Genomic DNA, 55,933 nt, shown 5'->3' with positions numbered 1-55,933 from the left:
GAACGGGTTAATTGGAAATCAGAGACAAGCTGCCTGAGTATAATTACTCACTACAAAAGTGACATACTCCCGATCGCTTTTGATTTCTTTTGAGGGATACGGAGGGCGATCGCATTCTCCCGAACCAACAGACTGCGGAGTGATGCCTAATAGCTGATTGCAGCCATTATTGAGACTTGTTGCAAGATGTCAATGTCGATCGGCAGTTCTTAACTTGTCGTTAGCTGATTACTCGTTCATATTCTTGTACGTAGCAACTGCCGAAGGCGAACTCCGGTTTAAATAGCGGAATATCCAATACTTAAATACCGTATCCAAGATAACTGGAAACGTCGCAATGAACAGAAATATAAACTGCCTATTTTCTGGCAGCCCCAAATGCCTCGATACACCTTCTAGAACTACTTCCCAGCCGTGAGGCGAGTGGAATCCGACAAACACATCCGTAAACAAAATAATTACGAAAGCTTTAGCACTGTCGCTGAGGCCGTAAATCACATCATCCATGAAAGACTTTAAAATCTCAATCTCTTTCTTGTTAGTGACGATAATCGCGGCAAAGGCTATGCAGGAAATCAAATCTGCAAAAATATTTTTAATAGCCCCACCACTTTCAGAGCGGTATTCCTCCGCTAGCTCAACTGCTTTATCGGCAATCTTCTTTTCCGTTTCTTCTAAAGAAAGCGACGGAGCCGAGCCTATTAACCTTTGAAATTTGAGGTGCTGCTCAAATCTCTCTAGTTCTTCCAAGGCTTCTTCTTCCAGGTTAACATTTAGGAATACTGGAGCATTTTGCTTGGCTCTAAAATGGTCAACTACCGGCCCGACTATAAAGTTTTTGGAAATTTGATTTGTCAACAGCGGAACTAAAATCAAAAGCAAAATAAATCTCAGAGAAATGACTGTTTTTACTTTGGAATTGCGGAAATTTTTAACTACTTCTTTTTCAGATTCCGGGTCTAACTCTTTAGTAATTCGATTCAAAGTTCCCAAAAGCGAGCGAGGCAATAGATTGACCTCTTCAAAGTTAGTATCAACCTCGCCCTCGTGAATTTGAACTGAATTAGCTGAACCTTTATTGTCGTCAGGTTGAGATCTGCTATTTGTAGATTTCACCTGCTGATTTACTGAAGTGGCAACCGGGACAATTGCAGTTGATTTACTATTATTAATATACTTGTCGATGACTCCATCAATAAACTCTAGCTTCTCAAACACAAGAGAGGCTCGATCTTTATTGTCGAGATGTAATCCGTGCTGATAATGATCCGCGCTTTGCCCCGCCTTCGGTTTTGCCCCAACTCGCTCCGGCAGTTCCAAAAAAGAACGGCTAGCATTAAACTCAACCATTCGGGTTTGGATGACCTTGAGGTATTTTTGCAGTTCGGATTTAAAGTAAGACAGGGTGCTGTGTCCGTAATCTCCCGATCGAGCGGAGATTTTTTGGCCGCCAAAATGCTCGTCTTCGATCGCCTTAATTGCTAACGCAGCATCATAAGCCTGTTCTAGGGCCCTGTCAGGCGTTTCTCGATACCATTGGTGAGCGCTGTAGAGATATTTTACAATCCTGTTCCAGGGAGAAGTATTCATAGCTAAAGCTGGTTAGTTGGCTGTAGACATTAGTGATTAAAGTATTCACGGTATGGTAACAAATTTACATAAACTCGGAACCGAAGCCTCGGATTCAATTTGGATTGTCGGAGCCGCCCGCAGTGGCAAAACCGCTCGTTTAGTCGAGCAGTTCTGCATTTGGAGCCAAACTGTCAAGCCTGTGCCACCAAAAGTTTCAGACCGGTGGCGTTCCGGGCGGCGGCGGGCCGGACAAACTGCCCCAGCAATTTTAGTCTTAGCAGCTAACGGAGACAACCGGCTAGAATTGGCCGATCGCATCGCCGTCGCTACCCAAGGAAAATATACCTTTCACTCGACAACACCCTTCGGTTTTTTTGAGCAGGAGGTATTGCTATTTTGGCCGCTGCTAGTTCAGTCGCTGGATTTGAGGGCTCAATTTCCCCTGCGGCTGCAACCTGAAACAGAACTGGAACTTGCCGCCAGAGTCTGGCGTCGCGAACTAGACGAAGGCATTTTGCAACAAACAGGGGTAAGCCCAAACCGAATGGTGCGTCGAACACTAGACTTATTACAACTTGCTGCTGTCAGCGGTACGCCGAGAGAAGAGATTCCCAGCATTCTGGAACAGGGATTTGCTGGTGACGGCGGCTCGAACAACCTGTGGACTAGCATGGGAGAGTTGCTGGAAAGGTGGCGGGAATGGTGCTTGACGCGGGGGCTCCTGACTTACGGGATTGTTTGCGAACTCTACTGGCGCTATTTGTTGCCGGATGCCACTTACCAGCAGCATTTGGCTTCTAGATACCAAGCTGCGATCGCAGACGATGTTGACGATTATCCGGCGATTAGCGGCCATTTGTTCGATCGAATGCTCGACCAAGGTGCGGCGGGGGCGTTCTCCTACAATCGGGATGGAGGAGTGCGTTTGGGCTTGGGGGCTGACACGGAATACCTAGCCCGACTCGAAAACCGCTGTCAAAGCGTGGAAAATTTGGACGCCAAAGCCGGTTTAGCCCCAGAAATTGGGGATTTAGCGGTAAGTTTAGCCGTTAATTCTGAGGGTTTTTATCCTTTAGGCTTGAGTTTGCCCGGATCGGTTCGATCGCTCCAAACCACTTCCCGGGCTCAATTGCTGCGAGAAACCGCCGAAATTATCGTGGATGCGGTGAAGTCAAAAGCCGTGGAACCGCAGGAAATCGCCGTAATTGCTCCCGGGATGGATGCGATCGCCCGTTATAGTTTAACGGAAATTCTCGCCCGAGATCGGATCGCGGCCACCTCCCTCAACGATCAGCGTCCCCTATCGAGTACGCCAGAGATTCGAGCTTTGCTCACTTTGTTAGCGTTAGTTTATCCGGGACTCGGCCGTTTAGTCGATCGAGACGGCGCAGCCGAAATGCTGGTAGTGTTGGGCAGCCAGAAACACCGTTCATTGGAAACAGAAGATTCCAACCCCACGTTCAATCTAAAATCTCAAATCCCAAATCAAAAATCGATCGACCAAGTGAGAGCAGGTTTAATCGCCGATCACTGTTTTTGCCCAGATATCGATCGACCTCAATTGCTGGCAATTACAGCCTTTCCCCGGTGGGACAGACTGGGACACCGAGCCGCTCTTGCATACGAGCAGATTGTGGAGTGGATCGAACAACAGCGGTCGCAACAGCAGGAGCGGCTGTTGCCGAGTCCAATTGCCCTGCTCGATCGAGCGATCCAGAAATTTCTCATGAACGATAGATACCTCCCTTACGATCGGCTAGCAGCCCTGCGCGAGTTAATGGAAACCGCCGGCCACTACTGGGAAATACAGGGGCGTTTGCAGCGCGTAGAACCAACAAACGCTGGCGACTCAGAAACGATCGCCCGCTTCATCCAGTTGTTGCGCCAAGGAACCGTCACCGCCAACCCATTTCCAGTCCGTTCAGAAGGCCCAGAAGCCCAAGCCGTCACCCTCGCCAACATCTTCCAGTACCGCAGCAGCCGCCGCGCCCACAAATGGCACTTTTGGCTGGATGCCGGCTCGCCCCTGTGGCTGAGCGGCGGTGCGGCGACATTGTTTGGTGCTCCCTTATTTTTGCGATCGCAACAGGGGCATACCTGGCAAACCGAAGAGGAAACGGCTGCCGACCAACAGCGGCTGCGGCGAATTCTGCTAGATTTGTTAAGTCGCTGTTCCCTGCTTTACCTTTGCCACAGCGAACTAGCCGTCAACGGACAAGAGCAAACCGGGCCGCTTCTGCCCCTCATTCACAGCTCTGTTTCTTGTCAGCAGTCAGCTTAACGCATTCGGCTCTTATGTATTTGGCATTCGGCTTCTGAAGGCAAGAGGCACATATGTATTCGGCATTTGGCAGGAGGAAAGAAAAAAATATCAATACGAAGATTTTTATTTTTTTCCTTCTGGATAAATACCCTGGGCTGAGTCGAAGCCAGACTTGTACCTTCGATCGAAATGGGGCGATATTAAAGTATACCCAAAATAGGCATCAAAACGTGCAATCATTAATATTTTGAGATCAAAAGATGCCCGGCTTAAAAAATATCTGTAGCCGTTGCAGTTTTGATTTAGTATGCTAGAAATGATCGGGATTATTAATCAATTTTAAGCCAGATTTGTGGCAACAAACTGATACTAATCAGTTCTTAAAGTTAATCGGGATCGTCGTTTAAAGGAGCCAAAATAATGCCCAGTGCAGTACCACAAGGATTTCTCGGAAGTGGGCCAATATTCAACCTCGGGGGTGACGAAACGATCGGACCAACTCCGGTGACAGAGCCAACTCCGGCGCCGGCGCCAACTCCGACGCCAGAGCCAACTCCAACACCAACTCCAACACCAACTCCGAGTCCAACACCAACTCCCTCCGGGGACGACACATTTGGCGGCATAGACGACACATTGGGCGGAGGCACAGGTACCCTACCCGCAACGATCGGCGGCGTGCTCCGCGGCACAGAAACCAACGACTCCTTAGTTGCCAGTCCCGGGCCCGACGTGGTTTCCGGGCTGCAAGGCAACGACAACCTTCAAGGAGCCGACGGCGACGATTTAGTATTTGGCAACGACGATGACGACGTGCTGTTCGGCGCGACTGGCAACGACGTTCTAGACGGCGGTTCAGGACTCGATACCCTGTACGGAGGCAAAGGCAACGACTCCCTCGACGGGGCAAATAACCCTGACTTGCTCTACGGCAATGACGGCAACGACACGGTAATCGGAGGCGAAGGCAGAGACACGGCTTACGGCGGCAAAGGCAGCGACAGCTTGCGCGGCGGTGCTGGCGACGATAGCTTTTTGGGCGATCGAGGCGACGACATCGTTTGGGGCGACCAAGGTAACGACTCGCTCTTCGGCGGCGACGGCGAAGACTTGCTATTTGGCAACGAAGGAGGCGACTGGCTATACGGAAACGCCGGCGGGGACACATTTTTTACCGGCGACGGCGACGACATCGTATTCGGCGGCGACGGCGACGATATTGTGGACGGCGGTGCTGGCAACGACGTTCTTTGGGGCGAAGCAGGCAAAGACATAATGGCAGGAGGCGAAGGCAGAGATGTCTTCGTCATCGGTGCATTCAGTGCCCCCAGCGGCAGCAGCAGCAACGGCACTAACCCGCCATTTCTCACCACAGGCGGCCCCGACCTCGCTGATGCCGACATTTTCACAGACTTTCGCCAAGGCGAAGATGCGATCGGGTTAAGTGGCGACCTCAAGTTTGAAGATTTGGTAATCTTCCAAAGCACCGAGACCAAAGCCGGCAGTACGATTATTCGCAACGGCGTCAGCGGCGACTTCTTAGCAGTATTGCCCGGAGTAGACAGCAGAACCCTAGGGCGAAGCTCATTTGTAATTGCCCCCACAGTTCCCGGCAGCGCAACTCCGCTTCCCCTGCCGACGCCAACAGACAGTCCGACGCCGACGCCGACAGCAAGTCCGACGCCGACGCCGACAGCAAGTCCGACGCCGACGCCGACAGCAAGTCCGACACCGACGCCGACAGCAAGTCCGACACCGACGCCGACAGACGGTCCGCCACCGACGTTCCCGACGCCGACAGCAAGTCCGACGCCGATTTTCCCGACGCCGACAGCAAGTCCGACGCCGACGCCAACGTTCCCGACGCCGACGCCGACGCCCATCCTTAACCAGCCTCCAAGAGCAGTTAACGACAACTTCACCACGGTTGCGGGTCAAGAACTCAGTCTCAACGTTCTGTTGAACGACACTGACGCGGACAAGAACATTCTTACTGTCACGACTTTTACTCCAGCAGGCAAGGGGAGCCTGGTTCCCCTGGGTGGCGGCGTATTCAAATACACGCCGAATCAGGGGTTCTCGGGTACTGACAGCTTCAGCTACTCGATCTCAGATGGCAACGGCGGCACAAGTCAAGCGGTAGCAACCATCCGCGTCAGCAGCCCGCCGCAGCTAGTAATTAACGATGGTGTGGTGGTTGCCAAAAGTTCTCCTACCCAGACAATCACCGCAGCGGATTTGTTAGTCACCGATCCCGACAACACGCCGTCGGAAATCTTTTACACGATTACCAAAGCCCCCGACGCTACCAGAGGTTTTGTCCAAAGGGGCACCACCTTTCTCAACGTCGGCGGCAAATTCACGCAAGACGATATCAACAACAACATTGTCAAATACAACCTGCTGGCGACAGGTGGCAGCGACAGTTTCACGTTTACAGCCTCCGACGGGTCTGCAACGATCGGGCCGGCATCCTTCAGCATCACGGTGGTAGATAATATTGTCGATCGCAGTGCACTGCCGGCTAGCACATTTACAGGCAGCAACCTCAGCGACTTCATCCTCGGCGGGACTGGCGACGATACCCTCTCTGGGGGCGACGGCAACGACATCATCGACGGCAGTGGCGGCAACGACCTCGAATTCGGTGAAGCAGGAAACGACTCGGTGGTGGGTGCGATCGGCAACGACTCCCTCGACGGCGGACTCGGCAACGACACCCTCGACGGCCAAGACGGCATAGACTCGCTGATCGGCGGACTGGGCAACGACCTGATGTTCGGCGGCAATGACAATGACAACCTCTTGGGCGGTGACAACAACGACACCATTGACGGCGGAACAGGCAATGACTCGATATTGGGAGAATCCGGTGACGACTCGATACTTGGAGGACTCGGCACCGACACCTTACTTGGTGGCATAGGCGACGACTCCCTCGACGGCGGTGCAGGCGACGACATCCTCGACGGCGGACTGGGCAGAAACTTGCTCGACGGCGGTATCAATAACGATTCCCTCTCCGGTGGCGACAGCGAAGACACGATTTTGGGTGGAGAAGGCAACGACACAGGACTAGGAGGTGCGGGCAACGACTACGTGTTGGGCGAGGCCGGCAGCGACTCCCTCGACGGCCAAGCGGGCGACGACACTCTCGACGGCGGTGCCGGCAGCGACTGTCTCAGCGGCGCCTTCGGCAATGACTTGGTGTTGGGCGGCGATGACAACGACTCGCTTTCCGGCGGTGCGGGCAATGACATTTTGGGTGGCGGTGCCGGTTCTGACTTGCTCACTGGCGATGCTGGCGATGATTTCTTCTACTACGAAACTCCCAGCGAAGGCGTGGACGTGATTGCGGACTTTAACGCCAGTGGCAGCGCCACCGACAGATTCTTGTTCAGGTCGTCAAATTTCGCCGGCTTAACCAACTCGGGAACTACTCTCGATTTCACCAGTTTTATCGTCAGGAATATCGGGTCTAGCGGCGACAACATCAGCAAGCAATCAGTCATTTTGTTTGAATCTAAATTTGATAACGCTCAAGCAGTAAATGCAGTGTTGAAGAATCAAAACGGTTCGAGCAAGACGGGAGCTTTCTTCGTGTACCTGAACAATACTTTTAACAAGTACGTTCTCGGCTTCGACCCGAATGTGGCAGATGACAGTCTCCCAGCTTTCGATTTGGGAGTTTTGAATTCTATTCCTACAGTGCCGGGAGCGCTCAGCACCGTCATTACTGCATCTGACTTTAAGTTTATTTAGTAGTTTTTGAGTAGCGTCGCAAGGAGTCGGAACAATGCCAAGTGCAGTACCAGCAGGTTTTCTCGAAGGGCAGCCACCGTTCGTGTTAGTGAATGAGAACGGGGATATTTTGGATATCATCGGCACGGTACCGGACCCGATGACGGGGACGGACCCGACGATGACCGGGACTTCGACAACGATGACCGGGACTTCGACGACGATGACCGGGACGGGGACTTCGACAACGATGACCGGGACTTCGACGACGATGACCGGGACGGGAACTTCGACAACGATGACCGGGACTTCGACGACGATGACCGGGACCGGGACTTCGACGACGATGACCGGGACTTCGACGACGATGACCGGGACGGGCCCGGACATTTCGATCACCCCGGTGCCCCGGCCAACTCCGACAGTTCCCACGCCTCCCCCAGAGCCAGTTTTTGTCGATGGCTTAGTTGTGGGAAATGATGGGAATAATTATTTAATCGGCAGCTTGTTCAATGACACGATTTCCGGGGGTGGCGGCGACGACACGCTTCTGAGTCGGGACGGAGACGATCTAGTTAGGGGCGAAGACGGTAACGATTCTCTCAACGGCGGCGCTGGTAAAGATATCGTTGAGGGCGGGCGCGGCAATGACACGGCGCGGGGCGGTAAAGGCGATGACTTGGTTTCTGGCGACCAGGGCGATGACGTAGGTTTTGGCGACCAGGGCAACGATATTGTCTTCGGTTCTGAAGGCAACGACTCGCTGTACGGCGGTAAAGGCAATGACTGTCTGCGCGGTGGTGGCGAGGACGACCTGATTTTTGGCGACAAGGGCAATGACACTGTTTTTGGCGACACGGGTAACGACTGCCTGATTGGCGCTGGGGGCAATGATATTTTGTTGGGCCAGGAGGGCGGGGATGTCATCACCGGCGGTGTTGGTAACGATACTGGTGACGGCGGCGAGGGTGATGACCTGATCTTCGGGGGCGACGGGAATGATTCTCTGTCTGGAGATGCTGGGGATGATATTCTTTCGGGCGATCGCGGATCGGATACTCTGACAGGAGGGGACGGATCGGATATCTTTGTTCTCGGTAGGGTGGGCACGTCGCCTGCTGGCAACGGGTTTCTCACTACTGGCGGCCGCGAAATCGGCGATGCTGATGTAATTAGAGATTTTAATGCGGGAGATTCGATCGGTCTGGCTGGAGGTCTGAACTTTACAGAGTTAGAAATTTTCCAGGGCCAAGGCTCGAATTCTAGCAACACGATTATTACGGACAGGCGAACTGGGGAATTTTTGGCGGTGTTGATTGATGTTCGATCGAACTCGCTAGATGAATCTAGGTTCACTACAGATCAAATACCGCGCGTAGACGACAATCCTTTCACCATTCAGGGGACAAGTGCTTCTCCGACACCGACGGGGACAAGTGCTTCTCCGACACCGACGGGGACAACTCCTTCTCCGACACCGACGGGGACAACTCCTTCTCCAACACCGACGGGGACAACTCCTTCTCCAACACCGACGGGGACAACTCCTTCTCCGACACCGACGGGGACAACTCCTTCTCCAACTCCGGCGACGACTCCGACACCGACGGGGACAACTCCTTCTCCAACTCCGGCGACGACTCCGACTCCGGCGACGACTCCAACTCCGGCGACGACTCCAACTCCGGCGACGACTCCAACTCCGGCGACGACTCCGACTCCGGCGACGACTCCAACTCCATCACCAACTCCGACTCCATCACCATCACCGGGGACAACTCCGAGTCCAACTGCGTCGCCGGGAACAACTCCGAGTCCGACTCCGGCACCGGGGACATTGCCGACACAGGTTCCGAGTCCGACTCCGACTCCGACTGCGGGCGGGACAACCCCGAGTCCGAGTCCTTCCATCGTCCCGACTCCAACTGCTACGACCCCAACTCCTCCGCCTTTCGGCGGGGGACCGACTCCGCCCAGTTTTACATCTCCGACTCCTAACCAGCCGCCGATCGTGGAAGCGGGCAAGACGTTGACTGGTTTGCAGAATTTGCCTCTGTCTCTGAGCATTTCGGCGCCCAGCGACCCGGAGGGCCAGCCGCTGTCGATCGCGGTAGTCGGACTTCCCAATCCTACTTTTGGTCAGGTAATTACAGGTACGAACCCCCTCACCGTGAACCAAAAGTTAACAGTTCAGGATTTACTCGGGCTGAAATTCCAACCTGGAACAAACGCGATCGGGCAAGCCGGTTCTTTCAGCTACAGCGTAGCTGACGACCAAGGCGGCACGGCAGCAGCGTCAGTGGCGATTAACATCAATTCTTTCGATACCTCCGTAACTGTTCCAACTACCCTGTCGCCCATTGCTGTCAATGACGGCATCGTATTTACGAGTACGAATAATTTGCTGCCCACTTTCATCGACGTGCTGGCGAACGATTCCAGCCCGCAAAAAGGGCCGCTCAGCATTATCAATGTCAGCACACCGCAACTGGGGATAGCTGTAAATCTTGTCTCTCAAGTGCAGTTCATCCCCGGCAACGTAGCGGGTACAACTGCTTTCACCTACAGCGTCAGCGACGGGTTCGGGACAATTCCGGGCGTAGGTACTGTCACCGTTCAAATATTGCCGGCTGATAGCGGGCCTAACAATTTGGTTGGGGGTTCTTTGCCGGACAATTTGAACGGTTTAGCGGGCAGCGATACTATTGACGGTCAAGGCGACAACGATAGCATGGACGGCGGTTTGGATAACGACGTGCTCGTAGGCGGCCTCGGCGCAGATACCATGACGGGGGGCGGCGGCAGCAATCAATTCCGCTATACCAGCCCTGCACAAGGTGGGCCGGCTTTTGATGCGGCTTCTTCGGCGGCGATCGATGCTGCGATCGCGGCGGGCGGATACGATGTGATTACTGATTTTAACGGTCTCGGTGTGCCGATCGCCGATCAGTTTAATTTTGCCCCCGGATTTGCCAATCTCAGCGGTAACACCCAAGTTCTGCTGGAAGTGCAGACAACTGTTTCTGCAAATATTCTGGGAGGAACTGCTTTCTTGTTTGCCTACGATTCCGGTGGCAATACTTACATCATTTATGACGGCAATGGCAATAACGCCACCGGCAGCGACTCTCGCATTTTGGCGAAGTTAAATGGTGTAACGGGGGTTTCTTCTCTTTCGGAATTTGACTTTACTTTTATCTAAAAAGATAAGAGGTTTTTAACCGCAAATTAACGCAGATAAACGCCGATATTCTTGGCAGTTTATCTGCGTTAATTTGCGTTAATCGGGGGTTAAAAATTAAATTTCATTATGTTCAGAAAACAATCCCAATAAAGGGCCGAGAATAGCGCCGAAAACAAAGCCGCCGGCGTGGGCCCAGTAAGCAACTCCGCCGGATTCCATGCCGACACTTGCCGGCGCATTCAACGAAGCCAACCCGCTCAATGCTTGCTGTGCAAACCAAAACCCTAGAAAGAAGAAAGCGGGGACTCTGACGGTGGTAATAAAAATTCCCAAGGGAAGCAGTGTCAGAACTTTTGCTTGGGGATATCTGAGAATGTAAGCTCCCATGACGCCTGCGATCGCGCCGCTAGCACCCAGGGACGGAATGGGCGATGCTGAGGAAAAAAACCACTGAGTTAGTGATGCTAAAACGCCACAAGTAAGGTAAAATATTAAAAATTTGACGTGTCCTAAACGATCTTCTACGTTGTTGCCAAAAATCCACAAAAATAACATATTTCCGGCAATATGGAGAAAACCTGCGTGCAGGAATTGGGAGCTAATTAGTGTCGTCCATTCGGGAAATGGCGAAAGTGGCAGAGCAACCCGACACATATTGCTTAACTGACAAGGAACTACGGCCCAAGAGTAGAAGAATTGGGTTAATTGTCGATCGCCTAAACTGAGTTCGTACAAAAATACTAATATGTTTGCGGCAATCAGCCCGTAGGTGACGTAGGGAGTGATACTAATGGGATTGTCATCGCGTAAGGGAACCACAGCCTTTTTTTCCTCATCAAAATATTGGCAACACAGTAGCGCATTTATAGCCCAGGTGTCTCCTGTCTAAAGGAAGAGGGAACAAGCCAATCGATTTTAGATTTTAGATTTTAGATTTTAGATTTTAGAATTGAAGAATTGAAGAAAGCGACTTGACGGATGTATCCGGGGGCTGGTTAATCGATTTTAGATTTTAGATTTTAGATTTTAGATTTTAGAATTGAAGAAAATGACTTGACGGATGTATCCGGGGGCTAGTTATCGGATACTATATTTTTTATTGGTGCACGCATGAATCCGGGGGCTTGTACCGCCCCCCGATGCCGCAAGCTTCCTTCAAACCCCCCGTGTCCCGCTGAAAAAAAAATAAAACCCATTTAATAAAACCCTCCACCTTGCAGTTAGTTGAATATCTGCTTTTTAGTGTTGGGTTTTATTTTACCGCAAAAGCGTAGATTGTAGGATTGCAGAGCAAGTTTGTAGTTGCGATATTGGTGCGGGTTTTCACCTCTCAAAAAAACTACAAACTTATTTATCTCCTTGCTGATTACATTTTTACAGCAGGGCTAGTCGAAGGTTTAGGCGACTTAATTTCCTGGGAAACTGCACGGGCGCGGTAGAGTTTAGCAACGGCTTGCTCGCACTTGGACAAATCAGATTCTATCTCTGTCAAAATGGCAGTTGATACGGGATCTGTGAACTTCACCCGCAGGTTGTTGATATCGACAACACCGGTTTGCAAATCACCCAGAGTGCTCCGCAACAAGAACGTTTCATCGGTTCCTTGCATCGAGGCTTTTAATTTAGCGTATTTGTCAGCAATTTGGGCGGGAATTGAGGGTTTTTCGCCGAAATCGTTGAGGCGTTTTTCGAGAGCGAGGATGTGGTGCTGTTTATTTTGAATGATTTCTCTCAAGAGCGATCGCAAATCGCTGTCTTGAGTTTTTTCCGCATAATTTTGAAAGGCTTCGCAAGCATAGCGTTCCCCTGCGAGGGCAGTATTCAAACCTTTAACAATGTCGCCTTGTGTTGAGCCACCCCAACCATTAGCTAATTTCCACCATTCTGCACTTGTGTCAGTTTCTTCTGGCAAACCGACTGCTTTTCCGCCGTAACCGAGGCGAGCCAGAATTGCGGTGGTAAATATTGCTAAATCTCCCGGTTGGCGGGAAGTGATCAAATTGCCGTCAACTACTAAAGCTTCGTTGATGTAGTTAGCTCCGGCATTGATCATGTCTGTTTTAATTGCCAAGAAACCCGTCGCGTTTTTGCCTTTCAGCAAGTCTGCTTCAATCAAAACTTGCGGGCCGTGGCAAACAGCAGCGACGATTTTTCCTTGCTCAAATGCTTCACGTACAAAATGTACTGTATTGGGATTAGTCCGCATTGTATCGGGAGCCATACCGCCGGGAATTATCACTGCATCGAATTCTGCGGGCACTGCTTCAGTGGTAGTTCCGTCAGCTTGCATGGCAAGTTTTCCTTGTTTCCCTGCATACTTTTCGTTTGTCCGCGAACCGAGGACAACTACTTCAAATCCTGCTTGTTTTAAGCCATTGTAAGGAACTAGAAATTCCGAATCTTCAACTCCATTTTCGATGAGTATGGCAACTCGTTTGGTTTGGCTATTGTTATCGGCTGTCATAATCAGTTTCCCTTAAGCTAGTCTTTTCTATAAACTTAATTCATTTGTTGCTGTTTTCGCGTCTGGCTAAAGTGATAAATTGGTTCTAGGAAAAATGTGCCTTCGTGAGTCTTTGGAGGTAGTCGTAAAGTGCCCGATGCGCACCCTACAATTAGATGTTTTGTGCAAGTTGTGCGATCGCATCAATGCACGTAAGAGGCTCCATTAATGTCGATCGTAGTCCCGGTAGCGTGCGCAGCCAAACCCGACGCTAAAAACGCGATCGTATTGGCAACATCTTGAGGAGGAGCGATTTTGCCGATCGGAATATCGCGCACGATTTCAGCTTCCCCATACTCCTGCACAAGGCGAGAAGACAACCAACAATCTGTGAGTCTTTTTTGGGGTTCACAGACAAATCCAGGTTATTGACAGAAAAGCCGAGTTGTGGCAATGGTTACTGTTGAAATGGGGTCGAATTAGCGGACGAACTCAGTAATAACCCTGGATGGCAACCCAGGAGGGGATCGCGGTCATTCGATTTTAGATTTTAGATTTTAGATTTTGGATTGACCCCACGGATCGAGTCGGGGGCTTGAGGATTTTAGATTCCAGATGCTTTCGATTGATCCGTGGAATCAATCACGTGGCGGGTACCATCAAGAAATTCTTGGTCATGGAGAGGAGGAATAAACGAACTAGAGGCTTCATGGTGAACAAAATTGGTCGAGTTTATTTGATGTTTGATAAGCTTTAATATGAATACTGTTCCTACAGTACCAGGCTAGTGAAATTCAAGCACTATCACTTTATTCACCCTCCTAAACTCTGAATTTGGTCAAAAATGAAGTTTAAAAACGCCCTATTCTCTGCTGTCGTCACCTTTTCAACCCTGGCGATCGCCTCAGCAACCCAAGCTCAAACCGTTAATTCTCGCTGTGACATTTATCCCAGGGGGGAAGACCGCGCATCGAAAGTCGTCAATTGCACCTTCTCTCAGCGTCAAGGCTTTATCCGCATTCAACGGGAAGATGGCATTACCTATGAACTCAAACCCAATGGTGAGAACGAATATCTGTATAAAAACCAGATGTCAGTTCTGAGAGAAAATGACGGCCCGGCGACCATCTTTCGTTTTAGCGACGAATCGGTTTACGTCTATCAAAACGAACGCGCTCCCTCTTCCGCGTCTACTATCAACAAAGGTAATACCCCTGAAAACCTCTATAGTACCGTGCCTCCCAAATTAAAAGACCTCGTGGGAGCTAAAGCGGGGCAAGCAGAGGGAGAATTGCAACGACGGGGCTACACCTACCGCACAACCGAAACCTTTGACGGCGGCAAAAGTGCCTATTATGTAGAAAATCAGACGGGGTATTGTGTGGAAGTGGGAACTGTTGACGGACGCTTCAGTAGCATTGTTTACAACTCCAGCGATAGGTGCAATAAGTAACAAATAACGCGTCAAATAATTAATTAATACCACTTCCAAAAAAGAATGGTATATAATTTTTTTGTCCTTAAACTCGATAACTACAGTGGATTCGGCAGCAGAGGTCGAATTAACTCCAGAATTCTGTCAGAATTAAAATTATTGATATAATCAGTTAGTCCCTTGGACAAACCTGCTTTAGATTCGGGAATTTGTACGATTAATTCGTTCATAACTTCGGTATCGAGATAGTAAGCGGCTTGATACATTTGTTCTAACCACTGAGGGGACATCACGGATATATCTTCTACAGACAGCGTTTCAACTAATAGTTTGTTTGGAGTTGATCCTAGGGCTTCGTAGATATATTGCACTCCCAAATATTTAGCGAGTTTGTCAAAAATTTCTTTCTGCTGAAATGGCTTGCTCATAAATTCGTTACAGCCAGCCATGAGAACGTCTTCTCGCTCTTCTTCAAAAACACTGGCAGTTAAAGCAATAATGACAGTTTCTTGGTTGTTAGGGCGTTCTCTAATATATTTAGTAGCTGTGTAGCCGTCCATGATTGGCATTCGCAGATCCATGAAAATCAGGTGCGGCAACCAACTCTCCCACAGTGAGATTGCCTCAACTCCCTGTGTTGCTTCTCTCACCTCAAAGCCAATGGAGGTCAGGATCTCGACTAACAAGCGGCGATTTTCTGCTAAATCTTCAACAACAAGGATACGGTAGGTTGGTTGTCCGGGAGCTAAACCAATTACTCTTTGATTAATTGATTCTGGGGGTAAGGATTCTGCTTGAGGTAACTGTACACCAATCTCAAAGGAAAAAGCGCTACCTCGGTTCAAAGTGCTTTTAACCCGAATTTGACCGGCCATGAGTTGGACGAGTTTTTGACTGATCGCTAAACCAAGCCCAGTGCCTTGACTCAAATTATTCCCAGCTTGGGCTTGCACGAATACCTTAAATAAGCTGTCAATTTCTGTTGGCGCAATTCCCACGCCTGTATCCTCGACTTCAAAACATAGGTGACAAGAGGTTTTGTCTCTTTGTGCTGCTCTTACTCGTAAGGTGATGCTTCCTTGCTTGGTAAATTTAATCGCATTACCGAGCAGATTGAGCAAGACTTGATATAGTTTTTTCTCGTCGGTATGCACAAATTTAGGAAGATCGGGATCTGGCTCGACAATTAGCTGCAATTCTCTAGAATGGGCTTTAACTTGCAGCATTTCTTCAATAGAAGTCAGCAAATTTGTCAAATCAAAGTCAGAAGGATTGAGTGTCATCCGTCCGCTCTCGATTTTGGATAAATCTAAAATATCGTTAATCAAGTCCAACAAATGTCTACCGCTACGATTGACAATCTGCAAGCGCTCTTGGAGAGAAGGAGTCAGAGCGCTCTCATCGCTCATCAATTGCGTGAATCCTAAAATCGAGTTGAGGGGGGTGCGGAGTTCGTGGCTCATATTCGCGAGGAAGACACTCTTGGCTTGGTTGGCTGCTTCTGCTGCTTCCTTCGCCTGGCGAAGTTCCACCTCAGCTTGTTTGCGATCGCTAATATCAATTAAATATCCCAAAATTTCCACTGGTCTCCCCCCACGATCTCGAATTAGCTTGAGTTGTTGGAGTATCCAGCGATAATTCCCATCTGAGTGCAGAAGACGGAATTCCTGAAAATAAAAACCATCTGTGAATAGATTTGTTAGTCCATTAAGCACCTGGTCTACATCATCTGGATGCAGATGATCGATCCAAAATCCAGACTGTTCTAAAAATTCTTTGGTTTCGTAGCCGATTACGTCTTTGATGTTTTCGCTGATGAATGTTGGGCCATACTCGCCATCAACTTTACTGCTAAAAATAACGACGGGACTGTAGTTGAGAAGAAAGTTGAGGCGGTTTGTGGTAGCTTGCAAGGCTTTTTCAGACAGTTTTAGCTTTGTTATATCTTCTTGAACGGCAACATATACAGTTCCGTATTCAGGATGCTCAAACTTAGAGGTATGAACTCTGCACCAAAAAAGTGTGCCATCTTTTTTTATATTGTGGACTTCATATTTTGCTTCCCCGTCCCGCTCGACTTGAGTGACGATATCTTCAACGGTTTCGTCGGGTGTAATCTGTGTATCGACATAATTTATTACACCAACGGGTTGACCTGCGAGTTCGCCCTCTGTATAGCCAAACATCGCATCAAATTTAGGATTAGTGTAGACGAGCATCAAGTCTGAGGCTTTGACTAAACACACTCCCCCTGCCATATTATTCATAATAATGCTTTGCAGTTCGAGTGTCTTTTGAGCTTCTTTTCGAGCCGTAATGTCTTGAATTTGAGCAATAATATGCAGTGGATTTCCCTGCTCATCTTGTACTACCGATCCATTCAGCAGAATCCAAACAATATATCCTTGCTTATGCAAATAACGTTTTTCTCGTTGGTAAGTTGACATCGTTCCTGCTAATAGATTACGCCTATTATTAAGATCAACTGCTAAATCTTCAGGATAGGTAATGTCTTCAAAAGTTAGTGTTAACAACTCTTCTGATGAGTAGCCAACAATCTGGCATAGGGCAGGATTGACTTTAAGCCAATGCCCATCAAGGGAAAGGATCGCCATGCCGATCGAGGCATCTTCAAACGCATGGCGAAACTGCTCTTCACTGTTTCGTAAAGCTGTCTCAATTTGTTTGCGATCGTTTTCAGCTCGTTTGCGATCGCTGATGTCGCGTTTAATTACAGAAGCCCCAACAATTCTACCTGTGGTGTCCTTCAGTGGTGATATGGTGGAAGAGATGTGGATAAGTTGTCCATCTTTGCGGACGCGCACGGTTTCATAGTTTTTAATCGTTTCTCCTTGTCGAATCGTTTCGAGGATTTGCTGTTCTTCGTGGGTAAGATTGGGTGGAATTAGAATGGCGATCGATTGTCCTATGATTTCTTCAGCCTTATAGCCAAAGATTTTTTCTGCAGCATTGTTCCAGCTTAAAATGATGCCATCTAAGGACTTGCTAATAATTGCCTCACCAGAGTATTCGACAATCGCTGCCATGCGTGCCAGTGATGCTTCTGCTTGCTTGCGGAGGGTAATATCGGTTCCAATGCCGAGAAACCCTGTGATATTGCCTTCTGGGTCATATAAAGCTGTCACCGAGAGGAGTAACGGAAAGCGACTACCATCTTTGCGGATGTAGGACCATTCGTATTCGTCTGGATCTCCAAGACGTGCCTTGGCAACAAAAGTCTCAAATCCTGGTTCGATAGAGATTCCCATTTGGACAGATAAATCTTGGGCGCGCCGCACGACTTCCTCCTTGTCGTGAATGATCGCAGGTGTTGCTTTCCCCACAACTTCTTCGGCACTATATCCCAGCAATCTCTCGGCGGCTTTATTGAAGGTAAGAATCGTACCATCTACGGCGGTGGAAATGATGGTGTAGTTGGCACTATCTAAAAAGGCTTTTTGCAGCGTGGTTGTTTGAAGTAATTCTTCCTCAGCCTGTTTGCGATCGCTAATATCGCGTAGAATAACTGTAAATACCGTTTCGTCTCCTATTTCCAGCCTAGAAATTGAGGCTTCAGCCGGAAACTGCGTGCCATCTTGACGGCGACCAAAAATCTCACCTCGTTCTCTCATCCTTCCCGCTCTACCAGAAGATTGAGCAAATTGTTGGATATGCTGCTGGTGAGCATTCCTAAACTGCTCTGGCAGCAGTAAGCTCAGGGGTTGCCCTAAAACTTCCTCTGTTTTATAGCCAAAAATCTTTTCTGCCCCTTGATTAAACAGGGTAATCTGTTGAGTGCGATCGACGGAAATAATTGCATCGTTGGCGATTTCCAGAATTCCCGCAAAACGAGCCTGGGATTTTTGTAAAGCTTCTGTCCGTTCAGTCACAAGACTTTCTAAGGTTTCATTAAGTTTTTGAAGGGCTGCTTCGGCTTGTTGCCGATTGAAATCTATCTGGTTGAGAAATCGAGCCGTCCCCCAAATCAGAATTGAGAAGGTGAGAACCAAAGCGATTGACCGCAATGCATAGCCAAATTCAGCGTTATACCAGCCTAGTTTTTGCCCCTGAAGAGAGAACCAGTTCATTACCACTGGAAAGATTACTGCCCAAGGCAGCAACCACCGCAACATCAATCCGCCGACTAGCGGACTGGTGACTTCTTGCATTAACCCTTCCTTGGGTCGGAGTAATAAAATTCCTCCATAGAGGATGAAAAAGGTGAGGATCGTGTTTAGGGCTTGAGTTGTTGTAATTAAGATCAGTTGGGTGAAAATATTGACCTCAAAGATGTGTCCAAAGAAAGCTAGAAGAGAAATTAAAGCTGCAACACTACTGCAAATCTGTGCCAACCAAGTGTCCCGTTGGGAATTTTTCCCTAGCAGTAACAGCGCTAATCCCATCAGCACAAAATTCAAGGCAGTATTCACTCCCATTCGCCCCGGATCGGGAGTCGCCGAAGACGCGACATCCCGGAAAAGCCACTGATCGATGCCCAGATGCCAACCAAAGAGATACTCGCTCAGCGTCAGCAGCCCAATCACAATTACCAATCCGGCCGTCCCTTGAGCAATTCGATAGTGCAGTCGGGTTAGTCTTTGGTACTGCAACAATCTCAAAGACACTCCAGCCAGCAAAAAGCAAAGTGCCGTGTTTGCTTTCATGGTCGAAGTCATACCGGGAAAACCACTTTTGAGTAGGGAGATGTCAAATTGCCAACCGAGCAGGACGACACACCCGATCGCAATGACGAGTAGACTTGTCAGTTGAGAAATGTGCTTGTTCATAAATAAATCCGCTGCTTGGGTTGAGAAAATGTTTTCCTGATTTTACAAGAAGCAAAGTGACGTTAATTGTCACGAATCCCCTTTGCCAAAAACACGATCTCATCTGGACTAATGTGCATTGAGACTCCTTACTTACCTGCTTTAATCGTTCCTTAGCCCTAATTTAGATAAATCAGTTAATTCCATAATGATATCCGTTTTAAAATTCAGCACTAAATCTTTGAGGGCATTCGCGATCGCCCCTTGAGAAGTAGGTATTTGTTCAATTAATTCCAGTAGGACATCCTCATCACAATAATAAGCCGCATCATACATTTCCTGTAACCATTCGGGAGGCATTATTGCTAAAGCGTCCCTGGATAATTCAACCCTCGCCAGAAAAGAAGGAGCTTGAGAGGTAATGGACGTAATGCCATCTGGTTTATCCTCATCTAGCAACAGTATCTCCGTTAACATTTGCAATAATTCTCCTATCGTGTAAGGTTTCAATAAAAAATTATTTACATCAGCATCTAATGCCAGTTTTCTATTCTTAAGGAGTCCGCTAGTCGCAATTATCTTCACCAGAGGATTGATTTTTTGCAAGATCCCAATTGTGGTAACACCATCTAGGTTTGGCATCATCATATCCATTAAAACAACACTGATTTCCTGTTGATATTCGGTATAGAGAGCGAGGGCTTCAATCCCATCACTAGCGAGTATTGTTCTGTATTTATAGTTTTCTAGAGAGGTTTGTGTTACCTCTTGAATAGAGGCTTCATCATCTACAATTAAAATCAACTCGCCCTTACCTCTGGGCAGTAATATTTCTCGGGGTATGACACTCACCTCTCCCTCTATAGCAGGTAAAAAAATATTAAATTCGGTCCCCTTGCCCAACTCGCTATCAACCTTGACAAAACCGCCATGAGTTTTGACAATCCCCGCCACGGTTGATAATCCTAGTCCCGTTCCTTTGCCAACTTCCTTGGTCGTGAAAAACGGGTCAAAAATTCGGTTTAACAATTCTGGTGGGATGCCGGTTCCCGTATCAGAAACCGTCACCACCACATAAGAACCTACTTTTGCTTCCAAATTTATCAGGGCATCATGTTTACCTAATAGACGATTTTCAGCGCAAATAGTCAAAGTTCCTTCGTCTGGTATCGCATCTCTGGCGTTAATCATCAGATTCATAAATACTTGGTGCATTTGGGTAGCATCAGCCGAGATTCTCCATAGTTCCTTAGTAGGTATTTTCGCTGAAATTGCGATTGATTTAGGAAATGTCTGTTTAGTAATACCGATCACTTCTAGGAGCAGGTCGCCTAGCTGTAATATTACATAATTACCTTCCGTTCCTCTACTGAAAAGAAGAATTTGCTTGACCAAATCAGCCCCACGTCTAGCACTACTAGAAAGAATCGTAAACAGTCTTTCTGTCTTATCATCCAGGTTAGGAAATTTGAGAGGAAGCATTTGAGTAACGCTCAAAATCGGGGTAAGAATGTTATTAAAATCATGGGCGATTCCACTTGCTAACGTTCCTAAGCTCTCTAATCTCTGGGCATGATAAAATTGTTTTTCAAGTTGTTTTTTTTCGGTAATATCAGTGTTAATTACGAGAATAGATTTTAGCTTTAAAAAATGATTTTCTACCAGAATTTTACGACTTTCTACGATAATATTCTTGCCTGCTTTGGTGTTTTGTTTTATTTCACTTTGCCAAATACCTGGTTCGCTAGTGGTTTTTATAGCCTTAGTCTGAGCAATTGGTTGATTAAATAAGGTTTTAGTTTTTTGCCCGATAATTTCGGTTGCTGTCCAACCATATAAACGTTCAGCTCCTTTATTCCAAAATAAAATCTGGTCGTCTAAATCATGTACAAAAATGGCATCAGTAGTAAGATCAATTAAGGCTGCTTGTTCGGCAATTTTTTGCTCTGTTTCTTTGCGTTGGGTAATATCCGTAATAATTTCTATGCCCACCCAACAATCTTGTTCTCGATCCCATTCAGCGACATAGTTTGAGGAAAGCCAGCGAATAGTGCGATCGCCATGCAAAAAACGATACTCAACGATCCCCGATCGCCCTCCTTTAATGTTTTGCACCAATGAGACAAGAGCCTTTTCTCGATCTTCAGGTAGTATATTCGCCGTAATTAGGGAAGAATCGGCTTGCACGGCTTCTAAGCTATAGCCAAAAAGCTGTTGGGTTCCTCCTATCCAAGAATCGATTTTAAACGTGCCATCGGTCAAAAGACGAAAATTATTAATAACGGCGATCGCGCTGTTGAGAATTTGACTGAGTTTAGCAGCTTCTTTAATTTTAGATTCTGTAATATCAGTAATAATAATACTATTAACTAAAAGCTCATCTATTTTAAATTGTTTAAGCGATAATTTGACAGGTACTTCCTTATTTCCTGTAGCCGCGATCAAAGATAACTCTCTGGTGAGAGTTTCTTTTTCTTGAACCTCCTGTAAAAGGAGTAAAAACGCTTTTCTATCCTTGGGGGCAATAAAGGTTTCTAACCTAGAGCCAATCAGATTCTTTAATGAACAATTTAAGAGTTCTGAGAGTCGCTTATTACAGTACAAAATCAAGCCTTCAGAAGAGACAGTTGCTGCTCCTTCCCCCATTTGTTCAACTAAACACTGATAAACATAATCTGCCCCCTGAAGCGTAAAAACTCGCTCCCCTTGCTGCGTAGAAACAACAACAGCGTCAACTTCCCCAGAACAAATAGCCTGCAACGTTTCTTCCGTCACATTTAGGCGTTCCTGCACTTCTGCCAATTGCTGCTGTAGCGTTTCGACTTCTTGGCGCAACTTTTCAAGAGGAGCTTGGGAATCCTTCATTGCTTTCCTCTTTAATTATATTTTTAGGCACAAGATTAAGACCCATTAAGACTTTTTCCGTATTCGATAAATTGCCAATGATCTTTTGTAAGGGCATAGGTAACTGTTTAATCAAGGTGGGAACAGCCACAATATTCTCGGCAATAGCGGCTTCTGTCTGTTGATAAATATCAATAACTTCTAATTCATAACGTCCTTGGAGATGTTTCTCACAAATTTTTTTGATGTTTTGCAACGCCGTCACGGATTGGAGCGTTGTACCTGCAATATAAAGACGTAGGATATAATGCTGTTCCTGCGATTGGGAAACAGCCTGTTCAAAAAGTTCTGTGGTTGTGAGGTTAAAATCTTCTGAGTCAATCATCGTTAGTGCCGTTAGTGCCTAAATATTGAGTTAGTGTTCATTCATAAGAGGAATGATTTGCAGTCCTATCAAAACTTTTTCAGTATTCGATAAATCACCAATAATTTTTTTTATCGGTTCGGGCAATTTTCTGACGAGGGTAGGTAGAGCAACGATGCTATCTTCTATGGCGAGATGGGGCTGTTGACTTAAGTCAATAATTTCAATGCTATATTGACCGTGAAGATATTCCTCACATATCTTCTTCAAATTGGCAAAAGCAACCAGAGATTTAGGGGTTTGTCCCGCCACATATAAGCGCAGTTGCCAAATCTCTGCTCCTTTTGTGTTAGCGGTATCTGATAAACGATCGGTCATATTTTTTCTCCTTATAGTATAGATGTTAGGGATTGAGATGCCGTAATTTTGCCATAAAAGATTGATTCTCTATCGCCGCTTTTTGAGCCTTTTCTTCCTCTTCTATCAGCAAAGCGAATTCCTCATCTCGATTGGTTAATTGCATTTGCAGAGCTTTGATCTGAGCTTGTACGAGATGTTTTTCTCGCTCACACTCGCGTTTTTTGAGTTCAAAACTCTGTTGCCGTTTTCTAGCGGCAGATTGTTCCTCTAGTGCTTGATTGATTCGTTCCGTTCCTGTTAATACCTTGCCATCTCCCAAATAAACCTCCACCAAGTTTACCCCTTGACTCGTGAGGATAAATTCCCGTACTTGATTTGAGTGCATCATGCCGCGAGATTTGAGGGCATACAGAATCCGATTGCGCTCCCCATTCACCTTGAGCGTTTGGAGTTCTAACCAAGTATCCATCAGAGAGGAAACACCCATTTCCGTCTGTTCGTGGTCATGATTGGTATCACCTGGCGTTAAATCGGTCAAAAAAACGGTGATTTGTTGGCTCTTTAAATAGTCAATCAAACGCATAAAAAAGCTTTTTGTTTGCATAAAGCTTCCACTCAAAATGAGATTACTCATCGGATCGATGATGATCGTGCTTGGTTGAAATTCTTTGACCCAGCGATGGATTTTAAACAAACGCATTTCTAAATTGTAGTTAGTGGGACGTACCGCATCAAATTGCAATAATCCCTGCTCTACATAGGGGGCTAAGTCAAGACTAATCGAGTTTAGATTGCGGAGAATTTGTTGGGGGGATTCTTCCGTAGCGAGATATAAACACCGTTCGCCTCTTAAACAGGTTGCTTCGGCAAAATGAGCCGCCAGCGTTGTTTTTCCCGTTCCTGCCCTGCCTGTGACAAGAATACTGCTACCCCGATAGTAGCCCTGCCCGCCAAACATTTCATCAAGTTGGGAAATGCCCGTTGAGATTCGCTCATTAGAAACCGCATGGTCTAACGTTAAGGAAGTAATGGGTAAGACCGAAATGCCATTTTCTTCAATTAAAAAAGGATACTCATTATTACTATGGCGAGAGCCGCGATATTTAACAATTTGTATGGTTCTTGTGGCGATTTCTTCAACGGTTTTTTGGTCTAATTTGATCACACAATCCGAAACATATTCTTCTAAACCTTGACGGGTTAAGGTCTGGTCTCCTCTCTCCCCAGTGATTACGGCTGTCACACCTTGGTCTTTTAACCAATGAAATAAACGGCGTAATTCTGCTCGGACAATGTTGGCATTGGCTAAACCAGCAAACAAGACTTCTATCGTGTCTAAAAGTACCCGTTTAGCGCCGATTTTTTGAATCGCATAGCCTAGACGAATAAATAGGGCTTCTAGGTCGTATTCTCCTGTTTCCTCAATTTCGCTGGGTTCAATATAAATATGGTCAATGAATATTTTGTTTTCAGCGATCAATTCAGTTAAATTCCAGCCTAAAGAGTTGACATTCTTGGTAATTTCTGCAGCAGTTTCTTCAAAGGTGACTAAAACCCCTGGTTCCCCGTACAGTGTTGCGCCGCGCACTAGAAACTCGACACCAAATAAGGTCTTACCGCAACCCGCTGACCCGCAGATTAAGGTTGGTCGGCCTTGCGGTAAACCCCCATCCGTGATTTCATCGAGTCCCTGAATACCCGTTGGGCATTTGGATAATTGTAAATTTTGAATTTCTGCCATAAAAGATTAAAAATTGATTTTTGATAGAACTTACATAAGCGCACAACTATCCTACCTGTGACAGTCTAGGGATCTGTGCTATTGTCTTTATTATCCGTCTATGATTAACAATATCACTTTTTGTCGATCGAGTATCCATAGCTTTTCGTTTCTTGAGGGAAGCGCCAGCAGGTGGCGGATTACATCGCGGCAATTGAGAGAAGGCGGGCAATATAGCCTTTATATAGACCCGGGCGGGTGACAACCAGCCTGAAACCCCGATCGAGTAAAGATTGAGCCAACTTATGGTAACAAAAGATAGGTAGCAGAATTATTATAGGCTAGCCTATTCCCAAAAAATGTTACCAACATTCTATCAGACCCCCTTACAAAAACAACTGACCCATACCTAATGGATTGTACTAACAGTCTTACTAAATATGATTAGCGATTCAGTTACCAGCTATCGAGGCAACATTTTAATCGTTGACGATTTACCAGACAACCTGCGTTTGCTGAGGGATACATTGAGCGAACAGGGTTATAAGGTTCGTAGTGCGACGACAGGGGCAATGGCACTCAGAGCCGCTCAATCTCCAGCGACGGAATTAATTTTACTAGACATTAAGTTGCCAGATATCGATGGCTATGAAGTTTGCAGACAATTAAAATCTGAATATCGCACTGCAGACATTCCAGTTGTTTTTTTGAGTGCGCTCAGTGAGACTTTCAATAAGGTGCAAGGGCTCGCCGCAGGAGGAGTAGATTATATTGCCAAGCCGTTTCAAGTCGAAGAGGTATTGGCGCGTGTCGAAACTCACCTGACTATCCAACGACTCCGCAAAAGCCTCCAAGAAAAAAATTTATGTCTCATCAAAGAGATCGAGGAACATCAACGCCTCGAAAATGCCCTTTTTGCCGAAAAAGAATTGGCTCAGGTGACATTGCAATCGATTGGCGATGCCGTCATTACTACTGATGCTCAAGGTAATATTAGATATTTCAATCCTGTTGCTGAGCGACTAACAGGCTGGACATCGGAGGAAACTGAAGGAATGCCTCTGTCTGAAGTTTTCATAATCGTTAATGAAGTAACGAGAAAGCCAGCAGAGAATCCTATAACTAAAGCTCTGTCAAAGGGGAAAATTGTGGGCTTAGCTAACCATACTATTCTCATTGCTCGCGATGGGACGGAGTACGGCATTGAGGACTCAGCAGCACCAATTCGAGACCGCCAAGGCCAAATTATCGGGGCAGTCATCGTCTTTCATGATGTTACCGAATCGCGCTATCTTGCCAAGCGACTTTATTGGGAAGCCAGTCACGATGCCCTGACGGGTTTAATCAACCGTCGAGGATTTGAACAGCAGCTAATTGAGGCGATCGCCTCTGTTCAAGTTAGCAATCAGCAGCACGCTCTCTGTTATTTAGATTTAGATCAGTTCAAAGTCGTTAACGATACCGCAGGTCATATTGCTGGCGATGAGCTACTGCGCCAAATCACTACACTGTTACAAAAGGGAGTCCGCGCTAATGACACGCTGGCTCGCTTGGGAGGTGATGAATTTGGCCTTTTGCTCACTCAATGTCCACTATCTCAAGCAGCTCAGATTGCGGAAAAACTCAAAAACCTAGTGCATCAGTTTCGGTTTATTTGGAATAACAAAACCTTTATCATTGGGGTCAGCATTGGAGTTGTTGCCATTGACCAAACCAGCCAAGATTTAATGCTTGTTCTGGGAGCGGCTGATGCAGCTTGTTATGCCGCCAAAGCCAAAGGTCGCAACTGTGTTCATGTTTATAGCCTAGATGATGACGAACTAATTAGACAACGTGGTGAGAGACTGGTAGTTTCCAAAATCAGCCGAGCGTTGGAAACCAATCATTTTCGTCTCTACTTCCAAAAGATTGTCTCTATTAGCTCTAGCCCATCAGTAGAGCATTATGAAATTTTGCTAAGAATGCTAGACGAAAATGGAGAAATAGTGGCTCCCAATGAGTTTATTCCCGCCGCCGAGCGTTATGGCTTGATAACTAAGATCGATTGTTGGGTTATCGAAACTTTTTTCTCTAATTATCATAATTTATCGGGGCAACAGGTTCTTACTGATGGCTTATATACCATCAATATTTCTGGCGCTAGCATTAGTAACAATCAATTTATGAGATTTTTAATCGAACAATTTCCTCGCTACCAAATTCCTCCTCAGAGCATTTGTTTTGAAATCACGGAAACCGCAGCGATCGCGAATTTTGAGCAAGCCAGATATTTCATGAGCGAACTCAAAAAGATTGGCTGTCGCTTTGCTTTAGATGATTTTGGCAGTGGGTTGAGTTCCTTTGCGTATCTGATCAATTTACCAGTTGATTATCTAAAAATTGATGGGGCTTTTGTCAAGAATATTAGTCATAATTTGATTTCTCAAGCGATCGTTGAAGGCTTTAATGGTATTGCCCATGCGATGAATCTTGAAACTATAGCTGAGTTTGTCGAAGACGAGACTATCTTAGAAAAATTGCGGGAGATTGGAGTAGATTATGCTCAGGGTTATGGGATCGGCCATCCCGTCCCAATTAACTTTAATCGCTAGCCGTCCCATTATCTCTCTTGTGTCACTCTGGGATAAAACCTTGATAATGAGATAATGAGCAAGGCATGGGTATTTTGGGCAGAAAGAATATCCTGATATTTTGCTAAAGCCTTGAGGAAAATTCGTTGCGGGCGTGAGTTAAATCTGATTCATTGAACAGGTAATTACCAATAAACAAGGTAAGAAATCCGATCGCCAGCCTGTAAAATGACGTACAGCCGATCGATCGCACTCAGCCAGCGGGCTGATAGCCTGACCCCTGCGCCCTGTCTGGAGGCCTCAAGAAAGTCGATCGCCCGCTGCTACAAGCCTGACTCAATTTACTGTGTCACCTTGAGATGGAATGTGCTGTAATTGTACAGGATTGAGTGTTCTATTGGAAATAAACCGGAAAATTTGCCATGAAAGCAGTTGCGTTCGATCGCTACGGTTCAGCCGAGGAATTGCAGTACCGAGAATTGGAAAAGCCGATCGCCAAATCCAACGAATTGTTAGTGCGAGTTCGCGCTAGCAGCGTCAATCCTGTAGACTGGAAAATCCGGCAAGGACACCTGCAATTATTGACAGGATTTAACTTTCCTCGAATTGTGGGTTCTGACATCTCTGGAGTTGTCGTGGAAATCGGCCGAGAAGTCACCAAATTTCAACCCGGAGATGAAGTTTATACTTTCTTAAATCCCATCAATGGGGGTGCTTGCGCCGAATACGCGACCGTGCCAGAATCCGATGCAGCAATTAAACCGAAAAACATCACTCATGCAGAAGCAGCAGCAGTACCGATCGCAGGTTTAACTGCTTTGCAATCGCTCAGGGATTTGGGTCAAATTCAAGCAGGAAACAAAGTATTGATTAACGGCGCTTCCGGCGGAGTCGGCACTTTTTCCGTGCAAGTTGCCAAAGCAATGAACGCGGAAGTAACGGGAGTTTGCAGCGCTAAAAATAGAGAATTGGTCAAGAGTTTGGGAGCCGATTTTGTTCTCGATTACGCGGAAGTTGACTTTACTCAACAAAGCGATAAATATGATATAATTTTAGATGCTGTCGGGACAAGAACATTTGCTGACTGCGAAAAAGTGCTGCAACCAGAGGGAGTTTATATCTCGACTTTGCCGAGTTTAGACAACCTCGCACCGATGTTAACGAGCTGGTTTTTATCGGGTAAAAAAGCTAAATTCATTCTAGCCAATGCCAACACGAGCGATTTAGGGGCTTTGCGGGAGTTAATAGAATCCGATAAAGTTGAGCCGATTGTCGATCGCACTTACAGCTTACAAGAAGTAGCAGCAGCCCACGCTTACAGCGAAACCGGCCGCGCTGTGGGCAAAATTGCGATCGGGATTGAATAATGAAGGCAATACACGGATTATGATACCCCTACACGGATTAATTATCGCTCGTTCCTTCTGCTGAAGTCAGAATGAAGAATGAAGAAGGAAGTCGGAGCAATTATGAAATAACTATTCTCAATTTCCAATTAATTACCAATTTCCAATTACCCATTCCCTCTTCCCAATTACCCATTACCAATTACCCATTCCCTATGACTGCTCCCTCAAACTTGGAGACACCCGAACAAGGTTCCGACAACAACATCGAAGCAATTAGCCCGGAAAACAGCATTGCACCAATCGCAGGCAGTGCGATGGGTTCCCGCAACCTAGAAAACGAATTTCTCGACGAACTTCCCGACGAAGTTGAGATGTCTTTGTTCGACCATTTAGAAGAATTGCGTCAGCGACTTTTTTACTCGCTAATTGCAGTAGCAATCGCTGTAATCGGTTGCTTTTTCACAGTTAAACCCATCGTGCAACTGCTAGAAGTACCGGCAGGCCCCGTCAAGTTTCTGCAACTAGCTCCCGGCGAGTATTTCTTTGTTTCTATCGAAGTAGCAGGATACAGCGGTTTGCTCCTCGCCAGTCCGTTTATTTTTTACCAGATAGCGCTGTTTGTTCTTCCCGGCTTGACTCGCAAAGAACGCAGGTTGCTGGGGCCTGTGTTTTTCGGTTCGAGTTTCCTATTTTTGGGCGGGTTAGTCTTTGCTTACATCGCTCTGATTCCGGCGGCGCTCAACTTCTTTGTTACCTATGGGGCGGATGTTGTAGAGCAGTTGTGGTCGATCGACAAATACTTTAAATTTGTGCTGCTGTTAATGTTCAGCACCGGCTTAGCTTTTCAAATCCCGATCGTCCAAGTATTGCTCGGCGTTTTGGGCATAGTTTCTTCCAACCAAATGCTCTCCGGCTGGCGGTATGTAGTCTTGGGAGCGGCCGTTTTGGGAGCGGTTTTAACGCCTTCTACTGACCCTTTAACGCAAAGTCTTTTAGGAGGTGCGGTGCTGAGCTTGTATTTTGGCGGGGTTGGTTTGGTGAAGCTTTTAGGGCGATGAGAATTAAGAATAGCAGACAATATAAAAGTTACCGAACATCTGAATTTGAAAATTGTCTGCTATTTTTAGCCGAGATTGGGATTGTTGTCAACTTATCTTAAAAAGATTGCTTCACCTATTGGGAGGGTGAATTCCCTATTTACGTAAGTAAGCTTATAAACATTGTGTAAAGCTAAGCTTCTCAGCTATTTGAGTAAGTTGATTGTTTTATATGATAATCTTTGCTGATTTAGTGTCTGTTTGATAAGTATTTAATATAAAATATAAAATTCACATTAGCCAAGTTTAGTGTTAGGTGTCTGGGGTCAAGGTTTTGAGCCTTAATTCACACTATTTTTTAGGCGATCGGGCTGGCAATCATAAGTTATTTTAATGATTAAATTTTTAAGGTTTGCATCAAGATTTCGCACGAGCCGATTCTGAGTATTCGATGGAGAGATAACATACCAACAAACTGAAATTGTAGATATTGACCTTTTTGACGGTTTCAGTTTCTTAACATCCATTAGAAATTAAATACATGACAACATTCGCTAGAACATTCCCTGGGACTTTAGGCCCTGACTACTTATCCGGCCCTAATCCTTACACTGTTAGCAACGACTTTCTTTTTGGTCTGGCTGGCAATGACACTCTCGATGGTGGCATTGGCAGTGATAGTCTCGATGGTGGAAGTGAAGATGACCTACTCTATGGTGGAAAGCAAGATTTTTTTTCCGACTTTAATACTCTGCTTGGTGGGCTTGGCAATGACAGTCTCTATGGAGGCAGGGGTTATGACTTGCTCGACGGCGGAGCAGGCAATGATTATGTGCTTGGTGACTACACTGGCGATTCAAATGATCCAAGTAGTAACGATGACACGCTCTACGGTGGAGAAGGAAATGACTATCTTGATGGTAAGGATCATCGTGACATTCTATATGGTGGAGTTGGCAACGATCAACTCTACGGCGGCTTCGGGAACGATTTGCTCAATGGCGAAGATGGCGATGACACTCTGTCTGATGGCAGTATTATCTTTAGTTATCGTGGTAACAAACCACATAACGGCGACGACACTCTCTACGGCGGCATGGGTAATGATTATCTCGATGGCGGGGCTGACAACGACTTTCTTGATGGCGGGGCTGGCAACGACTCCATTAATGGCGGGGATGACATCGACCCCATTGATGGCGGGGATGACATCGACACAGTATCGTACACGAGTGCGACAACTGGTATCAATCTTCAGTTGGGGCCTGTCGGCGACGGTTCTGGGTTAGGCAGGACTACCGATGGATTGGGCGGTGTAGACTCGCTTTCGGGCCTTGAAGTCGTTATCGGTTCTAATTTCAACGACACGTTAGTTGGCGGGAGCGGCAATGAAACGCTCTTGGGCGGACGCGGTAATGACTCTTTGTCGGGTCGTGCCGGCAATGACTTGCTCAATGGCGGCGATGGCATCGACACAGTATCTTACAGTGTTGGAGCAACTGGCGTCTATCTCCAGTTGGGGGCTGTCGGTGATGGGTCTGGGTTAGGCCGGGCTTCCGACGGGCAGGGCGGCATAGACTCGCTCTCCGGCATCGAAGTAGCGATAGGTTCTAGGTATAACGATACTCTCCTTGGTGGAGACGGCAGCGAAACATTGATTGGCGGCGGGGGCGACGACTTATTGTTTGGCTTCAGCGGCAATGACTATCTGGTTGGTGGCAGGGGGGCTGACAAGTTTAGGCTTTGGACGAGTGGGAGAATAGATACTGTTGCTGACTTCAAACAAGGTGAAGATAAACTTTTGGTACGTTCTCGCGCTCCGTTTGCAGACATAACTTCTCAACTAGCGATTAATGGTTCAGATACCGAGATTCGTCAGAATGGCCAAATCATCGGAATTCTGAAAGGAGTTCAAATCACAATCACTGCCAGTGATTTGATTACTGGGTGATTGTATTATCTGCGTTTATCTCCGGTTAAGAGTTCCAAGTTATTCTGCCTGTTGTTTCGGCAAAATATACCGCAGATAAACACAGCACAAAAATATATCAACTCGCCGCCAAAAAATATAGAGACGCGATCGCCCGCGCCTCTATAATTACTAAAACTTAAAATTCAACACCAAAGTTTTGTCAAAACTTTGACTACATTCGGAACTGTTCAACTTCGGGAGTATAGCCGATCGGCAAAATGTAATCGAGATTCTCGTGGGGACGAGCAATTATGTGATACGATAGCAACTTTCCGCCATCGACCTTTTTAACTGATTCAATTCCAGCAGCAACGGCTGCTTGGACTTCAGAGATATCTCCTCGAACTATAATTGTCCAGTAAGCGCGGGTTATCTTTTCATAGCGAACTAAAGTAACTCGGGCTGCTTTCACCATTGAGTCTGCAACTTCTACGGCAGCGGGAAATCCTAAGACTTCAACCATTCCAACTGCAACACCCATTACAACATTCTCCTAAATTTCACAACATATCTGACACTCATTGTAGGTGAAATTGTTGACAGAAATTGGTTCCGATGATTTTGGTCAGCTATAAATCCGATCGCCCAAAATTAAAAGAGCCCCACAAGCTGTTGCGGCATTTACATCCCACAGTTGGGGGCGCGCAGCAAAGCCCGCCACACAAGACTTTGAATCAAAACACCTGTGCAAATTAGATGCGCGACATCTTAGTTTCTCACCAGCGGCAACTCGTATGACAAGCTCGCAGATCGATTTTCGGGACTTTGGACTCAACTAATCCAGCCGCGGCGCGACACAAAACTTTAGGGAACTCCCCCAGATCCCGGCTGTGGAGTCAATCTAAAATCTAAAATCTAAAATCTAAAATCGACTGAGTGATTCAAAACTCGTCTAGCAACCACTCCGAGGCTCTTTCACCCAAATCTAGGGGAACGCTGACAGCTTTGCCCAAGCGCGGGCGATCGCGAGTAGTTACGATAAATTCTCTCACCTGTGCCGTGCTGCCCCAGCCGTTGAGGTAATTGGCCACCGCATCCAAATGCTCGAAATAATCAGCCTCCGTCATCGGAAAAGATGCCTGTTCTAGATATTTCCACATAACTTGCACAAAAATCTTGCCCCGCGTCCGCCGCAATCTGATATCGTAAGACTTTCCCCATTTTTCTAGCAGTAGCTGGTGTAAATCCTTGCCCGTCATGGTTGCTCCTGAGTTAATCCATTAAACAATAAAAGACAAAGTTCAAAAAATGTAATAATACTCTAATAAAGGCTGGAAGGCGCATTCTTAAAAGGAATTTTCGCGGCCTAAAATTTGTGCTAGCAGATTAACGGCAATTATCCTCCTTCCTCTGCACGTACAGGTTCGCTAACAGCTAACAAACAAACGTAACTTAAAACCGTAAAGGCAGGTCATGGCTCAATCTTCTGCTGGAAATCCCGATGTCCCCGATATGGGGCGTCGCCAATTTATGAATTTGCTGACGTTCGGTACAGTCACAGGTGTTGCACTGGGCGCACTCTATCCCGTTGTCCAATATTTTGTTCCTCCGTCGAGTGGGGCAGTTGGCGGCGGAGTGACAGCTAAAGATGCCTTGGGCAACGACATCATCGTTAGCGAATATTTGGCTTCGCACCCTGCGGGCGATCGCACCTTAGCCCAAGGTCTCAAAGGCGACCCCACCTATCTTGTGGTGAAAGAAGACTTATCTCTCGCCGACTACGGCATCAATGCAGTTTGCACTCACTTGGGTTGCGTCGTGCCTTGGAATGTTAGCGAAAACAAGTTTATCTGTCCTTGCCACGGTTCTCAATACAACAATGAGGGCAAAGTGGTGCGCGGCCCCGCGCCTTTATCTCTGGCCCTGGCCCACGCCACTGTCGCAGATGACAAGATCGCTTTTACAACTTGGAAAGAAACAGATTTCCGCACCGGCGAAGCACCTTGGTGGTCTTAAACTATTTTGGATTTGAGATTTGAGATTTTAGATGGGGGGTGAATGGTGAAAACCAAAGATAGTTGCATCCCTAAAGCGGTCTAAAAATCCAAAATCCAAAGTCCAAAATTCAAAATCCAAAATTCAAAATTGTCTGACCTTTGAGATTGAATACTCTAATGCCACAAACTAACTTATCTGCGATATTTCGCCGCAGTGCCAGGACGATCGCGAAAACAGCCTTAATTGCGATCGCAGCAGCAGGATTTTTCCTCACCAGCGACATCGCACTTCCCCAAGCAGCATTTGCTTACCCATTCTGGGCCCAGCAAACAGCACCCGCTACTCCCCGCGAAGCAACAGGCCGCATTGTTTGCGCTAACTGTCACCTCGGTGCAAAAGTGACTGAAGTTGAAGTGCCGCAATCTATTTTGCCTGACACAGTGTTTGAAGCTATTGTCAAGATTCCCTACGATACTAGCGTGCAACAAGTTGTCGGCGACGGTAGCAAAGGTGGCTTGAATGTCGGCGCAGTTGTGATGTTGCCCGAAGGTTTCAAGATTGCTCCGGCTGACAGAATTCCCGAAGAAATGAAGGAAAAAGTCGGCGATCTTTACTTCCAACCTTACAGCGAAACCCAAGAAAATATTGTTTTAGTGGGCCCGGTGCCGGGAGAACAGTACAAAGAATTGGTATTCCCAGTTTTGTCGCCGAATCCGGAAACTGACAAGTCGGTTCACTACGGCAAATACCAAATTTATGTCGGAGGCAACCGCGGTCGCGGTCAGGTTTATCCTACTGGCGAAAAGAGCAATAATACTGTTTACAATGCTTCGGTAGCTGGCAGCATTTCTAAGATTGCTCAACCGGAAGCTGGCGGTTATGAAGTGACAATTCAACCTGCAGAAGGTGCAGCCGTTGTTGATACGATTCCAGCAGGCCCAGAACTGATTGTTACCGAAGGACAAACAGTTGCAGCAGGCGAACTTTTGACGAGCAATCCTAATGTGGGCGGCTTCGGTCAAAAAGACGTGGAGATTGTGCTGCAAAGTGCTACTCGCATTCAAGGAATGATCGCTTTCGTTGCTTTGACCATGTTGGCTCAAATTATGCTGGTTCTCAAGAAGAAACAGGTCGAAAAAGTTCAAGCTGCTGAAATGAATTTCTAAGGGCGGCGGTAATTAGTTGGGTAAGGTACTCTGTGCATACCCAACTATTATGTAAGTAGGGCGGGTATTCCCCGCCTTATTGTTTAATAAATAACCAGTAAAATAATGTCAATTGATGAGAAAATAGTTGAAGTAGGCCCGCTGCAATGGTTTTATCGGGAAACAAATCCGGTTAACGAAACTGGTAAACTGCCCGTACTGCTGCTGCACGGTTTGCCGTCCCAGAGTTTTACCTGGACTGTAATAATGCCGGATTTGGCTGCCCAGGGATTTAGATCTATCGCCCCAGATTGGGTGGGTTACGGGCGATCGACAAAACCAGACAAGCGCGACTTTGCCTATACTCCCGATGCTTTTGTTGACGCCCTCGCTGGCTTTATTCAAACTCTAGAATTAGACCGATTTTACCTCGTTGTCCAAGGATTTTTAGCTTCAGCAGGCATTCAATACGCTTTGCGAAATCCCGATAAAATTGAGCGTTTAGCTGTCATCAATACACCAGTTTCAGAAAATATAAGATTGCCTTGGAAAATGCAGCAGTTGGGACTGCCTTTTATTGGCGACATGATGACGCAAGACCCGCTTTTGGTTGACAGAACTCTCGAAGGTGGCAGCCGCCAGACGATATCAGACAAAGATTTAGATGTTTACCGCCGCCCGTTTTTGAAGAGTTCGGATGCCGGTCGATCGCTCATGAATACTGTCCGCAATATTCAATTGCCGCAGTCAATGGCAGAAATTGAATCCGGCTTGAAAGCCTGGACTCGACCAACTTTATTTGTGTGGGGTTTGACAGACCCTTGGCTGAGTGTTGAACCAGCTCAAAAGCTAGTCTGTTCCCTAAAAAATGCAGAGTTAGTCACACTGGAACAAGCGGGGCATTATCCTCAAGAACATTGGTCAGAAAAAGTTGGCGATGCTCTGATAACTTTTCTGCGCCGCCAGGAGGTAAAATAATATTTTGTACATAACTCTCGGTGCTAGGTCAGTGAACCAGCTCCTCGCCGAGCTGCATTCCCAGGCAGAGCCTGAGAACGAGAAATCTAAAATCTAAAATCTAAAATCGATATGACTCGTCCCCGTTCATTTTTTGCCTTGATGATGGCGTTTTTGATGGCATTTCTGGTCAGTTGCAGTAGTGTCGAAGCAAAAGTTCCAACGACTTACACAGCAGCCCAAATCCAGCAAATTCAGCGCTATGTTCCTACCCTGACAGAGTTCCGATCGCGCATGGACAAATTGGGAACCCTAATTCAAAAGCGAAATTGGGTTGATACCAGAACTTACATTCACGGGCCTCTCGGCGAATTGCGCAGCGCCATGAGAACCGTGTCTGGTAGTTTGTTGCCGAAAGCTCAAGAACAAGCTGTTGATTTGACTAAAAGTTTGTTTGCTGATTTGGTAGAGATTGACAACGCTGCTAAAGCGGCTGACTATGCGAAAGTCACGGCTAGTTATCAAAAAGCCGTGAATGATTTCGATACCTTCTTCCAGCTAATTCCTAAAGCCTAATAACTGTGGGTTTGTAGGGTGCGCACGGATCACCAAGATAATGCACCAAGGTAGGGTGCGCACGGATCAGCGAGATAATTTGATCTGTGCGTACCCTACTAATCTTTAGTAGGGTACTCCGTGCGCACGGAGTATTGACAAGATAATGTGTTCCGTGCACACCCTACGAAAAACTACGATAAATTTCTATAAAATCTAAAATCTAAAATCTAAAATCTAAAATTGAATGATTCGTGTTGCAATTATTGGTTGCGGTATTGTTGGGGCTTCGATCGCCTTTGAACTAAGTCAATTTCCCGAACTGAAAGTTACTGTGTTCGACAAACAGCCGCCGGGACAAGGTTCTACTGGCGCTGCACTCGGTGTTTTGATGGGAGTTATCAGCCACAAAACTAAGGGCAGAAATTGGCAGTTGAGGGAAACCAGCCTTCAGCGCTACGAAACTTTGATTCCTGAATTGGAAGCAGTTACGGGGCGAAAAATTCCTTTTAACAAACAAGGAATTTTAATGCTTTGTTCGGAGGGAGAGGATTTAAGTAAGTGGGAAAAGTTGGTAGCAACTCGCGAGTCTCAAGGTTGGAAATTAGAAATTTGGGATGTGGAACGAGTGCGCGAACTCTGCCCTCATCTCTATTTAAATGATAAGATTATTGCTGCGATTTATTCGCCTCAAGACCGACAAGTCGATCCGACAGCGCTAACTTTGGCTTTGGTTGATGCTGCTGAACGAAATGGGGTGATTTTTGAGTTTGGGGTGCCCGTTGAAGCAGCGGCGATTGCTGCTAGTTTGGAGTTCGATAGACTAATTGTGTGCGCTGGTTTGGGATCTGCTGCTGTGACTGCATCGTTAAATCAGTTGGTTGACATTCGCCCGGTGTTGGGACAAGCGCTGCATTTGCGATCGGCTAATCCTTTAGGAAACCCAGATTTTATGCCGGTAATTACTTGCGATGACGTTCACATTGTGCCTTTGGGCGATTCCCTTCGGGATAGCTTCGCTTCACGGGAATTCTGGGTGGGGGCGACGCTGGAGTTTTCAGAAAATGGCGGGGAAATTCCGGCGAATGCTGATATGTTGGCGCAAGTGATGGCGAGGGCGATCGCACTTTGTCCGGGCTTAGCAGAAGCTGAAATCATCAGGAAATGGTCAGGATTGCGCCCGCGGCCGGAAGGGCGGCCGGCCCCAATTATCGAGACGCTTCCCGGTAACGATCGCGTTTTCATCGCCAGCGGCCACTATCGCAACGGTGTTCTGCTGGCCCCTGCTACAGCGCGATCGATTCGAGAAATGATTTTGCAATAATTAACAAATGTTAATACAATCAAGATAACGATTCATATCTTACATCTAAATATGTCCGACAAACCTTTAGGTAAACCCCGGTCTTTGTGGCGAGTAATTTTGCTGTCCGCAGTCAGCTTGCTGCTATATTACGGATGGTACAAATGGATTATTCAAGAAGAATTGCGTCGCTATAACGGCAGCGGTTGGTCGGGAACTCTTTGCTTGCTTCCCTTTGTTTTAGGAGTAGCCGTCCCCCAAGCTTTGCGGATATTTGACCCTGACGTTCCCGGATGGTTTGGTTGGTTTTCCTTGCTCGGTATTGCTTGGATTTACATCGTGCAGTTCAAACTTTACAAGACAGTGAACGAATTGTACTGCCAAGAAGGAATCAAAGAACCGCTAACAGTTTGGTGGCTTTTTGTACCAGGTTTAAATTTAGTTGTCGGCTTGCGACAAATTCACTTTTTGAGCCAGTTTTGGGCAAGAAAACAGGGAATTGAAGTTAAGGATAACTTAGCCGAAAGCATTCCTTTTCTGTCAGCTAACGCTTAAGGGAAAACTTTTTACACTGAGATCGTAAGTTTGTCGGGTGCGTCAGTAATCATAGCTCGATTTTCCAATAATTTAGCTGACGGACGCACCCGACAAGTTTATACTAAGACCAAAAAGTGGTTTGACGCGCTACTTATGGCGGTAAGGTGCTCACTGCAAACTCTACATAATTAGGTTTTGCATCCAGGACTGAATCACCAGAACCTATTCTGCAAATCCGCCAAAATGAGTTTGAGTTCCGGTTCATTAACCCGCTTAATTGCTTTAGGAATACTTACCCACTGCCGCTTTCTCTTGCTAGCTTCCGGCCAAATTTCCAGAACTGCTTGCACTTGCATTAAAAATACCCCTACCTGCCAAGTACAGCCGGACTTTTGATACTCGTAAGTTCCAAGCAAATCCGGGAATACTTTACCCAACAAACCTGCTTCTTCCCAAGCTTCCTTGGCAGCGGAATCTTGGGGAGTCATATCAGGTTCAATTAATCCTTTCGGAATCACCCAGCGCTTGCTAGCCGAAGAAGTAATCAGCATTACTTCAATTTGTCCGTCTTGAATGCGATAGGGAATTACCCCCGATTGAGCGACCAGTAAAGCGATTTTTATACTCATGATTTCTGCCATATTTCGGGGTGCAAAAGCTGCTGTAACCTCATGAACGGTTGACAACTAAAAAATAAAAACTGCATCCTAATTCTAGATAATTCCCCAGTTGAGACAACAATAAAGTGGAGAATAGAGATAGTTGGCTTTTCCCCTCTGTGAAAAGTAGCCAATTTAAATCCACTCCCACTGAATAATAATATTATTGTAATAACCCCGCACAATCCTCTACCGAAACGCAGATAAAAGCCGATCGACAATATCTGCCTTTAGCTGCGTCGGTATGCGGTTTTACGCCTAATCTTTCTTCGACTTAGCCTCCAAATTTTCCATACGACTCTTCAAATCTTGATTCTCCTTTTTCACCTGGTCTAATTCCTCCCGCAACTGCTTTACCGCTGCATCAGAACCAGCATTTTTCTGCACTCTTTGCACAGCTTCATCAGCCATGCGGCGGACGCGGCCGTCGGGAGTTTGGTCAGCTAAAGAACGCAAAATGCGAATTGCTTTGCGAGTTTCCATTTGTCCTAATCCCACTACGACAGATACTTGAGTCAAGAAAAACGTCTCTCTAGACAATTCTCCCAATCGCTGCAAAATCCGTTCTAAATTAATATTAGTTTGACCTGTCGAAATGGTGCCCAAAGAGCGAATTGCAGCCAAGCGCAAAGCTTGCGGAGTACCCGCAGCAGTGTATTTCAAAATTAGATTCAGCGCATCTTCAGAAGTTTTCATCTGTGCCAAACCGGCGATCGCACCCGATCGCACAACCTCATTCCAGCCCTGACGTTCTTTGAGTACCAATTTTAACTCTTTTAGTACCTGTTCGTCGGTCGGTTTTTCGTCGGGGTTAGCTGCTGATATTCCGCCAATAGCACTCGCTGCGGCTGCTTCTACGTAATAGCTGGCGTCGCCTTTTTCTAAGATCGATCTTAGCGCTTTATAAGTTTCGTGAGTTTTGATTTTACCCAGCGCCGCCACCACAGCACGGCGAACGCGAGCATCTTTATCTCTCAAACCAGTTACTAAGCCTTCAAAAGCTTGGTCAAGTTTAATTTCTACTAACTGACTGGCGACTTCGGCGCGCACAGCCCAGAACGGCTCTTTCTTGAGAACTTCTGACAGCGTTTTCACCGCTTCCAGTCCTCCCTTTTTCGCCAAAGCGTGGGCAGCGTAAATCCGAGAAACCGGGTCGGGATCGAATTGCAACTGAGCTTTTAGTTCCGCAACTCCATACTCTAAAACAACAGTTTTTAAGTATTTATTCCCGACATCAAAACTGATAAATGCAGGCTTCTCTTCGAGAGGGAAATAGAAGCTTTGCTCGCGTTCGTATACTCGCACTGTGAAAGTTTTTAGGTTCGGGGTGAAAGGTGCAGAACTGTCATCGTATGCCTCTTTTTCCGACTTGTAACCGAAGCCGATCGGAATTTTCAGATCGAATACATCTTTGCTGTTGCCGTTCCCGTTGCCATTTTTGCTGTCTTTTACCTGAGTTTGTGTTACAGTCACTTTTGCTAATTTGCTGTCGCCATCCCAGGAATAAGCAACTTTGTAATCTGGATGACCGCCGCGATAAACGTACTGGTCAAACAAAAACATGAGATTGCGACCGGTAGCCTTTTCTATAGCCCTGAGCAAATCGATCGTTTCTACAGTTTTGTGAGCGTTATCCCGCACAAAAGTGTGAATGGCTTTGTAAAATAACTCGTCGCCCAACTCGGCGCGAATCATGTGATAAACGCAAGCGCCTTTTTCGTACAAATGGCGATCGTACAATTCGATTGCTTCGCGGTAAACGTGAGTAACGATCGGGCGGCGGTAGCGGGAACTGTCTTCAGCTAAATAATTGCGGGCTTCATTTAACATATAGTAAGCCGCGTCTTCTTTGCCATATTCTTTGTCAGTCCACAGCACCTCGGAATAAGAAGCCATGCCTTCTTTCAGCCAAGCGTGAGACCAATGTTTAATTACTACTAAATCGCCGAACCACTGGTGAGCTAATTCGTGGGCGACTAAGCTTTCAGTACCTCGATTGTCGAGGGCGGCGCGTTCGTCTAGCAAGCACCTATCTGTTAGCAAAGTTGTCGAAGTATTTTCCATACCGCCAAAGATGAAATCATCGACGCAGACTTGAGCGTATTTGGGAAAAGGGTAAGGATAGCCAAATGCTTCAGAGAAGAATTCAATCATTTGAGGCGTTTTGCCCATGCTGCGCCTAGCGTCTGCTTCGCGGCTTTTTTCAACGTAATAATTAACTGGTTTGCCGTTCCATTCGTCTTTGATTTCGGCGAAATCTCCGACTGCTAAGGTCATTAAATACGTCGGGTGTACCTGGGTTTGCGACCAATGATAAATCTTATCATCACCGTCGGTTGTTGTGCTAATTAATTCGCCGTTGGAGATGGCAAAAAGTTGTCTGGGAACTTGCACTCTAATTTCGGAAGTTGCCAACTGTCCGGGATAGTCGAAACAGGGAAACCAGAAGCGGGAATCTTCGTCTTCGCCTTGAGTCCAAACTTGTGTTGGTTTGTCTGGATAGTTTTTGTCCGGGCCGACGAAATAGAGACCGCGCTGGGGTTTTTCGACCCAGTATTCGATCGCAATAGTAATTGGTTGGTAAGCTTCTGTTGGTTCGTGCAGTTGAATTTGCAGCACTTCGCCGTCGCTCTCGAAATTTTGCTTGGTTTCGCCAACTTTTACCGATTCAATGTTCAGGTTTACCGCATCTAATGTTAATTTGTCAATGCCGCTGCGGACTGGATTGATGCGGATGCTGCAAGTGCCGCGAAAGCTTTGTTTGGGAATATTCAGCACTAAGTCTAGGAAAATATGCTCTACTTGACCGGGGCGATCTGGATTGTAATGCGGTCGAGCACCGGGCATCTCGAAGGATTTGTGACCGTTTTCAGAATCAAAGTAAGTATTTGACATTGTGATGGCAAAGTTGTGAATCGATCGGCGATCGCTGGCAGCGCAGATCCGGCTGAACTGCCAGCTTATTATAGAGTAGCGCGTCCTAGTTGCTGTTGTCGCTAACTTGTTAAAAACTGGGTCGATCGTTGCCGGGATGGAAAATATGATTTTTTCGCTACAATATCAGCAAGGCTAATGTCTGCAATCATCAGCCTGCAATTGAAATTGAGAGGGAAATCTGCATGACAGCTACACTATCAGTTCCCAGTTCGCTCGAATCTTGGCTTGGCGACGAAGCCGAAGAGTTGCTCACCCATCAAGCGAAAGTTTCTAAAGATTTGTTGCACCTACCGGGCCCGGATTGGGTCGATCGCATTTTTGCTCAAACAGATCGATCTCCCCAAGTTTTGCGATCGCTTCAGCAACTCTATTCTAGCGGACGCTTGGCAAATACCGGCTATTTATCCATCCTGCCAGTAGACCAAGGAATCGAACACTCGGCGGCCGCTTCTTTTGCACCGAATCCCATCTATTTTGACAGCGAAAATATCATTAAATTAGCAATTTCGGCTGGCTGCAATGCTGTCGCGACAACGTTGGGAGTTTTGGGAAGCGTATCTCGCAAGTACGCGCACAAAATTCCTTTTATTGTCAAGCTCAATCACAACGAATTGCTGACTTATCCCAATCAATACGACCAAATAATGTTTGCGACCGTCGAGCAAGCTTGGAATTTGGGAGCGGTTGCAGTGGGAGCAACAATTTATTTTGGTTCGCCGGAATCGACGAGGCAAATCCAAGAAGTCAGTCAAGCTTTTGCACACGCTCACGAATACGGAATGGCGACAATTCTGTGGTGCTATCTCCGCAACGATATTTTTAAACAAGACAAAGATTATCACGTTGCAGCGGATTTAACCGGGCAAGCAAATCACTTGGGAGTGACAATTCAAGCTGACATTATTAAGCAGAAGTTGCCCGAGTGCAATAACGGCTATGAAGCAGTTGCTAAAGCTAGCGGTCACAGTTACGGCAAAACCGACAAGCGCGTTTATTCGGATTTGACAACGGATCACCCGATCGATCTAACTCGCTATCAAGTGCTCAACTGTTATGCGGGAAGGATGGGTTTAATTAACTCCGGTGGTGCTTCCGGGAAAAGCGATTTTGCTGAAGCAATTCGCACGGCGGTAATCAACAAACGCGCTGGTGGCTGCGGCTTAATTTCCGGTCGCAAAACTTTTCAGCGTCCTTTTGAAGAAGGTGTAAAATTGTTTAACGCAATCCAAGACGTTTATTTGTCGCCAGAAATCTCGATCGCCTAAAAATTCACAGTGCAGAGATTTGCCTCAATATCACAACCTAAACGTAGGGTGCGCACTGCGCACCTTACCTGATTAAAGTTCTTTAATATAAGTTGCAACTTAGCTGTAATATTAATACTAGCTGAACACATATAGAGACACAGTATTTAATTTTAAAATGCCCCACAGCCTTGTTTTAAACCTGCTGCCAGTTGCACCAATTCCATCTCAGTTTTTAACGGGACGGCATCTCCACGCTTTATTTTTAAACCTTGTGAGTGCTGTAGACAGCGATTTGAGCGCGTACCTACACGACCAATCTCATGAAAAAGCTTTCACTTTAAGCCCTTTTCAAGTAAGCAGAAAAGAGGCTTACAAAAGCAGCACGCCGCAGCCACACAAGAGAGTTTTGCCTCCTGCTTCCCGCACAATTTCGCAGGCTGTACAGTGGGATTACAAGCAAGCAATTCAGGAAAATACGCCGATTTGGTGGCGAATTTCTCTGCTGGATGACGGTTTGTTCGATCGCCTAACTCAACTTTGGCAGCAACTCAATTTCGCTCGCCCTTGGCATCTTGGCCCGACAAATATATACATTACTAATATTTTGAGCGAACCGCAATCAAACCAGCCGTGGGTCAACTTTTGTACTTACGCCGAATTGTTCGATAGAGCTTCGGAAACTGAGCGCCAAATTGCTTTTACTTTTTGCACTCCTACTAATTTTCGGCAAGGTGTGTACGATAGTGCTATGCCAACTAGAGAGAGTATTTTTGGCAGTTTAGTTAATCGCTGGAACAAGTACAGCAGGATTGCGATCGAACCTACTTTCACAGAAGCTATTTTTCCCAGTTTCTTTGATATCCGAACAGAAGTTAGTACGGATTCTCGAAGTAAATTTATTGGCTGCGTCGGCGATATTAGTTACCGAATTATGGGAGATATAGCTCCTGATACTATCAAGCAAATTAACACTTTAGCAGATTTTGCGCTTTACAGCGGAGTCGGGCGAAAGACGCCGATGGGAATGGGAATGACGCGCCGGTTGCAGGATTGTTAATCATTCACTTTTAGGCTGAATTTCACTGACGATTTCATAAACATCAGTGTCGGGAATTTTCGCAAACAAAGGCGTCATTTGCTTCAATATTTCCTGATAAGCTTGGCTTTGATTGGCGGCCATCTCTTCTACGCTTTCCCAAAAAATGATGGCAATACCTTTGTCTGTATTGGGCAATTGCAGCAGGTATGCTCCCTTAAAACCTGTCGCATAAGTTGCAACAGCTTTTTCAAAAAGTTGTTCTGCTTCTTTAAATTTTCCTGGTTTAAATTCGCCAATGGCAACGTAAGCAAACTGATGTCTGAGAAAGTCTAGAAATTCTGACATATCCTTTTCCTCAACAAATCGCGATACACCAAGGTATATTTTACCGGATCGCCAGAAATTTGCGAAATTCACAGTTTGTAGTTTCGCGCTCAGCTCATCGGCGGATTTATTAATTACACGTAGCTGCGATCGCAACTCAAATAGAAGCTTTTTGAGTTGGCAGGCTGCAATCTCTATTAAATAAACTGTTGAACCCAAGATTTTAGACCTTCACAATGCTAGGTACGCCGGAGCGAGTTCGAGCGCTAGTACAAAAGGTAAAGCTGGTGATAGATCAAATAAGCGTGCGTAGCTGCGATCGCAGGCTTTGAAGTAAAAAGTAGCCCGTAAAAAGTGGGTTTTTGCAATAACCCTATTGAAGTTCTTAAAACTCAAATGCCAGAATCATAACATACAAATATAAACAAAGTAAAGAGGAAACTAAAACAAATGAAAAAAATATTAGTCATAGAAGACGACGACTTAATCCGAGAAACCGTATTAGAACTTCTGAAATTGCGAGGTTTTGAAGCTGTCGGCGCCGAAAACGGAAAAGCCGGTATCGAGTTAGCTGCCCAAATTCCCGATTTAATTTTGTCTGATGTCATGATGCCCGAAGTAGACGGTTTAGAAGTTTTCGCGGTTTTGCGATCGCAACCTGCAACCGCCAGCATTCCGTTTATTTTTATGACTGGTTCAGAAATGGAAGGGGTTCTAGAACTCAAAGCAGACGGCTATCTCAAGAAACCTTGCAGCGCCGCAAAAATACTCGGGGCGATCGCCACTCAACTAGAAAAACAGACAATTACCAACCCACAACATCAAAAAGTACAGGACTATTTTGCACCATCAAATCTCAGCTTGCGGGGCTGGAATCAAAAATTTCGATTTGAGATTGCGTGGCTTTGCTCGCAATAACACGCACAGTAACGTTATTGATACACAAGTTGAGGGAATTTCAAACTGCTTCCAGCCAGGGGTGGCTTAGACTGGGTATGTTGAATTTGGTTAAAAATTTATGAACGCACAACCCAAAGGCCGCCTAGTTTGGAATCACTCTACCCACCTTCCCGGTTTGATACCAATTTTAGAGCGCCTCACCCTAAAAATGGGCATTCAAACCGTTACTCCGGGCGTCATCAACAAAGTTAAAGGACACATCCCCCGCATGACATTAAGAGTGTCAGTACCGATCCGCGGGGGATTTAAAATCATCGCCAGACAGGGCAAAACCGTACAAGAAGTCTTTATATTAACCACTCTCAGTCAAGGGGACTTGGAAGAGACGATCGCCCAAACCCTAGCCAAGTGACAATTTTTGCTTAGCAAGCAAAGCCCTAGCCCTAACTGAAGCAGTTTCATCGGTTTGGGCGATTTCCTCAAGCCTGGCCGAAACTTCCGCTAACCAATCCGGTTTAACAGCCGCAGCACCCGCCAAAGCTTGCAAACCCCCCGCTGCTGCGTAGCGAACCACCCATTCTGGGTCTCGGGACGCTTGCTGCAGCGTTTTCACCGCGCGAAGTTGAGCATCTGCAATTTGTTCTGCCGGCATCAGTTCCCAGCAAATCGTCCCCAAACCCCTAGCAGCCGCCCGCCGCACGCTCAAAGCAAAGTCATTCGCCGCTGCATCGAGCAAAATCTCCAAACCCCTGGGGTCGCCAATTCCCGCCAAAGCCCGAACAGCCCAAGCTCTCGCCCCGTAATTGTAGCCGTCAAGCTGTTCTAGAAGCGGCAGCACCGCAGCTTCCCCGAGTTGAATCAGCCCGTCAACGGCCGCAACAGCGGCGCCTGGGTTGTTGTAACCGAGCACTGTAATTAAGGTAGGAATTGCTTGTTGTGAGGAAGCCGCCGCCAGTGCTTTGACTGAGTTTAACAAGCCCTCGGAAGAATCTGCTTTTGCGACAGCCTGAATTAGTTCTAATGCCATTTATTTGTAAGCTTTACCGTGACCATTTTAATTGTAAGTTGGGTCGATCGCGCGATCAAACTTTTTGCAGCCTCACCCACCAACATTCCCATCAAAATATGTAGGGAAACAGCACTGCTTTGTCCTGAAATGTGCTGTCTCCTGAATGTACGGCAGACAATTGAGAATCGCTACAGCAATCCTATTTGAGCTGTGAACTAATTTTTTTTAAAGTAAACTATCCATTAAATCCATAACGCGGATAGCATCATCTGATAAAGATAGGGATGCTTGTTGATTGAGGTGATGCTCCAAAACTCCTTTGAGCGCAATCAATTTCATGCTATTTTCTGCTAAAGTTTCAGAAATAGCTTGCGCTCCGGGCAAATAGCCGATCGCCCCCAAGTCCATCAAAGCCGATCGCCTCAACTGCAAATTATCCCCATTCAAAGCGCTTACCAACCGCTCTCCGTAAATCCGCTCACCAGTTAACTGATACATCGCCCGCGCCGCAGCGTACTGCACCCGCTCCACAGAATGTTCTAAAAAAGGTGAAATTAGCGGTATTGCTTCTGTCGCTTGCAGCGTTCCCAAAGCTTCAATTACCGAGTCGTAAGGTTGCACGAGGTGCGATTTTCCTGGCACTCGCACAGCAACAACTACGCCCCCATCCAATAACTTCATTAGCGGCCCAATGGAATCGCGATCGCCCAGCATTTCTAGAGCTTGAGCCGCCGCTTCCCGCACGTAATAATCGGCGCATTCTAAACAGCGAATCAGAGCCGGTAAGGCTTGTTTGTCGCCCAATTTACCCAGAGCCCGCGCCGCATTTCGCAATAGGGAATAGTCGCCGATTTTTGTTTGTTCTGATTCTTCTTGCAATGCGGCAATTAAAGCTGCAATAGCTGCCGGTTCCTTGACTCGAAATCTGCCAACCCACCAAGCAGCATAATACCGGAGACTGTAATCTTGGGAGTGCAAATTTGCGATCGCCTGTTCAACAGTTAAAGACTCGCCCTCAGCTACACCCGCCGGCGGTGAGTCGGATTCGTAATAATCCATAGTCATTAGTTATTAGTGATTCGTTATTCGGCGATTGAAATCGCTGTTATACAGACAAAACCTGCAAGGCAAGGGTTGGCGAAACTCGGCGATTTTAATCGCTACTAAACAGACAAAACCCGCCTGCGCGGGTTGCATTAACTCTTAGTCCGTTTGGAGTGGACTTTGTTTGTGTAGCAGCGATTTCAATCGCCGGTTCTAGCTTGTGTAGAAGCGATTTTAATCGCCGGTTCTAGCTTGTGTAGGAGCGATTTTAATCGCCCCTGCAACCAAACTATTGGCGATCGCCCAATGATTCATGCGATGATTCATGCGATGATTCTGCGATCGCGCTTAAAGGATGAATGCTGACAATTTTCCCGCCCATGCGAGTAACCCGCTGCATTTCGTGATTCATCCGATTGTAAGGCACGGTGATAAATGTACTCGCGCTCGATCGGATCGAATAATCCACATTATTTGTTTCATCGCTTTGCCGCAAGCCAACAACTTCATACCGAAAGCAGCGACCGGCGGAAGCTGTATTACCACTTTTTCCAGCTACAATTTGACCGAACATAAGCTTCTTGGTAATTGGTAGTTAGTAATTGGTCAGTAGTCCTTAGTCCTTAGTCCTCAGTCTTTAGTTGTTAGCTAATGTTATTTCCCACTCTTTATTTCACCGTTATTAGTTGTTATGTTCTGATTAAGTAGGTCAGCACAAAAAAACATAGTATCTGCTAGGGGCGGGTGAGAGCTAACCAGCTATGATACAAGCCAGTATATGAGTGCTCTCACCCACCCTCCCCATGTAATGTTTCTTTGTTACCACCTACTTACTGACTAATAAATGCTGAGTGATAACTGGTGACTGATGACTAATGACTGATGACTAATGACTAAATTGGAGTAATGCTGGCGATTTTCGCGCCCATGCGCTGAAATTTCTGCATTTGCGAAGACAAATCCTCAACAGGTACGATGAAAGCTTTGCTGCTGCGGCGCACGCTGGGATAGCCGCCCGTCCGAATGCCCGAAACTTCCACGCGCAACAGCCGCCCTTCTTTGCCGTAAGCTGCCGCGCCGCCGAAAGTGCTGGTGGGAGTTACGTTTCTGGCAGAAGACCGATATGCCCAACCTTCGTTACCGCCAGAAGGCCCAACTACAGCCGTAGCGCTGTTAGTGCCGAGTTCGACAGCTAAGCGAGAGCTATTGCCTTCTAGTTGAGATGTATCGCTGTTTGCATAGCCGCGATACAGGCGGAACATCCGGGTAAAACCGACGGTTTTTTGCCCTCGCTGGGTGTTAAAGCCGCGGTAGTAAGGCACGATACTTTCGCCAAAGTTTTCTTGATACTCTACTGAATCGATGTAAGAATCAATATCAGCGTCGTAGCCTTTTGTTTGGTACAAATCTAAGTGCTCAATTACTTCAGATTCGTCGTAGGTAGCGCGACCGAGCAAGTGTTTGTAGTTTAGTTCGATCGTCCGAGTTTGGAAACTGTTGTAGAAAAACTTAGTTTTGTACAGTTCTGACTTAGCTACAGCGCGTACAAATTCTCGTACCGTCAAACTGCCGTCTCGCAGCAAAGACTCGGAACTTGTAAGTCGCTCGGATTTCATTAAATAGTCGTTGCCCAGCACCTGACGGTAAACGGCACGAATCACCGTTTCAACGTCGTCTTTGGTGTAGTTCGGACGCAATTCTACCTTCGGCGCATCGCTCAATGCGGATGTTCCCAGTCTGGACGCTGCTGTTGTAATCGCCACCAGATTTTCTCCTAAATTAATGACAAAAGTTTAAAGCTTTGTTGCACTTGAGATTTTTAGGGCTAAGGCTAATATGTATCAAAGTAGGGTGCGCAGTGCGCACCTGAATCAAAGTAGGGTGCGCAGTGCGCACCTTACCTATACACATAAAATTGAAGAATTTTTTAGCCTTAGTCCTAATTTGCTAAAGACGTTTCAAAAAAACGTCAATACACAAACTTTAAGCTGTGGTAATACTTACCACTTTGCCGCCACGTTTGTTGATTTGCTGCAAGCTCCTCGAAAGTTGCTCGTAAGCCACGAGGTATTCGGTAGTAGTCCGCCGCACTTGGGGCGAAAACATAGCCGAACCTTGCATTGCGGTGACTCGGTAGAGTTGGCCGCGAGAACCGCCGGAAGTTCCACCAAGGGCTTTTCCGGTGGAGGCCGTGTATATTGGCGAAGCCATATTTCTCGCTACTTCCCAAGTCAGCCGGGCTTGGGTTTGGTTTTGCGATCGATCGCTAGAAGCAAAACCCCGGTATAGTTGAAACATCCGGTTAAAACCGACGGTTTTTTGACCTCTTTGAGTCGCGAAACCGCGATAGTAAGGCACTATACTTTCGCCAAAATTTTCTTCATACTCAACTGAGTCAATGTAAGAATTAATTTCAGCTTCGTAGCCTTCTGCATTGTACAAATCAACGTGGAAAGCAATTTCCGACTCGTCGTAAGGAGCGCGGCCCAACAAATGCTTATAATTAAGCTCGATTAACCGCGTTTGCGAGTTCGGGTAAAAAAACTTTTTCCGATAAGTTTCGGAATGTGCAATTGACCGCACAAAATCTTTAACTGAAATCTGCCCTTGCTGCAGCAGAGATTCAGCACTGGTAACTCGTTCGCTCGACATTAAATACTCGTTGCCGAAAACTTGGCTGTAAGCGGCGCGAATTACTGCTTTCGCATCGTCTTGCGTCCAGTGGGGGCGCAGTTCTACCCGTCCCGCTTCTTCAAATGCTTTTATTCCCAACCGTTCTGCTGCACCTGATCCCCCCATTTTCGCTTCTTCCTTTTTTGGTTTAAAAATTGAAAACTGCTTAAAAAAGTATTTGCAAAACTAGGCTTCGATCGCAGATGCCCGGAATTCTAAACAACCGCTAACACTTAAGCTAACAGCAGCTTACAATCCCGGGCATCACACAAATCTAGCTCAGAGCGTTGATTGCGTAGTCGAGGTAGGAATTCGCTTCAGTTGCAGCGTCGCCACTGAGACCGTGGTTGCCTTTGATGTACTTGAGAGCTTCAACGTACCAGCTAGGAGACAATTCAAATGTCCGGTTGATTTCGTCAACACCTGCAATCAGGTACTCGTCCATCGGACCGGTGCCGCCTGCAACTAAGCAGTAGGTTACCATCCGCAGGTAGTAGCCGATGTCGCGAGCGCACTTGGCTTTACCGGTTGGGGTAGAAGCGTAGTTCGGGCCTTGCATTTGTTGCGTGTACGGGAATTTGTTGTACACAGCTTGAGCTGCACCGTCGATCAAGCGCTGAGAGTTGGCGGTCAACGCTTTGGCTGCTTCCAAACCTGCTGCTGCTTGGCGGAAACGGCCGAAGGCGACTTGCAGTTCTGTGCTGCTCAGGAAACGGCCTTGAGAATCGGCTGCGGTTACTGCTTCAGTCAAAGGGGTTTTCATTGTTCTGGTTTCTCCCTAATGTTGTGTTGTTTTTGTACAAAAATGAATGTTGGCAAAAATGCGATGCTCGCTTCTTTACAACAAATGTTCGCTTGGCTATTTTTAGCCGACTGCATTAGCTGCGCGGTCGAAGTAGCTGCCGATTTCAGACATCAGCGAGCTGCAATCACCACGGGTAACGCCGTTGGGGTCGTTAGCGATCGCGATTGCTGCTTCTTTCATTTTTTGCACGCCGGCTGCAACTGAGCCACCGGGAACTCCCAGAGCTTGGTATGTTTCGCGCAGACCGTTCAAGCAGCGGTCGTCCAAAACGCTGGCGTCGCCTGCAAATGTTGCATAGGTGACGTAGCGCAAGATGATTTCCATATCGCGCAAGCAAGCTGCCATGCGGCGGTTGGTGTATGCATTGCCACCAGGAGCGATCAGTTGGGGCTGTTCGGCGAACAGGGTGCGAGCTGCATTGGTCACGATGCTGGATGCGTTGCCGGTCATGCGGTTTACTGCGTCAATCCGCTTGTTAGCGTCGGAAACCATGCTGCTGAGAGCATCTAGTTGACCCTGAGCTAGAAATTCGCCCCGAGCGTCAGATTGGGAAACCACTTTTGTAAATGCGTCAAACATGAAAGAACTCTCCTACTTGAGTTAATTGAGTTTGGTTGCGGTATAAAACCGTTAAGTTAAATTTGTTCAGGCTACGAGTGCCTGCAAGGGTTGAAATTTGATGCCAGCTAATCTGCTGGTCCGATCGAGTTCTCCCTTTCCGCTACCTGTACTATTGTTACATCGTAACGGACGTTTAAGAAACCTTAGAATTTTTTACATCTTTTATGAGATGCGACAAACCTTGTCAATCAGTGTTTTTGTTAACTTTGGCCTGTCGTTTCAACCCTCTGATAATCTTTATACAACGCTCGCCCGTCTTTGTTTATTACAAATTATTACAGAAAATTATCTCTCTATGAAGGTAAATCTCGGGTGGGAAAGTGCGGGCTAATCTCCTTCCTGCGGTAGATGCGGGGTTGCAAAACAAAACGCAGAGTTTGCTTCCCTCGCCCCTCCAGTGGCGGTGGAACCGACCCGAACAGTCCCGTAGGCCGATCGCCTTTGTTGGCTTTCTCTGGAAAAGCGGAATTGTTAAGAAGGGTTAAATAAATTAAAGTTTTGGTAAAAGAAGGCTGGGGGAATAGGGAAAAAAGCAAAAATTCTGCCCAATGTCAGGATGTCTGCAGAATTCGGTGTGGGAAAAATCCAAAAGATTGTGAACCCGCTCGCCACAGCCTCAGCTTTTGCCGGAAATATCAGCATTTAGTGACAAAACTCAGCGGTTGGAAGTTGAAAGACCGGGCCCGGTCTTTCATAACGCGGGGATTCTCTTGTATCATGGGGAGTCCTTGGACTTGACCCAAGACCAAGCATCTACTCTGTGCCCTGCAGCGGTTGCAAAAAAACTTTCTTCATCTATCTGTTATATGTTCTGCTTCCCACAGGCTAGTCCCACGCAAGCGTGTGGGAAGCTGAGCATTGTGGAGGGTGAGAAAACCAACACAGGCGATCGAGACCTGTCAACGCAGCGCCATTTTTCTTTTAACATTAAACAATAATGGGAATAGATGGGTTCGGATACGATCGTTTTATTAAGTTTTTTTTAAGGTAGGTTTTGACCTGCTGCGCACGCTGGCATCCCCTGACTAAAGTCACTCTTGCTTTCAGCTTCTTTTGTGTGTCATAGCCGAAAGAATTGCTAATTTTTAGTAGTAAGGTGGATAAGTGCTATCAGCGGTAGGTCTACAAACGGGGCGATCGAGCCGCCAGACGCATTGAAGTTAAAAGCTTTTTGCTTCCCCGGCATCGAACCGCCCAAAACCAGTCCCAAGTTAAACAGTTTTTTATTCAGAACTCAAAACTTAAAACTCTCTCACTGTAATCAGCCAGATGGATCGGCTGTAGCTGTCCGGCCGCAACCACCTTTATGCCCCATGATCGATCGTAATTTATGTCTTCAAATTCTCCCTCTTCTTGGCACACCGTAGCAATTGACCAAACTCTCAAGCAGCTAAGCAGCAACAAAGACGCTGGCTTGAGCAGCCAACAGGTGTCAGAACGCTTGCAGCAATACGGCCCCAACGAACTAGAAGAAACAGGAGGCCGCAGTCCGTGGTCGATTTTTGTCGATCAGTTCACCAACATCATGTTGTTGATGCTGATGGGTGTGGCCGTGATTTCGGCTTTTTTGGACATTCGGTCGAATACTTTTCCCAAAGACGCGATCGCCATTTTTGCGATCGTCATACTCAACGGCATTCTCGGCTATTTCCAAGAGCAAAGTGCCGAAAAAGCCCTCGCAGCCCTCAAAAACCTCGCTTCCCCCCTAGTCAAAGTCGTGCGGGACAGCAAAACTTCGGAAATAGCCGCCAAGGAACTCGTACCTGGAGACGTGATGCTGTTAGAGGCTGGGGTAAAAATAGCAGCAGATGGCAGATTGATCGAAGCTTCCAACTTGCAAGTCAGAGAATCTGCTTTGACGGGAGAAGCTCTAGCAGTTACCAAGCAAGCAGAGCTAGAACTTCCAGAAGATGCTTCCTTGGGCGATCGACTCAACCTGATTTTTCAGGGAACAGAAGTTGTTCAGGGACGAGGAAAGGCGATCGTCACCAACACCGCAATGCAAACTGAACTGGGCAAAATTGCCGCCATGCTTCAGTCAGTAGAAAACGAACCGACTCCCCTGCAACAGCGGATGAGCCAGTTGGGAAATGTTCTAGTCTCCGGTGCCCTAGCCTTAGTCGCAATTGTCGTCATCGGCGGCATGATTACCTTCCAAAACGGCGGCATCGGTTTCGATACCAGCAGGTTTGAAGAGTTGTTAGAAGTTTCTCTCAGCATGGCTGTGGCTGTGGTGCCCGAAGGGCTCGCAGCAGTCGTGACAGTTACTCTGGCACTCGGAACTAGGCGGATGGTGAAACGAAACGCCCTGATTCGCAAACTGCCGGCCGTAGAAACTTTGGGCTCGGTAACTACCATTTGTTCTGACAAAACAGGTACTCTGACTCAAAATAAAATGGTAGTTCAGCTAGTGTCTACGGGCGACTGCACAGTCGCCGTCGCAGGCGACGGCTATGCCCCGATCGGAGATTTTACCGATCGCCTGACAGCGGCTAAAATTAATAATTTAGAGGAATATCCAGAACTCGAATCTTTATTAATTGCCTGTGCAGTTTGCAACGACGCAGTATTGCAACACGAACAGCAAGAATGGCAGATTTTAGGCGACCCCACAGAAGGATCTCTGCTGTGTGTAGCGGGAAAAGCAGGCATTTATAAGGAAAAACAGTCTCAATTGCTGCCGCGGACGGCGGAATTTCCTTTTTCTTCCGAACGCAAACGGATGAGCGTAATTTGCGAAGTGCCCGGTCGATCGGGAAATTCGGGATTTCCCGCAGCACAAGGACAGCAGCCGAATTATTTGATGCTGACCAAAGGCTCTCCAGAGTTGACTTTGGAGCGCTGCAAAGGCATTATAGTCGGCGATCGAGTACAACCTTTAACCCAGGAAATGCGCGATCGCATCCTCGTGGAAAACAACAACATGGCAAGCGGCGGTTTGCGAGTCCTCGGGTTTGCGTACAAACTCTGGGAAAACGTACCGCCCGAAGGTTCTGAGGAAACCAGCGAACAAGACATGATTTGGCTGGGACTCGTCAGTATGCTGGACGCCCCGCGCCCGGAAGTGCGGGAAGCAGTGGTGAAGTGCCGCGATGCAGGCATTCGGGTGGTGATGATTACAGGAGACCACCAGTTGACAGCAAAAGCCATCGCCTACGATTTAGGTATTGCAACAGAGGGCGATCGAGTTCTCACCGGTCAAGAATTAGAAAAGCTCACCCAAGAAGAACTCAAACAGCAAGTCGAACAGGTTAGCGTTTACGCCCGCGTCTCCCCAGAACACAAATTGCGCATTGTCCAAGCTTTGCAAAGTTGGGGCAAATTTGTCGCAATGACCGGCGACGGCGTTAACGACGCCCCCGCCTTGAAACAAGCCGATATCGGCATCGCAATGGGGATTACCGGCACCGATGTCAGCAAAGAAGCTAGCGATATGGTGCTCCTCGACGACAACTTCGCAACTATTGTCGCCGCCGCTGAAGAAGGGCGAGTGGTGTATAGCAATATTCGCCGCTTTATTAAGTACATTTTGGGCAGCAACATCGGCGAAGTTTTGACAATTGCGGCCGCACCTTTAATGGGTTTGGGAGGAGTGCCGCTGACGCCGCTGCAAATTTTGTGGATGAACTTAGTAACAGACGGCGTTCCCGCTTTGGCATTGGCTGTGGAACCGGCGGAACCGAACGTGATGAAAAAGCCTCCTTTCAGTCCGCGAGAAAGTATTTTTGCGCGGGGTTTGGGTTCTTACATGATTCGGATCGGGATTATTTTTGCAATTTTGACGATCGCAATGATGTCCTGGGCTTACGGATATACCACCAACCCCAACCATGTCGGAGATCCCGAGGCTTGGAAAACAATGGTGTTTACAACTCTTTGTTTGGCACAAATGGGTCACGCGATCGCAATTCGGTCTAACACTCAGCTAACTATCGAGTTAAATCCCTTGACTAATGTTTTTGTTTGGGGAGCTGTGATTGTGACTACTATTCTGCAATTGATGCTGATTTATGTTCCGCCGCTGAGAGCATTTTTTGGCACTCATTATTTAACGCCTTTGGAATTGATGGTTTGCTTCGGTTTCAGCGCCCTGATGTTTGTCTGGATTGAACTGGAAAAACTGTTCGTGCGCTTTTACAAATCTAGAAAATAGTGTTAACGGCTGACGAATACTGAGCGAGGTTTCATTATTAGCTAGAGTCCTCGCATTTGGCACTATCCTCAAGCACATCCGCCAGGGGTTTCAACCCCTGGCTCATATCAAATCCGGTAGCATCGGAATTATTCATCTCTGTATTCTCTCCCTCTGCGTTCTCTGCGCCCTCTGTGGTTAAATCATTCCGATGCAACCGGAAACGATATCACACCCAAATTCATCGATATGAAGACTAAAGTGATTGTGTCACAATTAAATATTTATTACGTCGTTATAATGTGATTGCGATCGCAACGCTCGGCGAAAATCGCAATCGTAAAGGATCTCGGTTGCCAACCTGTAAGGTGCGCCCGGTCGTTCACCCGCTCGATGACTGTATTACTAATTACTGGAGTTTAGACTAAAAAATGGTCACAGCTAAAAGTAGCTGCCTTTTAACAGAAGGCAAGCTGTTGCTCAAAAAC

Annotated in this window: 41 protein-coding genes; 20 read left to right on the top strand and 21 right to left on the bottom strand. The window is 46.8% G+C overall.

Annotation, left to right across the window (positions count from 1 at the left end; translation table 11 throughout):
- Positions 1–228: 228 nt before the first annotated feature.
- Complete coding sequence (locus tag QUA78_RS17385; RefSeq protein ID WP_333301148.1) at positions 229–1,590, bottom strand: proton extrusion protein PcxA; 1,362 nt, start codon at positions 1,588–1,590, stop codon at positions 229–231.
- 52 nt (positions 1,591–1,642) lie between these two features.
- On the opposite strand from QUA78_RS17385, the gene QUA78_RS17380 reads away from it, so the two are divergent.
- The 3 genes from QUA78_RS17380 to QUA78_RS17370 all read left to right on the top strand — a co-directional run bounded on the left by QUA78_RS17380 (position 1,643) and on the right by QUA78_RS17370 (position 10,778).
- Positions 1,643–3,853, top strand: coding sequence for a recombinase family protein (locus tag QUA78_RS17380; RefSeq protein ID WP_333301150.1), 2,211 nt, complete (start codon positions 1,643–1,645; stop codon positions 3,851–3,853).
- 402 nt (positions 3,854–4,255) lie between these two features.
- The gene (locus QUA78_RS17375) at positions 4,256–7,597 is read left to right on the top strand and encodes an Ig-like domain-containing protein (protein WP_333301152.1); all 3,342 of its coding nucleotides are present in this window, start codon (positions 4,256–4,258) and stop codon (positions 7,595–7,597) included.
- Between the two features lie 34 nt (positions 7,598–7,631).
- Positions 7,632–10,778: an Ig-like domain-containing protein gene (locus QUA78_RS17370; RefSeq protein ID WP_333398934.1), complete on the top strand. Its 3,147-nt coding sequence runs from the start codon at positions 7,632–7,634 to the stop codon at positions 10,776–10,778.
- A 96-nt stretch (positions 10,779–10,874) separates the two neighbouring features.
- On the opposite strand, the gene QUA78_RS17365 is transcribed toward QUA78_RS17370, so the two are convergent.
- The 3 genes from QUA78_RS17365 to QUA78_RS17355 all read right to left on the bottom strand — a co-directional run bounded on the left by QUA78_RS17365 (position 10,875) and on the right by QUA78_RS17355 (position 13,583).
- On the bottom strand, positions 10,875–11,579 hold the full coding sequence (locus tag QUA78_RS17365; protein WP_333301156.1) for a rhomboid family intramembrane serine protease: 705 nt from the start codon (positions 11,577–11,579) through the stop codon (positions 10,875–10,877).
- A 547-nt stretch (positions 11,580–12,126) separates the two neighbouring features.
- Positions 12,127–13,224 (bottom strand): DJ-1/PfpI/YhbO family deglycase/protease, encoded by a 1,098-nt coding sequence (locus QUA78_RS17360; protein ID WP_333301157.1) that lies wholly within the window; start codon positions 13,222–13,224, stop codon positions 12,127–12,129.
- Between the two features lie 182 nt (positions 13,225–13,406).
- Entirely contained in the window at positions 13,407–13,583 is a 177-nt protein-coding gene (locus QUA78_RS17355) for an SDR family oxidoreductase (RefSeq protein WP_333301159.1), read from the bottom strand.
- A 464-nt stretch (positions 13,584–14,047) separates the two neighbouring features.
- On the opposite strand from QUA78_RS17355, the gene QUA78_RS17350 reads away from it, so the two are divergent.
- Positions 14,048–14,656, top strand: a complete 609-nt coding sequence (locus QUA78_RS17350; protein WP_333301161.1) for a hypothetical protein — start codon at positions 14,048–14,050, stop codon at positions 14,654–14,656.
- An 80-nt stretch (positions 14,657–14,736) separates the two neighbouring features.
- Here QUA78_RS17350 and QUA78_RS17345 read toward each other — a convergent pair whose 3' ends face one another.
- The 5 genes from QUA78_RS17345 to kaiC all read right to left on the bottom strand — a co-directional run bounded on the left by QUA78_RS17345 (position 14,737) and on the right by kaiC (position 24,713).
- The gene (locus tag QUA78_RS17345) at positions 14,737–19,425 is read right to left on the bottom strand and encodes a PAS domain S-box protein (protein ID WP_333301163.1); all 4,689 of its coding nucleotides are present in this window, start codon (positions 19,423–19,425) and stop codon (positions 14,737–14,739) included.
- 141 nt (positions 19,426–19,566) lie between these two features.
- Positions 19,567–22,269: a PAS domain S-box protein gene (locus tag QUA78_RS17340; protein ID WP_333301165.1), complete on the bottom strand. Its 2,703-nt coding sequence runs from the start codon at positions 22,267–22,269 to the stop codon at positions 19,567–19,569.
- Positions 22,244–22,633, bottom strand: a complete 390-nt coding sequence (locus QUA78_RS17335) for a circadian clock KaiB family protein (RefSeq protein ID WP_333301166.1) — start codon at positions 22,631–22,633, stop codon at positions 22,244–22,246. The genes QUA78_RS17340 and QUA78_RS17335 overlap by 26 nt, the downstream gene beginning before the upstream one ends.
- Positions 22,634–22,663: 30 nt before the next feature.
- Entirely contained in the window at positions 22,664–22,990 is a 327-nt protein-coding gene (locus tag QUA78_RS17330; protein ID WP_333301168.1) for a circadian clock KaiB family protein, read from the bottom strand.
- A 25-nt stretch (positions 22,991–23,015) separates the two neighbouring features.
- The gene (gene kaiC / locus QUA78_RS17325; RefSeq protein WP_333301170.1) at positions 23,016–24,713 is read right to left on the bottom strand and encodes a circadian clock protein KaiC; all 1,698 of its coding nucleotides are present in this window, start codon (positions 24,711–24,713) and stop codon (positions 23,016–23,018) included.
- 419 nt (positions 24,714–25,132) lie between these two features.
- On the opposite strand from kaiC, the gene QUA78_RS17315 reads away from it, so the two are divergent.
- The 4 genes from QUA78_RS17315 (at position 25,133) to QUA78_RS17300 (ending at position 31,599) form a co-directional block, all read left to right on the top strand.
- Entirely contained in the window at positions 25,133–27,283 is a 2,151-nt protein-coding gene (locus tag QUA78_RS17315; RefSeq protein ID WP_333301172.1) for an EAL domain-containing protein, read from the top strand.
- Positions 27,284–27,684: 401 nt separating this feature from the next.
- Positions 27,685–28,629: an NAD(P)-dependent alcohol dehydrogenase gene (locus QUA78_RS17310; RefSeq protein WP_333301173.1), complete on the top strand. Its 945-nt coding sequence runs from the start codon at positions 27,685–27,687 to the stop codon at positions 28,627–28,629.
- Between the two features lie 194 nt (positions 28,630–28,823).
- Positions 28,824–29,669: a twin-arginine translocase subunit TatC gene (gene tatC / locus QUA78_RS17305; RefSeq protein WP_333301175.1), complete on the top strand. Its 846-nt coding sequence runs from the start codon at positions 28,824–28,826 to the stop codon at positions 29,667–29,669.
- A 520-nt stretch (positions 29,670–30,189) separates the two neighbouring features.
- The gene (locus QUA78_RS17300) at positions 30,190–31,599 is read left to right on the top strand and encodes a calcium-binding protein (RefSeq protein WP_333301177.1); all 1,410 of its coding nucleotides are present in this window, start codon (positions 30,190–30,192) and stop codon (positions 31,597–31,599) included.
- 193 nt (positions 31,600–31,792) lie between these two features.
- Here the strand turns inward: QUA78_RS17300 and QUA78_RS17295 are convergent, their stop codons facing one another.
- A complete protein-coding gene (locus tag QUA78_RS17295; protein ID WP_106149684.1) occupies positions 31,793–32,101 on the bottom strand; it encodes a carbon dioxide-concentrating mechanism protein CcmK in 309 nt (102 codons plus the stop codon).
- A 400-nt stretch (positions 32,102–32,501) separates the two neighbouring features.
- On the bottom strand, positions 32,502–32,819 hold the full coding sequence (locus tag QUA78_RS17290; RefSeq protein WP_333189762.1) for a DUF3067 family protein: 318 nt from the start codon (positions 32,817–32,819) through the stop codon (positions 32,502–32,504).
- 214 nt (positions 32,820–33,033) lie between these two features.
- Between QUA78_RS17290 and petC the strand changes: the two genes are divergently transcribed.
- The 6 genes from petC to QUA78_RS17260 all read left to right on the top strand — a co-directional run bounded on the left by petC (position 33,034) and on the right by QUA78_RS17260 (position 38,073).
- Complete coding sequence (petC, locus tag QUA78_RS17285) at positions 33,034–33,576, top strand: cytochrome b6-f complex iron-sulfur subunit (protein WP_333301179.1); 543 nt, start codon at positions 33,034–33,036, stop codon at positions 33,574–33,576.
- A 158-nt stretch (positions 33,577–33,734) separates the two neighbouring features.
- Positions 33,735–34,724, top strand: coding sequence for a cytochrome f (gene petA / locus QUA78_RS17280; protein WP_333301181.1), 990 nt, complete (start codon positions 33,735–33,737; stop codon positions 34,722–34,724).
- 105 nt (positions 34,725–34,829) lie between these two features.
- On the top strand, positions 34,830–35,681 hold the full coding sequence (locus tag QUA78_RS17275) for an alpha/beta fold hydrolase (RefSeq protein ID WP_333301182.1): 852 nt from the start codon (positions 34,830–34,832) through the stop codon (positions 35,679–35,681).
- 111 nt (positions 35,682–35,792) lie between these two features.
- Positions 35,793–36,236: a photosystem II protein PsbQ gene (psbQ, locus tag QUA78_RS17270; protein WP_333301184.1), complete on the top strand. Its 444-nt coding sequence runs from the start codon at positions 35,793–35,795 to the stop codon at positions 36,234–36,236.
- Between the two features lie 226 nt (positions 36,237–36,462).
- A complete protein-coding gene (locus QUA78_RS17265; protein WP_333301186.1) occupies positions 36,463–37,539 on the top strand; it encodes an FAD-dependent oxidoreductase in 1,077 nt (358 codons plus the stop codon).
- A 51-nt stretch (positions 37,540–37,590) separates the two neighbouring features.
- Positions 37,591–38,073, top strand: a complete 483-nt coding sequence (locus QUA78_RS17260; protein WP_333301188.1) for a hypothetical protein — start codon at positions 37,591–37,593, stop codon at positions 38,071–38,073.
- A gap of 194 nt (positions 38,074–38,267) precedes the next feature.
- Here the strand turns inward: QUA78_RS17260 and QUA78_RS17255 are convergent, their stop codons facing one another.
- Together QUA78_RS17255 and QUA78_RS17250 are read right to left on the bottom strand one after the other, a co-directional pair.
- Positions 38,268–38,684, bottom strand: coding sequence for an NUDIX hydrolase (locus QUA78_RS17255; protein ID WP_333301190.1), 417 nt, complete (start codon positions 38,682–38,684; stop codon positions 38,268–38,270).
- Positions 38,685–38,972: 288 nt separating this feature from the next.
- The gene (locus QUA78_RS17250) at positions 38,973–41,609 is read right to left on the bottom strand and encodes a M1 family metallopeptidase (RefSeq protein WP_333301191.1); all 2,637 of its coding nucleotides are present in this window, start codon (positions 41,607–41,609) and stop codon (positions 38,973–38,975) included.
- Positions 41,610–41,833: 224 nt separating this feature from the next.
- On the opposite strand from QUA78_RS17250, the gene QUA78_RS17245 reads away from it, so the two are divergent.
- Positions 41,834–42,916 carry a class I fructose-bisphosphate aldolase gene (locus QUA78_RS17245; protein ID WP_333301193.1) on the top strand — a complete coding sequence of 361 codons (1,083 nt, stop codon included), beginning with the start codon at positions 41,834–41,836 and terminating at the stop codon, positions 42,914–42,916.
- A 157-nt stretch (positions 42,917–43,073) separates the two neighbouring features.
- Positions 43,074–43,955 (top strand): CRISPR-associated endoribonuclease Cas6, encoded by an 882-nt coding sequence (gene cas6 / locus QUA78_RS17240; protein WP_333301195.1) that lies wholly within the window; start codon positions 43,074–43,076, stop codon positions 43,953–43,955.
- Here the strand turns inward: cas6 and QUA78_RS17235 are convergent, their stop codons facing one another.
- Positions 43,956–44,282: an antibiotic biosynthesis monooxygenase gene (locus QUA78_RS17235; protein ID WP_333301197.1), complete on the bottom strand. Its 327-nt coding sequence runs from the start codon at positions 44,280–44,282 to the stop codon at positions 43,956–43,958.
- 429 nt (positions 44,283–44,711) lie between these two features.
- Between QUA78_RS17235 and QUA78_RS17230 the strand changes: the two genes are divergently transcribed.
- Both QUA78_RS17230 and QUA78_RS17225 read left to right on the top strand, forming a co-directional pair.
- Entirely contained in the window at positions 44,712–45,179 is a 468-nt protein-coding gene (locus QUA78_RS17230) for a response regulator (RefSeq protein WP_333301199.1), read from the top strand.
- Between the two features lie 100 nt (positions 45,180–45,279).
- The gene (locus tag QUA78_RS17225; RefSeq protein WP_015175787.1) at positions 45,280–45,573 is read left to right on the top strand and encodes a DUF2103 domain-containing protein; all 294 of its coding nucleotides are present in this window, start codon (positions 45,280–45,282) and stop codon (positions 45,571–45,573) included.
- Here the strand turns inward: QUA78_RS17225 and QUA78_RS17220 are convergent.
- Positions 45,562–46,188 (bottom strand): HEAT repeat domain-containing protein, encoded by a 627-nt coding sequence (locus QUA78_RS17220; RefSeq protein WP_333301201.1) that lies wholly within the window; start codon positions 46,186–46,188, stop codon positions 45,562–45,564. The two genes, QUA78_RS17225 and QUA78_RS17220, sit on opposite strands and share 12 nt — an antisense overlap.
- 18 nt (positions 46,189–46,206) lie before the next feature.
- Between QUA78_RS17220 and QUA78_RS17215 the strand changes: the two genes are divergently transcribed.
- Positions 46,207–46,377, top strand: a complete 171-nt coding sequence (locus tag QUA78_RS17215; RefSeq protein ID WP_333301202.1) for a hypothetical protein — start codon at positions 46,207–46,209, stop codon at positions 46,375–46,377.
- A gap of 18 nt (positions 46,378–46,395) precedes the next feature.
- Here the strand turns inward: QUA78_RS17215 and QUA78_RS17210 are convergent, their stop codons facing one another.
- The 6 genes from QUA78_RS17210 to QUA78_RS17185 all read right to left on the bottom strand — a co-directional run bounded on the left by QUA78_RS17210 (position 46,396) and on the right by QUA78_RS17185 (position 51,271).
- A complete protein-coding gene (locus tag QUA78_RS17210; RefSeq protein WP_333301204.1) occupies positions 46,396–47,235 on the bottom strand; it encodes a HEAT repeat domain-containing protein in 840 nt (279 codons plus the stop codon).
- Positions 47,236–47,503: 268 nt separating this feature from the next.
- Complete coding sequence (locus tag QUA78_RS17205; protein WP_333301205.1) at positions 47,504–47,788, bottom strand: phycobilisome linker polypeptide; 285 nt, start codon at positions 47,786–47,788, stop codon at positions 47,504–47,506.
- Positions 47,789–48,107: 319 nt separating this feature from the next.
- Positions 48,108–48,977, bottom strand: a complete 870-nt coding sequence (locus QUA78_RS17200; protein ID WP_333301207.1) for a phycobilisome linker polypeptide — start codon at positions 48,975–48,977, stop codon at positions 48,108–48,110.
- A 220-nt stretch (positions 48,978–49,197) separates the two neighbouring features.
- Positions 49,198–50,013 carry a phycobilisome linker polypeptide gene (locus QUA78_RS17195; protein ID WP_333301209.1) on the bottom strand — a complete coding sequence of 272 codons (816 nt, stop codon included), beginning with the start codon at positions 50,011–50,013 and terminating at the stop codon, positions 49,198–49,200.
- Positions 50,014–50,161: 148 nt separating this feature from the next.
- A complete protein-coding gene (gene cpcA / locus QUA78_RS17190) occupies positions 50,162–50,650 on the bottom strand; it encodes a phycocyanin subunit alpha (protein ID WP_333301210.1) in 489 nt (162 codons plus the stop codon).
- A gap of 102 nt (positions 50,651–50,752) precedes the next feature.
- Complete coding sequence (locus tag QUA78_RS17185) at positions 50,753–51,271, bottom strand: phycocyanin subunit beta (RefSeq protein ID WP_333398933.1); 519 nt, start codon at positions 51,269–51,271, stop codon at positions 50,753–50,755.
- A 1,372-nt stretch (positions 51,272–52,643) separates the two neighbouring features.
- Between QUA78_RS17185 and QUA78_RS17180 the strand changes: the two genes are divergently transcribed.
- The gene (locus QUA78_RS17180; protein WP_333398932.1) at positions 52,644–55,466 is read left to right on the top strand and encodes a cation-transporting P-type ATPase; all 2,823 of its coding nucleotides are present in this window, start codon (positions 52,644–52,646) and stop codon (positions 55,464–55,466) included.
- Positions 55,467–55,933 lie beyond the last annotated feature (467 nt).

The organism is Microcoleus sp. K4-B3 (assembly GCF_036704615.1).
In the GTDB taxonomy this organism is placed as follows: Bacteria; Cyanobacteriota; Cyanobacteriia; order Cyanobacteriales; family Microcoleaceae; genus Microcoleus.
This window is presented reverse-complemented; position numbering and strand designations above follow the sequence as displayed.

What these genes read in the sequence shown, in the direction of transcription:
- QUA78_RS17385 (WP_333301148.1), bottom strand. Translation starts at nt 1,590, where the DNA reads ATGAATACTTCTCCCTGGAACAGGATTGTAAAATATCTCTACAGCGCT.
- QUA78_RS17380 (WP_333301150.1), top strand. Translation starts at nt 1,643, where the DNA reads ATGGTAACAAATTTACATAAACTCGGAACCGAAGCCTCGGATTCAATT.
- QUA78_RS17375 (WP_333301152.1), top strand. Translation starts at nt 4,256, where the DNA reads ATGCCCAGTGCAGTACCACAAGGATTTCTCGGAAGTGGGCCAATATTC.
- QUA78_RS17370 (WP_333398934.1), top strand. Translation starts at nt 7,632, where the DNA reads ATGCCAAGTGCAGTACCAGCAGGTTTTCTCGAAGGGCAGCCACCGTTC.
- QUA78_RS17360 (WP_333301157.1), bottom strand. Translation starts at nt 13,224, where the DNA reads ATGACAGCCGATAACAATAGCCAAACCAAACGAGTTGCCATACTCATC.
- QUA78_RS17350 (WP_333301161.1), top strand. Translation starts at nt 14,048, where the DNA reads ATGAAGTTTAAAAACGCCCTATTCTCTGCTGTCGTCACCTTTTCAACC.
- QUA78_RS17345 (WP_333301163.1), bottom strand. Translation starts at nt 19,425, where the DNA reads ATGAACAAGCACATTTCTCAACTGACAAGTCTACTCGTCATTGCGATC.
- QUA78_RS17340 (WP_333301165.1), bottom strand. Translation starts at nt 22,269, where the DNA reads ATGAAGGATTCCCAAGCTCCTCTTGAAAAGTTGCGCCAAGAAGTCGAA.
- QUA78_RS17335 (WP_333301166.1), bottom strand. Translation starts at nt 22,633, where the DNA reads ATGATTGACTCAGAAGATTTTAACCTCACAACCACAGAACTTTTTGAA.
- QUA78_RS17330 (WP_333301168.1), bottom strand. Translation starts at nt 22,990, where the DNA reads ATGACCGATCGTTTATCAGATACCGCTAACACAAAAGGAGCAGAGATT.
- kaiC (WP_333301170.1), bottom strand. Translation starts at nt 24,713, where the DNA reads ATGGCAGAAATTCAAAATTTACAATTATCCAAATGCCCAACGGGTATT.
- QUA78_RS17315 (WP_333301172.1), top strand. Translation starts at nt 25,133, where the DNA reads ATGATTAGCGATTCAGTTACCAGCTATCGAGGCAACATTTTAATCGTT.
- QUA78_RS17310 (WP_333301173.1), top strand. Translation starts at nt 27,685, where the DNA reads ATGAAAGCAGTTGCGTTCGATCGCTACGGTTCAGCCGAGGAATTGCAG.
- tatC (WP_333301175.1), top strand. Translation starts at nt 28,824, where the DNA reads ATGACTGCTCCCTCAAACTTGGAGACACCCGAACAAGGTTCCGACAAC.
- QUA78_RS17300 (WP_333301177.1), top strand. Translation starts at nt 30,190, where the DNA reads ATGACAACATTCGCTAGAACATTCCCTGGGACTTTAGGCCCTGACTAC.
- QUA78_RS17295 (WP_106149684.1), bottom strand. Translation starts at nt 32,101, where the DNA reads ATGGGTGTTGCAGTTGGAATGGTTGAAGTCTTAGGATTTCCCGCTGCC.
- QUA78_RS17290 (WP_333189762.1), bottom strand. Translation starts at nt 32,819, where the DNA reads ATGACGGGCAAGGATTTACACCAGCTACTGCTAGAAAAATGGGGAAAG.
- petC (WP_333301179.1), top strand. Translation starts at nt 33,034, where the DNA reads ATGGCTCAATCTTCTGCTGGAAATCCCGATGTCCCCGATATGGGGCGT.
- petA (WP_333301181.1), top strand. Translation starts at nt 33,735, where the DNA reads ATGCCACAAACTAACTTATCTGCGATATTTCGCCGCAGTGCCAGGACG.
- QUA78_RS17275 (WP_333301182.1), top strand. Translation starts at nt 34,830, where the DNA reads ATGTCAATTGATGAGAAAATAGTTGAAGTAGGCCCGCTGCAATGGTTT.
- psbQ (WP_333301184.1), top strand. Translation starts at nt 35,793, where the DNA reads ATGACTCGTCCCCGTTCATTTTTTGCCTTGATGATGGCGTTTTTGATG.
- QUA78_RS17265 (WP_333301186.1), top strand. Translation starts at nt 36,463, where the DNA reads ATGATTCGTGTTGCAATTATTGGTTGCGGTATTGTTGGGGCTTCGATC.
- QUA78_RS17260 (WP_333301188.1), top strand. Translation starts at nt 37,591, where the DNA reads ATGTCCGACAAACCTTTAGGTAAACCCCGGTCTTTGTGGCGAGTAATT.
- QUA78_RS17255 (WP_333301190.1), bottom strand. Translation starts at nt 38,684, where the DNA reads ATGAGTATAAAAATCGCTTTACTGGTCGCTCAATCGGGGGTAATTCCC.
- QUA78_RS17250 (WP_333301191.1), bottom strand. Translation starts at nt 41,609, where the DNA reads ATGTCAAATACTTACTTTGATTCTGAAAACGGTCACAAATCCTTCGAG.
- QUA78_RS17245 (WP_333301193.1), top strand. Translation starts at nt 41,834, where the DNA reads ATGACAGCTACACTATCAGTTCCCAGTTCGCTCGAATCTTGGCTTGGC.
- cas6 (WP_333301195.1), top strand. Translation starts at nt 43,074, where the DNA reads ATGCCCCACAGCCTTGTTTTAAACCTGCTGCCAGTTGCACCAATTCCA.
- QUA78_RS17235 (WP_333301197.1), bottom strand. Translation starts at nt 44,282, where the DNA reads ATGTCAGAATTTCTAGACTTTCTCAGACATCAGTTTGCTTACGTTGCC.
- QUA78_RS17230 (WP_333301199.1), top strand. Translation starts at nt 44,712, where the DNA reads ATGAAAAAAATATTAGTCATAGAAGACGACGACTTAATCCGAGAAACC.
- QUA78_RS17225 (WP_015175787.1), top strand. Translation starts at nt 45,280, where the DNA reads ATGAACGCACAACCCAAAGGCCGCCTAGTTTGGAATCACTCTACCCAC.
- QUA78_RS17220 (WP_333301201.1), bottom strand. Translation starts at nt 46,188, where the DNA reads ATGGCATTAGAACTAATTCAGGCTGTCGCAAAAGCAGATTCTTCCGAG.
- QUA78_RS17210 (WP_333301204.1), bottom strand. Translation starts at nt 47,235, where the DNA reads ATGACTATGGATTATTACGAATCCGACTCACCGCCGGCGGGTGTAGCT.
- QUA78_RS17205 (WP_333301205.1), bottom strand. Translation starts at nt 47,788, where the DNA reads ATGTTCGGTCAAATTGTAGCTGGAAAAAGTGGTAATACAGCTTCCGCC.
- QUA78_RS17195 (WP_333301209.1), bottom strand. Translation starts at nt 50,013, where the DNA reads ATGGGGGGATCAGGTGCAGCAGAACGGTTGGGAATAAAAGCATTTGAA.
- cpcA (WP_333301210.1), bottom strand. Translation starts at nt 50,650, where the DNA reads ATGAAAACCCCTTTGACTGAAGCAGTAACCGCAGCCGATTCTCAAGGC.
- QUA78_RS17185 (WP_333398933.1), bottom strand. Translation starts at nt 51,271, where the DNA reads ATGTTTGACGCATTTACAAAAGTGGTTTCCCAATCTGACGCTCGGGGC.
- QUA78_RS17180 (WP_333398932.1), top strand. Translation starts at nt 52,644, where the DNA reads ATGTCTTCAAATTCTCCCTCTTCTTGGCACACCGTAGCAATTGACCAA.